Here is a 55676-nt window from a genome sequence, read left to right as displayed (position 1 = left end):
GCGGCGGCCAGCTGCGAGGCATTGACCAGCTTGTTCTGCGCGAACCACGTGGGCAGCGGCTGGCGCGCAGCGGCGGCCTTGGCCATGGCGTCGCGGGCGCTGGCCTCATCCAAGGCCCCGTCCTGGACCAGACGGCGGGCCAGGCCGGTGATGCCGACGAGGTTGGCGGTGGTTACGGCGTTCATGCGCTACCTCTAATCAGTTCGCACCCTGTTGTAGCCCAGGTTTTGAATGAACCAACCTGTGCCCCAGAGTTGCCATGCAAGTACCCAAGCGCAGTGTTCCTTTGCTCCAAGAGTCTTCGAGAAGATGCTTCCAGTACCGCTCCCGCAGCCCGGCCTACCGAACATCACCCAGCGGCCACTCAACTTGCTGCATGGTCAAGATATACATAATAGCCCGACCTGCGGTCAGCAAGCAGCGCTGCTGGATCTCGCACTTCAGTAACATCTCCCCCTCGCACACAACGTTCACGAGCCTGCTCGCTAGTGCGTCCGAGCTCAGTAGCAAGATCAGCTCCAAAAGCACTAAAAGATGATGTGGGGACTCACAGGGAGGGGGAGGAATAAAAATGCCCCGCCGAAAGCGGGGCACTCACGCTGCAACCTACAGATTGCCGTTAACGGCAATCGGTCGGCACCGCAGCCTTGTTGGCGATAGTGGTGGTACAGGCCCAAGTCAGCTGACCAGCGCCGCCGGTAACTTCCGTCGGGGTCAAGACGATATCGCCGGTAGCGCCCGGAACCGTCGAAACTGCTGTCACGATGCCAGTAGTTGCTGCAACAGTAATGCCCGACACGTACTTGGTGGCACCCGGGAAGGTGTAGCCATTGTTGGTCGCGGTCACGTTAGCCAAGCCGCCGGTCGCCGAAGCCGTTTCGGCCACAGCCAATTTAGCCGGCGCAGCCATCACGATCACTTCCGAGACCTTGGCGCGGGCGGTGTAATCTTGATAGGCCGGCAGAGCAATGGCGGCCAGGATGGCGATGATCGCGACAACGATCATCAGTTCGATAAGGGTGAAGCCCTTTTGGTTCTTCATTAGTGATACATCCCCAAGATAGTGGTGGTTGATTCAGTGCACAGGATCGATCCGGCCACCGGCCGGCTGAGCGGATCCTGCACCTGCGGGTGGATCGATGCAGGTTGCGTGCCAACCCCGGCACGCCTCCCCCTAGATTTCCCCGGAGCCAATGATGGCAGCAAATTTTTGATTGGGAAGCCCCCCCAACAGGATTTGCGACGAACCCAGCAATGTGACGCAGTACGTCACCTTTGGCCTGCACCCGGCACGAATTCGCAGTTCCGGCAATCTACCACCTGCCAAGACAGCCATGAACCCGCTACCATCGCTAGATGCCCGCCTGGGGATGGCGGGCCTTGGGGAGCCAAAATGTCTGTCAGTCGCAGTGCGATCAAGAAGGAGCCCGTGGCCCGCATCACCACGGAGTTGCAACCGTTTGTCTGGGAGGGGACCGACAAGCGGGGCGTGAAGATGAAAGGAGAGCAGGTCGCCAAGAACGCGAACCTGCTGCGTGCGGAACTACGGCGTCAGGGTATCAACCCCGGCGCGGTAAAACCCAAGCCCAAGCCATTGTTCGGAGCTGCTGGCAGCAAGGTTTCACCAAAGGACATTGCGTTCTTCAGCCGTCAGATGGCGACCATGATGAAATCCGGCGTGCCGATCGTCTCGGCGCTGGACATCATTGCCAGTGGGCACAAGAACCCACGCATGAAGAAGATGGTGGACGGGATCCGCGCCGACATCGAGGGAGGCTCATCCCTGCATGAGGCGGTCAGCAAGCATCCCGTGCAGTTCGACGAGCTCTATCGGAATCTGGTCCGGGCCGGTGAGGGCGCAGGCGTACTGGAAACGGTACTGGACACCGTCGCCACCTACAAAGAGAACATCGAAACGCTGAAGGGCAAGATCAAGAAGGCGCTGTTCTATCCGGCCATGGTGGTGGTGGTTGCACTGCTGGTCAGCTCCATCATGCTGATATTCGTCGTACCGCAGTTTGAAGAAGTATTCCGCGGATTCGGCGCAGACCTGCCTGCGTTTACCCAGATGATCGTGAACCTTTCGCGCTTCATGGTTTCGTGGTGGTGGCTGATGGCGATCGTGGCGATTGGCGGCGTCGTGGCGTTCACCATGGCCTACAAACGATCACCCAAGATGCAGCACACCATGGACCGGCTGATCCTGAGGGTGCCCGTGATCGGCCAGATCATGCATAACAGCTCGATCGCCCGCTTCGCCCGCACCACGGCGGTGACCTTCAAAGCCGGCGTGCCTCTGGTGGAGGCCCTGGGCATCGTGGCTGGCGCTACCGGCAACAAGGTCTATGAGGAAGGCGTACTGCGGATGCGCGACGACGTTTCGGTCGGCTACCCGGTCAACATGGCCATGAAGCAGCTGAACCTGTTCCCGCACATGGTCATCCAGATGACCGGCATCGGTGAAGAGGCGGGCGCACTGGACTCGATGCTGTTCAAGGTGGCGGAGTATTATGAACAGGAAGTCAACAATGCCGTGGATGCCTTGAGCAGCCTGCTGGAACCGATGATCATGATCTTCATTGGCATCGTGGTGGGCGGTATGGTCATCGGCATGTACCTCCCCATCTTCAAACTCGGCGCCGTCGTCGGCTAAAGGTATCAATGGCATTTCTCGACCAGCACCCCGGCCTCGGCTACCCCGCCGCGGCCGCCCTGGGACTGCTGCTGGGCAGTTTCCTGAACGTCGTCATCCTGCGCCTGCCCAAGCGGCTGGAGTGGCAGTGGAAGCGCGATGCGCGCGAAGTCCTGGAGGAACCGGACTTCTATGAACCACCCCCACCGGGGATCGTGGTCGAGCCATCGCACTGCCCGCACTGCAAGCACAAGCTGAGCTGGTACGAGAACATCCCGCTGTTCAGCTGGATCATCCAGGGCGGCAAGTGCCGCCACTGCAAGGCGCCGATCTCGCTGCAGTACCCGCTGGTGGAGGCACTGACCTCGGTACTGGTGCTGGCCTGCGTCTGGCAGTTCGGCTTCGGCTGGCAGGGCTTCGGCGCCATCGTGCTGACCTGCTTCCTGATCGCCCTGTCCGGCATCGACCTGCGCACGCAGCTGCTACCCGACCAGCTCACCCTGCCGCTGATGTGGCTGGGGTTGATCGGCAGCATCGACAACCTGTACATGCCGGCCAAGCCCGCCCTGGTGGGCGCGGCGGTGGGCTATCTGTCACTGTGGACGGTCTGGTGGCTGTTCAAGCAGCTGACCGGCAAGGAAGGCATGGGCCACGGCGACTTCAAGCTGCTGGCGGCGCTGGGCGCCTGGTGCGGGCTGAAGGGCATCCTGCCGATCATCCTGCTGTCGTCGGTGCTGGGCGCCATCATCGGTTCGATCTGGCTGTACAGCCGGGGCCGTGACCGCGCCACGCCGATTCCGTTCGGACCGTATCTGGCCATCGCCGGCTGGTTGTACTTCATGTGGGGTGCGCCGCTGGTGGAGCAGTACATGGTGATGAGCGGGCTGCGCTGAGGGGAGTCCCCATGAGCCGCTATGTGGTTGGCCTGACCGGCGGCATCGCCTCCGGCAAGAGCGAAGTGACCCGGCGCTTCGAGGCGCTGGGGATCGTGGTGGCCGACGCCGATCTGGCCGCACGGGCCGTGGTGGCTGCCGGCAGCCCGGCGCTGGCCCGCATCGCCGAGCGCTTCGGCGCCGACATGTTGCTGGCCGATGGCAGCCTGGACCGGGCCCGGCTGCGCGCCCACGTCTTTGCCGACCCGGCTGAGCGGGCGGCGCTGGAAGCCATCACCCACCCAGCCATCCGCCTGCTGATGCATCAGCAGTGCGAGCAGGCTGAGAGCCCCTATGCGATTGCCGCGATTCCGCTGCTGACCGAAGTGGGTGGGCGGAAGGCCTACCCGTGGCTGGACCGGGTGCTGCTGGTGGATGCGCCCGAAGCCGTGCAGCACGCGCGGCTGATGCAGCGCGATGGTATCGACGCGGCGCTGGCCGACCGGATGATTGCTGCGCAGGCCAGCCGCGCACAGCGGTTGGCGCTGGCCGATGATGTGGTGGTCAATGACGGGCAGCCGGAGGACCTGCAGGTGCAGGTGGAACAGCTGCATGCGCGGTATCTGGGGTTGGCCGGGGGGTGAGGTCTGGTTGCCGGCTCGCGGCCGGCGCCACCGAAACGCATCCACGCATGGCGTGGATCTACACGCGCAGAGCGCGGCAGCGATCACGGTGGTGTCGCGTTGGGCCTGTGATGCGATGTTCGCGTGCAGGGCATTCAGTGGCACAAGCGACACAGGGCGCGATGCAAGGTCGGCAAGGTTCGTGCCGACCAAGGTCGGCACCCACCAAAGCACGGGCCCTTACAACGGCTTCGGCGAGAACGTCAGGGTGGCGATCACGCCGCGCTGGCCACCCGGGCGCACGCTCACCTGCCAGCCGTACAGATCGCACAGGCGGCTGACGATCGACAGGCCGATGCCGCCGCCCTGCGAGTGGCCGGCATGGGTGCCGCGGTAGCCACGCTGGAACAGCTTGGCCGCGTCTTCCTCGCTCAGGCCCGGGCCACTGTCGGTTACCGACACCGAATTGGTGCCGACGAACACGCGTACCTCGCCGTCCTGCGAGTACTTCACCGCGTTGCCGATCAGGTTGCCCAGTGCCACCGACAGCGCCGCCTCGGGCGCATCGATCACCAGGTTGCGCTCGCCTTCCAGCAGCAGCTCCAGCGGCTTGCCACCCAGCTGCGCTCGATGCGCGTCCAGCAGCTGCTCGGCCACGCGGGCGACGTTGCTGGTGCCCTGCCCGCGCTCGTTGCGCGACAGCAGCAGCAGCGCGCCGATCAGGTCGCTGCACTGTTGCTCGGCGCGCTGGATGCGCTGCAGGCGCTGCAGCACCTTCTCGTCCAGGCCGGGCCGGGTCAGCAGCAGCTCGGTGGCGCCACGGATCACCGCCAGCGGCGTGCGCAGCTCATGGCTGACGTCTGCATTGAACTCACGGTCGCGCTGTACCACTTCGGTCAGCCGCGAGGAATAGTCGTCCAGCGCCTGTGCCAGCTGCCCCACTTCGTCATCGGGGAAGCGTGGCGCCAACGGCTCGGGATCACTGGTGCCGCCGCGGTAGGCGCGCAGCCGCGCGGCCAGGTCCGACACCGGCTTCATCACTTTCGAGGCCGACCACCAGCCCAGCACCAGCGACAGCACGCTGAACACCAGCACCGACAGCACCAGCGCGCGGTTGAGCTGCTTGCCGCCGCGCACGCTGTCGGTCATGTCATAGGCGAGGAAGAACCAGGCGTCGGGCGTCTTGCGCACGGCCAGCTTGTAGGAGTACGGCTCGCCGTGCTCATCGCCGCTGACGCTGTGGATGCCATCGGAAAAGCCCGCCCACTGCGCGCGCTCTTCGCGCACCCGGTCGAACTTGTCCTTCGAATAGGCATAGGCCCTGATCTGCAGCACCGGTGCGTCCGGGTTATGCCCGGGGTGCTCGTAATAGCGGCGCGCATACTCGTCGATGTTGCGGTTCATCAGCTCTTCCACCAGCTGGTTTTCCACGCGCAGGCGGGCCCAGTTGGTGGCGAACGCGAACAGTGTCGTCAGGCAGAAGCCCAACAACACAAACGAAACGATGATGCGGCTGCGCAGGCGCCGCCGATATGGCGTGCGCCGGCGCTCCCCCTTGGTTGCCACCGAATCAGGCTTCCGGCGTGGCGATGCGGTATCCGATGCCATGGCGGGTCTGGATCAGCGGCACTTCAAACGGTTTGTCGACCACCGCACGCAGGCCATGGATATGCACACGCAGGGAATCCGAATCGGGCAGTTCTTCGCCCCACACGCGGGTTTCCAGCTCCTGGCGGGTCACCACGGCCGGGGCCGCTTCCATGAGCGCCTGCAGGATCTTCAGTGCGGTCGGGTTGAGCTGCAGCAGCTTACCCTGGCGGCGCACTTCCAGCGTATCCAGGTTGTATTCCAGATCGCCGGTTTCCAGCACGCGGGTCTGCACGCCCTTGCCGCGTCGCGACAGGGCGTTCAGACGCACTTCCACTTCCTGCAGCGCGAACGGCTTGATCAGGTAGTCGTCCGCGCCGGAATCGAAGCCTGCCAGCTTGTTGTCCAGCGAATCGCGGGCGGTGAGCATCAGTACCGGGGTCTGCTTGCGCGCTTCATTGCGCAACTTGCGGCAGACCTCGATGCCGTCCATGCCTGGCAGGTTGAGATCCAGCACGATCGCGTCGAACTCGTGCACCACGGCCAGGTGCAGACCGGTAACCCCGTCAGCCGCGAAGTCCACGGTGTGGCCCCGGTCCTCCAGGTAGTCGCCCAGGTTGGCCGCAATGTCGCTGTTGTCTTCGATTACCAGGATTCTCACTGTCACCTCTTAATTAAAAATCGCTTGTATTCATGCGTGTGCCGAGACGTTGGGCCTGCTGCAACTGGTTACCGCTCTCTTCTTTCTTGCGATTCCGTTCGGCCACCGTCATGCAACTCGTCTGTGGCCGGTTGGAACCCACAATCCGTTCGCGCCTGCATATTAGACGACTATCTTCACGCGCCTGTGTCAAAACTGTGTTCACGATCTGCTGGTCATTGAACACTTGGGTTCGTGTCGATTCAGGCATGGTCGCCGCATCCGGGAAGCGTTCCGAAGCCGATCGCAGGCGTCCCAACACCTCGCGCACGCGGCTGCGCTCATCGGGTTTGAGCTCCGAATAGGTCTTGCCATCATTGATATCAGTCTCGATCCGCTCGACTTCTGCCAGCAAGGGCTTGCCCGGCCGGATCACCTCGGCCTTGTCGTTCCCCGCCCATGCAACGGAAGACAGAGCCGCGCAGGAAAGCAGGCACGTCAAGAGCAATCCATGTTTCATGGCAAACGTATCCTTGTTCTAAGGTGAATGCCGACTGTATTGACGTCCCTTCACATGAGCAAGTGCCGCTCGGGAGGAGGGAACCGGGAGCTGGCCCCCACGGGCGCTGGATCGCCATAAAAAAGACCCAGGCGGTGCCCCACCTGGGTCTGAAGTCGTATCCCGATACCGATCCTGCTGAGAGGCAGAGCTGCGGTTCGCTGAAGGCTACGCCGGCGCCGATTAAAGGCGTGTTAAAGCCGGCCTCATTTGCCCATGAGAATTTCAAGTCATTGATTAATCATGGCTTTTTGATCTTCTCGACGTGCTCGATGATGCGTGTGGCCACATCCACCCCGCAGGCGGCTTCAATGCCCTCCAGCCCTGGCGTGGAGTTGACCTCCAGCACCAGCGGGCCACGCGCCGAGCGGATCAGGTCCACGCCACAGACCGACAGGCCCAGCGCCTTGGCCGAACGCACCGCCACCTGCTGTTCGGCGCGGCTGGCCTTGGCCGCCACCGCGGTGCCGCCGGCATGCAGGTTGGAGCGGAAGTCCCCTTCCGGCGCCTGACGCTGCATCGACGCCACCACCTGGTCACCGACCACGAAGCAGCGCAGGTCGGCGCCCTTGGCTTCGCCGATGAACTCCTGCATCAGGAAGTTGGCGTACAGGCCCCGCAGGGCCTCGACGATGCCACGCGAAGCACTGGCCTTCTCGGTGAGGATCACCCCCCGTCCCTGGGTGCCTTCGTTGAGCTTCACCACGTGTGGCGGCGGACCGAGCATGGACAGCAGGTCGACAGTGTCATCGGGGTTGTCGCCGAACACGGTGACCGGCATGTCGATGCCCTTGGCTGCCAGCAGCTGGTGCGCGCGCAGCTTGTCGCGCGAACGCAGGATCGCGTCGGAAGGATTGGGCGTGCGCGCGCCCATCAGCTCGAACTGGCGCAGCACGGCGGTGCCATAGCGGGTAATCGAGGCGCCGATGCGCGGGATGACCATGTCCACGCCGGTCATCGGCCGGCCCTTGTAGTGCATCGAAAAACCATCTGCGGCGATGCGCATGTAGCAGCGCAGCGGGTCGAGGATGCGTACGGTGTGGCCGCGCGCGCGGGCCGCCTCGACCAGCCGGCGGGTGGAGTACAGGGAGCTGTTGCGGGACAGGATGGCGAGCTTCATCGCGGCAGGATCAGACGGCAGGCGCGCAGCATAGCGCGGGCGTGTGGCGGGTGGATGATGCCCTGCGGCGTGGCTTGACCGGCAGCGGGCGGCACACTGCGCGAACCTGTTCAGCGCGCATGGAGCGGCCGATGGCGATCACCGTGTTCCCACGATTTTCCGAGGTGGACGTGCTTGGCCACGTCACCAACACTGCCCTGCCCGTCTGGTTCGAGGAAGGCCGCCAGGAGATCTTCCGGCATTTCAGTCGCGAGGCCAGCATGCGCGACCTGACGCTGATCCTGCGCCGCTACGAGATCGACTTCCTGCAGCAGATACAGCCGGGACACGAAGTACGCATCGAGACCCGCATCGAGAACATCGGCCGCTCCTCGCTGTCGATCGTGCAGCAGGCGTTCCAGTTCGAGGCCCTGGTGGCCAGCGGGCGCTGCGTGATGGTGCATTTCGACTACACAGCCAACGCCTCACGCGCGATCGATCCGGAGCAGCGCCGGGCGTTGTCGGGGCTGTTTACCGAGGAGTATGCGCAGCAGGTGCAGGCGGCAGACGCATGAGTCATCCGCACTCGGTACTGCCCGCAGCCCACTTCTTGAGCTTTTCCAGCTCTTTGCCGGCATGCATCCTGGTATACAACGTGACCGTCGTGATGCCTTCCACTTCCTTGAGCACGATCACCTTGTAGATCTGGGTACCCACTCCTGATGCCCCCTGGACGATCCTGGCTTCCTTCAGATCGTTGTAGTTCTGGACGTCGTTGATTGCCTGGCCAACAGGCAGGAGTTGCACAGGGCGGCACTCCTCCATTGCCGCAACAATCTGCTTCAGCGTCAGCTGGTACCCCTGATCGAGCGTGAATGCTGAGGCGTACTCCGGTCGCTCCAGCCCTTTGGGGCTGGTCGCGCACCCGGCCAGGGTTGCCGCGATCACCAACGAAAGACGACGCATGCTGGAACCTCCTTGTTCGATTCGACACAGTCTAACCTGTGACCGACGGCCGCCGAACCGCGCGGGGCAGGCGCAACGAGAAGTGCCCATCGCGGACACGCACGGCCAATGCGGTTTCCCGCCATTCCACAGGCAAGGCGAGTGCCGTGTGTGGCGTGGGGATGCGTGTGATCGCGTCGAACGTCCAGTGTTCCTCATAGGCGTCGCAGCGAAGCGTACCGTCATCGCCGGCCTCGATCACATCGATCCAGGCCCCACTGCGGGCCTTGCCGCTGCCGCCCGTCGCACGGCGGCCGATGGCCTGCCAACGCCCCTGCCAGTGGACGAGCCATACGCCCTCGATGGGACGCAGATCCCCATCAAGCACACTACCCGCCACCACCACGCACCGTCCGGACGGGCTGGTGATCACCGTCTCCAGATCGCAGGCGTGGCGGTCACTGGGCTCGTCATCAAGACAGAGGGCGTACGGGCAGATGCGCGCGAACAAGGTCGGATGCGCGGTCAGGCGCAGGTCGTCGGGAAGCAGCGGGATCGCCTGCAGCACCCGGGCATCAGGCAGGACATGCCGCACTACCTGCGGCAACCCGGCGGCCAGCGCCGGATGCCCCTGTTCCAGCCATAGCCCCCGGCAGGGGCGCAGCGTGGTCGATCGACAGGGAAGATCCCGCAACCACATCGCGGCTTCGGCATCCCCGCCAAGCTGCCGGCGCTCATGCAGTTCCTGCCAGAACAGGCTGGGAACAATCGTCAGCAGGTGCATCACCCTCTTGTCCGCTTCGTCGTAGACGATCACGGCCTCGCTGCGGTCACTGTAGCCACTGGCCACACGCAGTGCGCTGCCCGCCAGCGCCTGCCACTCGCCGCTGGCATCGTAGCTTCCCCCGGTGGATACACCCTCGACAATGGCGCCATCGCGCAGCATTTGGGTACCGTAGGCCGGCCCGCCCATGCCCAGCTCGCCCCAATCCAACAGGACATCATGCGTGGGTGGCCGGGTGGCGAAGGGCAGCGTCGCCCGCGAGCGCAACAGTGCGCCACCTACGGCATCGCCGACCAGATCGAAGCGCTGCAGCACGCCGCCCAGGGCAAGGCACGCGGCGAGGGCGACAACCACGCCCAGCGGCGACCACCAGGCCACGCAGATGGCGACCAGGACCAGGAACGGTAGCCACTGGGTGAAACGGCGGAGGGCAATTCGATCAACGGTCATGCGGGCATGGAGGCGGCGACTGCGCACCATTCAAACCTTCAACGCTGTGCCAGGCAATGGGGTTCGAACCGGCAATGCCACTAGACTCTTGCTGATGATGGAATCGATGACTGCGGCGAATCGCCGGAATCTGCTGCAGGACATGCTGCCGCGATGGAGAGCACTGGCCAAGGCCCCGGGCCTGCCGCGCCGCACGCTTCGCCTGCCGGATTGGCAGGCGGACTGGAACGCAGGCATGGCCTTGCTTGCACGCCATGCGCGCAATGGCGGTGAATCCGCGGAGGAAACGCTGCAGGGACATGCGGCCCTGGAGCATGCCTACGGCTGGGAGACGGTCGCACAGACCGGCAGCAACCTGCTGCTGAAAGGCATTGACCGCGGCTTCGCCCCCGCGGCGTTGCAGCAGATGCATGCCGACGTAGCTGATCTCTGGCTCGAGCATGCGCGCTTGCTGGCCATTGCCCGGGAAAGCCTGCAGCAACAAGGCCACGACATCGCGCTGGCTGCGTCGTTGCAATCGCGTACAACGCAGCACTACGAATACGCACTACAGCTGTTGTCACTGGGCGTGCTGCTGGATGCGCAGGAACGCCTGCCGGCGCTGGTGGAGAAGGTGCTCTGTTTCGACACCGACCGCGTGCTGGACTACCTCAGCGCGCCGGCGCTGGGCCTGGTGGAAGCCAGTGACGAGGTCTTTCATCCGCGACCGTTCGCCGAGCTGTTCGCGCCGCTGCGCGACGGTGAAGCGTTCGACCCTTCACTGCTGGCCGGCTACCTGCAGGTGCAGTACCGCGACTTCTTCCTGCTGCCGCCAAAGGCTCAGAAGCGGACCCGACGCCTGATCGGGCCGAATGCCTGGGGATACTGGGCGCTTGAGGTAGCAGCGCTGGTGGTGCTGTATGGCGGTGACGACGCCACGCTGCGCACCTGCCCGCACTACCCTTCCGACCTGGTGGACTTCGCCCGGCGTTGAGTCAGGCGCCCGGCAGGCCGGAAACACCGCCGAATCGATTCTCTTCCTCGTTGCCCGGCAGCAGCATGACCGGAAAGAGGACGAATACACCCAACGGGATGAAGGCGATCACGACGTACCAGCCGGACTCGTCGATGTCGTGCAGTCGTCGAACGGTCAGGGCCAGCATCGGCGGAAGGAGGACGATGACCGCGCAATCCGCCATGACCCCGCCCAGCGTCCGGAACGGCCGGAAGGCCTCCCCATCGAGCAGCACGGTGCCCGTCAGCCAGTATCCGCCGTCCATCAAGGTGTAGCCCACTGCCACCACAAGCGCAGCAGACAGGGAGTACGACCAGAACTCCTTCCGGTTGGATCGCCCTGAAAAGTCAAAGCAACGCCTGATGGGCAAAAGTGCGGGGATCATTCGCGCTCCGGGCAGCGGACGATGGGTCAACGGTTAACGATCTTTTAGCATCCCCAAGCCCAGCACCAACTGAACCCTGCGGCCCGACGGGCCTGCCAGACAGCGGAGGTTGCCTGAGCCAGCGTCGACGATTCAAACGCGATTGCAATGCGTCGTGTAAACAAGCCACTCGGGCTGTGGTTCGGAGAAGCCACAATCCAACGCATTGAAGAGAGAAGTTGGGGCGCTGCCGCCACACGCTGGACTTGGGTGTGGTTCAACGATTGCGCCGCGCCTGCTTGGGGTGAATACCCTGGCGACATGGAGCGGGCGATGGGAATCGAACCCACGTCAGTAGCTTGGGAAGCTACAGCTCTACCATTGAGCTACGCCCGCATTGCGGGTGAAAGTCTATGCGGAGCGGCCGGTGTTGCGCAATGGTGCGCGCCACATCGGCACGGGGCCGGATCGCTTCCTCGCGGAAAGGGATCCGGCCCCGCCGGGTTCCTGCTTAGAAGCTACCGCCCACGGTGGCGAAGATCGTCGCGTCACGGGCACGCTTCTGCGCGGCCGTGGTGCTCAGGCCAACGTTGCCCTGCAGGCCGAACAGGTCCATGCGCGCACCCAGAACAGCGGTGGCGTAATTCTTGTCGAAGTCCAGGCCCGGCACGCGGTAGCTGCCCAGTTCCGGCAGGGTCTGCAGCCAGGCGCTGGCCTGCTTGGTGTCCTCGAACTCGTGGTCGTAGGTCACCTGCACGTACGGCTTGACGGTGCCGCCATCGAAGCGGGCCTGCCAGCCGACGCGGCCGACGGTCGAGTCGACGTTCTGGCGGTCGTAACCCAGCGCGGTGGCCATGGTGCCGGCGGTGGCGCTTTCAGCGTAGCCGTCGATCTTCACCTTCTGCCAGATCACCGAAGCGATCGGGCCGTGGCGGAAGCCGCCTTCGGTACCGAACTCGTAACCGGCATTCAGTGCAGCGGTCAGGTTGCTGCCGTCCGGCGAGCCACCATGCTCACGGGTGGCCGGGCCCAGCTGGACCTTGCGGTTCACGTCATACGACAACCAGGTGTAGCTGACCTGGCCGTTGACCCAGACGCGGTCGCCATACCAGGCAGCGAACAGGCCGGCGGTGGTGTCCTTCTGGGTGAAGTCGCCACGGCTGTTGCCGAAGTCGGCACTCATGCGGCCGAAGCCGGCGAAGCCGCCGACCACCACGCCGTTGCGTGCCCAGTCGACACCGAACAGGCCGGCCGGCGCCACGCCGTCGTACAGGTCGGCGTGGTCATAACGCTGCAGGTCCCCACGCACGCCACCCCACCACGACAGGCCATCGGCCGGACGTGCGCCCAGGTGGTTGCTGACCTGGTCGGCACGCGAACGGCCGACCGTCTGTGCCGAGTGGCTCAGCACCTGCTGCAGACGCGGAGCCTCCAGAACCGAGACGGCGTACTGGCCCAGCAGCTGGTGACCGGTAACGGTCGGATGCACGCCATCGGCGAACAGATAGGTCTGGTACGCATCCGGGCTGACGTAGGTGGTCGGGTTGCAGCCGATGATGCTGCCCGTGGGGTTGGCCGGGTTGATCTTGCAGGCGGTGCCAGTGACGTTGGTGAAGCCGTACATGCCCGGATTGGCGGTCACTTCGCGCAGGATGCTGAAGGTGTCGAGCGGAATGAACTCGATGCCCGCCTGCTTCAGGCCGCCATACAGGGCCTTGTTGTAGCCGACCGACATGGCGGTGGCGGCTGCCGCGTTGGGGCCGCGGAACTGCGGGGTGATGCCCACGTCCGGCAGGTTCGGCACCAGCACGTACTGGGCACCGGCCTGCTTCAGGGCGCCGACCAGCGCGATCTGGTCGGTGACCGCCGCGCCGATGATGCCCTGCACCTGGGCCGGCGGCGCACCCGCACCGGCAGCGCCGGCGGCGGCAAACAGGTCGTTGGCGCCACCCCATACGGTATACAGGGCGTTGCGGTCAGCCTTGCCACCGTTTGCAGCCAAATAGCGGGCCGCCTGCGACTTCAACGACGGGATCGCGCCAAGGGCACCGCCGCCTTCAACCGACACGCGGGCACCACCGACGGCATAGTTGTCGCCGTTCTGGCCGTTGCCGTTGGGGTCCTTGTTGAGGCCGTAGTAGTTGGCGACCTGCTGCGACCACACCCAGCCTGGGTTGGTGGTGAACTGGCCGGAGAGCCCCTGCGTGGCCTCGGGCAGCAGCGGGCGGAAGTAGCCGGCGTCGGTGAGGCTGTCGCCGAAGAACACCGCCTTGGAATACGGATTTTCGCCTGCCATGGCCGGCAGCGCGGCCAGTGCGATCGCAGCCGCCATCAGCGAGCGGATCGGGTGTTTGCTGAGCTGCATCTAGGAACTCCTGTGGGGTAAATAGGTTGGAATCCGGCGCACGTACGCCGGCGCACGGTCAATGGTTTCACCGCGCCGCCGTTTGCTCACGCTGCGCCGCCGCATGGATTGTCGCCTGATCACGTCGAAACCCGCTGTGCTGGAGCTGGCGCCCGGTTCAAATTGCAAACGTTCCGATCCCGACGGGCTATCAGCGACAATGCAGGGATGAACATCCAGCTCAACGGCGAACCCCGCACCCTGCCCGCCTCGGCGACCCTCCACGACCTGCTTCAGGCCGAGCAGTTGCTGCAGCGCCGGGTGGCGGTGGAGGTCAACGGCGAGATCGTCAGCCGCAGCCGCCATGGCGAGCACGTCCTGGCCGAAGGCGACGTGGTGGAGATCGTGCACGCGCTGGGCGGGGGCTGAGGCCTGTCCTGGTTTGCCGGCCAGCGGCCGGCACTACCCCTACCAATCCACGGCCGGCACGCCATTGCGTGATCCCATCCTTCAGGCGGATAAGCGATAATCGCGCCATGAACGTTCATGTCTCCCCCGATTCGCTGGTGATCGCCGGCAAGACCTATGGCTCGCGGCTGCTCACCGGCACCGGCAAGTTCAAGGATCTGGAAGAAACCCGCCTGGCCACCGAGGCTGCAGGTGCCCAGATCGTCACCGTGGCCATCCGCCGCACCAACATCGGGCAGAACCCGGGCGAGCCGAACCTGCTCGACGTGCTGCCGCCGGAGCGCTACACCATCCTGCCCAACACCGCCGGCTGCTACACCGCCGAAGACGCGGTGCGTACCTGCCGGCTGGCGCGTGAGCTGCTGGACGGCCACAACCTGACCAAGCTGGAAGTGCTGGGCGACCAGAAGTCGCTGTACCCGGACGTGGTGCAGACCCTCAAGGCCGCCGAACAGCTGGTCAAGGACGGCTTCGAGGTGATGGTCTACACCTCCGACGATCCGATCCTGGCCAAGCGCCTGGAAGAGATCGGCTGCGCTGCGGTGATGCCGCTGGCAGCGCCGATCGGTTCGGGCCTGGGCATCCAGAACAAGTACAACCTGCTGCAGATCATCGAAGACGCCAAGGTGCCGATCATCGTCGACGCCGGCGTGGGCACCGCGTCGGATGCGGCGATCGCGATGGAGCTGGGCTGCGACGGCGTGCTGATGAACACCGCCATTGCCGGTGCACGCAGCCCGGTGCTGATGGCCAGCGCGATGCGCAAGGCGGTCGAGGCCGGCCGCGAGGCCTTCCTGGCCGGGCGCATCCCGCGCAAGCGCTACGCCAGCGCCTCCTCCCCGGTGGATGGGCTGATCGGCTGATGACCAATCCTTTCGACAGCGCCGGTTCCAAGGCTCCGCCCAAGCCGTTCACCGTGAGCGAGGGCCGCCGCGAGGTGCGCAGCTTCGTGTTGCGCCAGGGCCGCTTCACCCCTGCCCAGCAGCGCGCGTTCGACGAACGCTGGCCGCGCTTCGGCATCGACTACAACGGCCAGCCGCGTGACCTGGACGCCACCTTTGGGCGCCCGGCGCACAAGGTGCTGGAAATCGGCTTCGGCAACGGTGCCGCGCTGCGCTTCGCCGCCCAGCACGACCCGTCGCGCGACTACATCGGTATCGAGGTTCACGCCCCGGGCGTGGGCCGGCTGCTGAACGCGCTGGCCGACGACAACGCCGACCACGTGCGCCTGTACCACCACGATGCGGTGGAAGTGCTGCAGAACGAGATCGCCGATGGCGCGCTCGATGAAGTGCGCATCTACTTCCCAGACCCGTGGCACAAGAAGCGCCACAACAAGCGCCGCCTGCTGCAGCCGGCGTTCGCCGAACTGCTGGTGCGCAAGCTGCGCCCGGGTGGCCGCCTGCACTGCGCCACCGACTGGGAAGACTACGCCGAGCAGATGTGGGACGTGCTTGACGCGACTGCCGGCCTGGTCAACCGCGCCGGCCCGCGTGGCAGCGTGCCGCGCCCGGACTGGCGCCCGCAGACGCACTTCGAGACCCGCGGCCAGAAGCTCGGCCACGGCGTCTGGGACCTGCTGTACGACCGCACCTGACGATCGCCTGAGGACGCCGCGCCCCACATGGATACCGCGCTGACGCTGACCAATGACATGAAGCTCGTGCTCGGGCTGGTCGGCTTCACGATGGCGATGTTCCTGTTCGAGCGCATCCGCGCCGACGTGGTCGCGCTGGTGGTGCTGGTGGTGCTCGGTGTCACCGGGCTGATCGCGCCGGAGGAAATCTTCGGCGGCTTCTCCGGTAACGCGGTGATGAGCATCATCGCCACCACCATCCTCGGTGCCGGCCTGGACCGCACCGGGGCACTGAACCGGCTGGCCGCGTGGCTGCTGCGGCGCGGCCATGGCGTCGAGCAGCGGCTGCTGATGATGACCACGGCCATCGCCGGCCTGAACTCGTCCTTCATGCAGAACCCGTCGGTGATGGCGCTGTACCTGCCGGTCGCCTCGCGACTGGCGGCGCGCACCGGCCTGACGATGCAGCGCCTGCTGCTGCCGATCTCGGCGGCGATCGTGATGGGTGGCGCACTGACCATGGTCGGCAATTCGCCGCTGATCCTGCTGAACGATCTGCTGGCCTCGGCCAACAACAACCTGCCCTCCGGCCTGGCCACCATCGAGCCGCTGCGCATGTTCGCGCCGCTGCCGATCGGCGTGGCGCTGCTGATCGCTTCGCTGCTGTATTTCCGCTATTACGGCGACCGCAAGCTGGTCGAGGAAGAAAGCCTGGTCAACGACGGGGTCACCCCGGCGCGCACCGAAAGCTACTTTGCCAAGACCTACGGCATCGAAGGCGATGTGTTCGAGCTGGTGGTCAGTGCCGAAAGCCCGCTGGTGGGCATGACGCTGGGCGAAGCGGAGAACCTGCACGATGCCCCGCTGCTGCTGGCGCTGAAGACCGGCAATGACACCCGCCTGGCGCCGCCTGCGGAGATGCGCATCTGGGTCGGCAGCGTGCTCGGTGCAATGGGCCCGCGCGAGCAGATCAACGACTTCGCGCAGAACCAGTTCCTGCGCATGTCTTCGCGCCTGAAGCACCTGGGTGACCTGTTCAACCCGAGCCGTGCCGGTATTTCCGAGGCGGTGGTGCCGCCGACCTCGAACGTGATCGGCAAGAGCGCGGCCGACCTGCGCCTGCGCAAGGAGCGCGGCATCAGCCTGCTGGCGATCAACCGCGACAAGCAGGTGATCCGCGAGGACGTGCGCGACGTGCAGCTGCGTGCCGGCGACATGCTGGTCTTCCACAGCATCTGGACCGACCTGGCACAGGCGGCCAAGAGCCGCGACTTCGTGGTGGTCACCGACTACCCGACCGGCGAACAGCGCCCGCACAAGTTCAAGATCGCGATGGCGATCTTCGCGTTGACCATCCTGATCGCGCTGACCAGCAAGCTGCCGGTGGCGCTGACGCTGATGACCGGCGTGGCCGGCATGCTGCTGACCGGCGTGCTGCGCATGGACGAGGCGTATGCCTCGATCAACTGGAAAACGGTGTTCATGATGGCCGGGCTGATTCCGCTCGGCTGGGCGATGGATTCCAGTGGTGCGGCGGCGTGGGTGGCCGGCCATACCATCGACAAGCTGCCCACCGGCATCCCGGTGTGGGTGCTGGAGGTGGCGCTGGCGCTGCTGACCACGGCGTTCTCGCTGGTGATCAGCCACGTGGGCGCGACCATCGTGATGGTGCCCATTGCGGTGAACCTGGCACTGGCAGCCGGCGGCAACCCGACCGCGTTCGCGCTGATCGTGGCGCTGTCTGCGTCCAACAATCTGATGACGGCCTCCAACCCGGTGATCTCGATGATCACCGGCCCGGCCAACTACACCCCGCGCGAGATGTGGCGGGTCGGCGGACCGCTGTCGCTGATCTACACCTGCGTGGTGGTGCTGATGATCAACCTGATGTTCTGAGGGTTGGGTTTGTCGGCAGGGCTGCGCCCTGCACCCGCCGAATCAACGTCAACGTCAAAGGCTGGCATTCCGTGGGATGGCGGGGTGGGTCCGGTTACGGGGGACGCTGCAAGTACGTCCATGTAAGCTCGGTCGCCGCATCCATGCGGCTCACGCCCCCGCAACCGGACCCACCCCGCCTTCGACAGATTGCCGCGATCTGCCAGAACGGCGTCGTGCATCGCTTTGGTAGGTGTCGACCTTGGTCGACACAGTAGATCCACGCCATGCGTGGATGAATCTTTGGATACCTGCTGATCCGGTGGGTGCGGACCCTGGTTCGCACACCGGTTGCCTCAAGCCAGATGGACCTGCCCGTCGCGCACATCCATCTGCCAGAACGGCGTCGTGCATCGCTTTGGTGGGTGTCGACCTTGGTCGACACAGTAGATCCACGCCATGCGTGGATGAATCTCTGAATACCTGCTGATCCGGTGAGTGCGAACCTTGATTCGCACGCCGGTTGCCTCAAGCCAGATAGACCTGCCCGTCGCGCACGTCCACCGGCACCGCACGCAGGCGGTCGCCCTTGCAGGGACCGGCGATGCAGTCGCCGCTGTCCAGCGTGAACGAGGCGCCATGCGCGGCGCAGACCAGGTGGCCTTCACGGCTCTTCAGGAACTGGCCCGGGGCCCAGTCCAGGCGGCGGCCGGCGTGCGGGCAGATGTTCAGGAACGCACGCACCTGCGCGCCGTCGCGGTACAGCACCAGCGATTCGGCATCGCCATCAACCACCGCTTCGACCTCGGCAAACGCGCCATCGGCAATGGCATCAAGGGCGATCAGGGCAGCAGCGGCAGTCATGGCGAAGGCTCGGACAGTAAACCCGCATTGTCGCATGCCCACTCAGGTGACTGGCTGCGACATGAACACAAGTCATTGATCCGTAATAAGCACAGGCTATATTTAACGAGTTTTTCACTCAATGACAGTGGCGCGTCCCGATACTCTGGTTTCGCTGATCCCAGCCTATCGAGCCGCCATGTTCAATCGCGCATCCGCCTTCAACCAGTTCCGCACCCTGTTCGCGCCGCGCAAGCCGCGTCACCCGCTGGTGCGCGTTGCCGTGGGCCTGCTCGGCCTGGCGATCCTGGCCGCGATGGTGTTCATCGGCGTGTTCGTCGGTGCGGCGATGATCCTGGTTGGCCTGGCGTGGAAGCTGCTGGCCTCGCGCAAGCCGGGCGCCGCGCGTCCGGTCGACCCGACCGTGGTCGAGGGTGAGTACCGCGTGGTGCGCAAGCCGGTGCTGCCGGCCTCGCGCTGATCCACGTGCTCCGCGCCCGCTGACGGCGGGCGCCATGCGTTCTAGACTGCGGGCATGCCCTTCCTGGATGCCCGCATGTCCGATGTCTCCGATGTGATCCCTGCTGTAGCCCTGCCGCGTGTCCCGGTAGTGGGCGGAGGCAGCTTCCCCGTGCACCGCATCTACTGCGTCGGCCGCAACTTCGCCGACCATGCCCGCGAAATGGGCGCGGCGGTGCCGGCAGCCGACGACCGCGGCCGACCGATGTTCTTCAGCAAGCCGGCCGATGCGATCGTGGTCGGCCATGACGATGCCATCCCCTACCCGCCAGCGACCGCCAACCTGCACCACGAAGTGGAGCTGGTGGTAGCGATCGGCCGCGATGCACCCGCGGGCGAGCTGGCCGTGGCCGACGCCGATGCGCTGGTCTATGGCTATGCCGTGGGCCTGGACCTGACCCGCCGCGACCTGCAGGCCGCGGCCAAGGACAAGGGCCACCCGTGGGATGCAGCCAAGGGCTTCGATGCCTCCGCGCCGATCAGCGAGATCGTGCATGCCGCTGAAGTGGGCGACCTGGCCGCACTGAACCTGTCGCTGGAGGTCAACGGCGAGGTGCGCCAGCAGGCGCTGCTGGACCAGATGATCTGGAACGTGCCGGAGATCCTGCATGAGCTGTCCAAGCTGTGGCAGCTGCGTGCCGGCGACCTGGTGTTCATGGGCACCCCCTCCGGGGTGGCCGCACTGAAGCCCGGCGACCGCTTCAGTGCCCGCCTGGAAAACGTGGCCGAGCGCCACGGCGTGATCGCCGGCTGACATCACCTGCGCTACCCTGCGCGCTGTCCACTTCCCCCACCGGAGAAAAACAACAATGGGAATGCTCACCGAGTTCAAGGAATTCGCGATGCGCGGCAACGTCATCGACCTCGCCGTCGGCGTGGTGATCGGCGCGGCCTTCGGCAAGATCGTGACCGCGCTGGTCGAGAAAATCATCATGCCGCCGCTGGGCATGCTGATCGGCAAGGTGGATTTCTCGCAGCTAGCGTGGACGTTGTCACCGGCCAGCATCGGTGCCGACGGCAAGGAAATCCCGGCCGTGGTGATCGGCTACGGCGACTTCATCAACACGTTGATCCAGTTCGTGATCGTGGCCTTCGCCATCTTCCTGGTGGTCAAGACGATCAACCGCCTGTCGCGCAAGCAGGAAGCCGCACCGGCCGCACCGGCCGAGGAAGTGGTGCTGCTGCGCGAGATCCGCGACAGCCTGAAGAAATAAGGCCGCAGAACGGTAGTGCCGGCCGCTGGCCGGCAACATCGGAACATGCGGGAGCCGGCCAGCGGCCGGCACTACCGCGACTGCACGAAAGCCCCGCCCCGGCGGGGCTTTCGCTTTGCCGGTCATGGCGGAAAACAGCGTTCGCGCCAGCCATGACCTCCCGCCCATGCGCCGGGCTGAACGACTGTTAAGCTCCAAGGCTTGGTCCCTTCCCGGAGCTGTCCATGCGTCGCCGCGTCCTTGCCATCGCATCCTCCCTCGCCCTGCTGGCCGCCCCGGCCTTTGCGGCGCCGCACACCACCACCCTGCCCCCGGCGTCGCTGGCCACTGCCGCACAGCTGCGCGACCAGGCGCTGGCCGATGACACCGGCTGGAAGGTGGTCGAATCGCTCACCACCGAAATCGGCCCGCGCATCGCCGGCAGCGAGGCTGATGCCCGCGCCGTGGCCTGGGCCGAGGCCAAGTTCAAGGCCCTCGGCTTCGACAAGGTATGGAAGGAACCGGTGACCTTCCCGAAGTGGGAGCGCCGCAGCGAACACGCCGCCGTGACCGGCAGGAACCCGCAGCCGCTGCAGATCACGGCACTGGGCGGCAGCCCGGGCGGCACCGTGGAAGCCGAAGTGGTGCGCTTTGCCGACCTGGCCGCACTGCAGGCCGCACCGGTCGGTTCGCTGAAGGGCAAGATCGCCTTCGTCGACTACCAGATGCTGCCGTTCCGCGATGGCCGCGACTATGGCCGTGGTGGCGCGATCCGCAGCAAGGGCCCGTCCGAAGCGATCCGCAAGGGCGCGGTCGGCTTCCTGATGCGCTCGGCCGGTACCGACTCGCACCGCGTGCCGCACACCGGCATCACCCGTTTCGATGACGGCCTGACCCCGGTGCCGTCGGCGGCGCTGTCGGTGCCCGATGCCGACCAACTGGCCCGCCTGCTGACCCGTGGCAGTACCACGGTGAAGGTGGCGCTGGATTGCGGCTGGGATGGCACCGCCACCTCGTACAACGTGATCGGCGAGATCACCGGCCGCAGCCTGCCGAAGGAAGTGGTGGTGATCGGCGGCCACCTGGATTCGTGGGACCTGGGCACCGGCGCGGTGGATGACGGCGCGGGCGTGGGCATCACCATGGCTGCGGGTCACCTGATCGGCCTGCTCAAGCAGGCGCCGAAGCGCACCATCCGCGTGATCGCCTTCGCCAACGAGGAGCAGGGCCTGTACGGCGGCAAGGCGTATGCCGAAGCGCACGCCAAGGATGTGGCCCTGCACCAGCTGGCTGCCGAGAGTGACTTCGGTGCCGGCCGCATCTATGCCTTCAATACCGGTTCGCCGAACCCGGAAGGCTCGCGCGAAGCGACCAAGCAGATTGCCGAAGTGATGAAGCCGCTGGGCATCGAGTACCAGGCCGACAAGGGTGGCCCGGGCCCGGACGTTGGCCCGCTGGCCGCCAAGGGCGGTGCATGGGCGTGGCTGGCGCAGGACGGCTCGGACTACTTCCACCTGCACCACACCGCCGACGACACGCTGGACAAGATCGACCCGAAGGCGCTGGCGCAGAACGTAGCCGCGTACACCGTGTTCGCGTACCTGGCGGCAGAAGCCGATGGCAGTTTCGGCAGCGAGGCCAAGGCGACCACGCCGCCGAACGAATGATGCGGTAAACGCCGGGCCATGCCCGGCGAACGCAACGGCAGGAGTGGTGCGAACCAAGGTTCGCACCCACCACGGCGGGTCCTGCATCGGTAGTGCCGGGCCATGCCCGGCGAGCGCAGCGGCAGGAGCGGTGCGAACCAAGGTTCGCACCCACCGGGCGTCACTCAGCCGCGGCGACTTGCCCACTGCGCCAGCAGCACGGCCGTGGCGGAAGCAACATTCAGGCTTTCCACCGCGCCGCTGCCGGGAATCGAGACGTGCAGGTCGCATTCGCTGGCCAAGCTGCGGTCCATGCCCTCGCCTTCAGCGCCCATCACGTACACAAGACGCGACGGCAGCGACGCACGGAACACGTCGTCGCCACCATCAACGAGGGTCGCCGCCAGCCCGAAGCCGGCCGCACGCAGCTGTGCCATGGCATCCGCGGTCTCCGGCAGCTGCACCAGCGGCACCGACTCCGCACCACCCTCGGCCACGCGCGCGGCGGCACCGGACAGCGCCAGTGTGCTGCCAGCCGGCAGCAGCAGCGCCTTGACGCCGAAGTGCGCGGCCGAGCGCAGGATCGCACCGAAGTTGTGCGGATTGCCCACACCGTCCAGCCACAGCGCCAACGCCGGGCCTTCGCCAAGATCCTCCAGCCACTGCGCCAGCGGCACGACCGGCGCGCGCAGCACGTCGGCCACCAGGCCTTCGTGGTGCGTGGTAGCGGCCAGCTTGTTGAGGTCGCCCTCCTCCACCACGCGGTAGCCCACGCGGTTGGCCACGCACCACTTCAACACCGGCTGCATGCGCGGAATCAGCGCGTCCACCAGGTACAGCTTGCGCAGCGCCTGCGGGCGCTTGGCGAACAGGGCCTGCACGGCGTTCCAGCCATACAGGCGCAGTTCGTCGTTGCCACGCCCCGGTGGTGGCGGGGTGCCGCCCTCACGCGGTGGCAGCGGGGTGGCCCGCGGCGGTCGCGACGACGGGCGGCGGGCGTTCTTCCAGGGATCATTCACTACGGGACAACTCCAGCTTGCGTTGACGCCAGAAATCGGCGTTCTTGATGCCCAGGGCATCGGGGTCGAAGGTCGGATCGAGGCCGAGCTTCTTCTGTCGTTCGTAATCACGCAGGGCCAGCATGGCCGGCTTCTGGATGATGAGGATGGCAATGATGTTCAGCCAGGCCATCAGGCCCACGCCGATGTCACCCAGCGCCCAGGCCAGGGTGGCATTGTGGAACGCGCCGAACACCACCATGCCGATGATGCCCAGGCGCAGCACCAGCACGGTCAGCGGGCGCTTCTTGTTGTGGTTCACATAGCTGAGATTGGTCTCGGCCATGTAGTAGTACGCCATGATGGTGGTGAAGGCGAAGAAGAAGATGGCGATGGACACGAACGCCGAGCCCCAGCCCGGCAGCACGGCTTCCACACCGGCCTGGGCGTAGCCCGCGCCTTCCGGAATGCCGGCCAGGCCCTGGAAGATCGGCGGGGCGCCGGCACCTGCCGGCGAGTACACATTGTAGGTGCCGCTGGCCAGGATCAGGAACGCGGTGGCGGTGCACACCATCATGGTGTCGAAGTAGATGGCGAAGGCCTGCACGTAGCCCTGCTTGGCCGGGTGCGAGACTTCCGAAGCGGCTGCAGCATGCGGGCCCGAGCCCTGGCCGGCTTCGTTGGCGTAGATGCCGCGCTTGATGCCCCACTCCACTGCCAGACCCATCATCGCGCCGAACGCGGCGTGGGTGCCGAAGGCGCTCTTGAAGATGATGCCGAACATTTCCGGCACGCGGTCGTAGTTGATGATCATGATGACGATGGCCATCAGGATGAAGCCGGCGGCCATGAACGGCACCACCACTTCGGCGAAGTTGGCGATGCGCTTGACGCCGCCGAAGATCACCACGCCCAGCAGCAGCGCGACCACGATGCCGATGCCCAGCTTCAGCGCCTGCACCGACTCCATGCCGAAAACCTGGCCGTCGAGCGGGCCGCACAGTGCGGTGCCACGGCAGGCGTTGATGATGCTGTCGGCGATGGCGTTGGCCTGCACGCCCGGCATCAGGAAGCCGGCGGCGATGATCGTGGCGATGGCGAAGGCCAGCGCGTACCACTTCAGGCCCATGGCCTTTTCGATGTAGTACGCCGGGCCACCGCGGTAGCGGCCTTCGGCGTCCTTGGTCTTGTAGATCTGCGCCAGGGTGCATTCCACGTACGAGGTGGACGCGCCGAGGAAGCCCATCACCCACATCCAGAAGATCGCACCGGGGCCGCCGAAGGCGATGGCGGTGGCCACGCCGGCAATGTTGCCGATGCCCATGCGGCCGGCCATCGACATGGCCAGGGCCTGGAACGAGGACACGCCAGCGTCGGATTTCTCACCCTTGACGGTGAGGCGGCACATCTCGAAGAAGCCGCGGATCTGCATGAAGCGCGTGCGCAGGCTGAAGAACAGGCCGGCGCCCAGGCACACGAAGATCAGTGCCTTGCTCCAGATGATGCTGTTGATGAAATGTACGGTAGCTTCCACGCGCGCTCTCTCCAGTCGGCGGGTTGTAAGGACGTCCCGTCGGCTGGAGGGGACCGGTCGATTCTCCCTGATCGAAGGCCGCTGCGGTAGCGCTGTTTTGCTGGGTCGAGCCCCTGCCCAGCCCTGGCTGACGGCGGAAGCCGGGCATGGGCTCGGCTCTACGGCGGCCAGCCTGCGTGTTCAGGACAGCTGCGTGCGTACCCGGGCAAAGCGGCGCAGGTCGTGCAGCACCCCGCGCTTGTAGACCGCACAGCGCTCCACGCCCTCTTCCTGGAAACCGTTCTTCTCCAGCACCCGGGCCGAGCCGAGGTTGAAGTCGACCACCGTGGCCTGCAGCCTGAACAGGCGCAGTTCGTCCATCACCCACGGCGCGAACAGGCCGACCGCGCGGGTCATCAGGCCCTGGCCCCAGTAGGCCTGACCGAGCCAGTAACCCAGTTCGGCGGTATGCCCACGCTCGGCCACGCCCTGCTGGGCCCCGACGCTGCCGCAGGCGTGGCCGTCGATCTCGATGGCCAGGTTCAGGGTGCCGGGGGCCAGCACGCGGCCGGCGAGGAAGGCCTCGCCATCCTCGCGCGTGTACGGGTACGGGAAGCGATCACGCAGGCCCCTCGACACCTCGGCGTCGTTGGCATGGCGCAGCAGCGATTCCAGATCATCCGGGCGCCAGGGGCGCAGCTGGAAGCCGTCGCCCCGCAGCAGAGTGGTTGGATCAGGCATGGCCACCCACCGAGGGCGACTCCGCTTCCTGCTTCTCCAGCTCGCGCTTTACCGCTTCCGGCGAGCGGGTGTACGGGGCCAGCCGCGCGTAGAACGCCGGCACCACGAACAGCGACAGGAAGGTGGAGAGGGTCACGCCGAAGATGATCACGATGCCGATCGTGCCACGACTGGCCGAACCGGGGCCACCGGCCACTACCAGCGGGATCGCGCCGACCACGGTGGCGATGGAGGTCATCAGGATCGGGCGCAGGCGCACCATCGCCGATTCGATGATCGCCTCGCGCACGGTTCTTCCGTCGTCGCGCAGCTGGTTGGCGAATTCGACGATGAGGATGCCGTTCTTCGCTGCCAGGCCGACCAGCATGACGATGCCGATCTGGCTGAACAGGTTCACCGTGCCGCCGCTCACCCACAACCCGACCAGCGCACCGAGCACGCCCAGCGGCACGGTCAGCATGATGGTTAGCGGGTGGATGAAGCTTTCGAACTGTGCGGCCAGCACCAGGTAGACCACCAGCAGGGCCATCGCGAAGGTCAGCAGCACCGCGCCACCAGCGCTCTGGTACTCGCGTGATTCGCCCTTCCAGTTCACCTGCGCGTACTGCGGCAGCTCTTCGCGCGTGACCTGCTGCGCCCAGGAGATGGCCTCACCCAGCGGATACCCCGGCGCCAGGCCAGCATTGATGGTGATCGAGCGCAGGCGGTTGAAGCGGTTCAGGGTACCGGCCTCGGCCACTTCGCTCAGCGTGACCAGGTTGGACAGTGGCACCAGTTCGCCGGAGGTAGCGCGCACGCGGATCGCGGCCAGGTCGGCCGGGCTGGCACGGCCATCGCGACCGGCCTGCACCAGCACGTCGTACTCCTCGCCGTTGTCGACGAAGGTGGTGACGCGGCGCGAGCCCATCATGGTTTCCAGTGCCGAACCGATCGCGGTGACCGGCACGCCGAGGTCGGCCGCACGCTGGCGGTCGATGTTGACCCGCATCTGCGGTCGCGTTTCCTTGTAGTCCGAGTCCGGGCCGACCAGGCCGGGATTGTCGGCCATGCGCAGCAGGATGCGGTCGCGCCACTGCGCGATCTCGGCATATTCCGGCCCGCCCAGCACGATCTGGAATGGCTGCCCGCCGCTGCGCACCAGGCCACCGCCGACCTGCGTGCGTACGCGCACGCCGCGGATGGTGTCCAGTTCCTTCTGCAGCTCATTGGCCACTTCCGGCGTGCCCTCGCTGCGCTGGCGCCACGGCTGCAGGAAGATGCTGACGCGGCCGGTGTGCATTTCCTCGCTGGCGCCCCAGCCGCCCGGCACGCGCGGGTTGGCGCGCACGATGGGTTTGTCCGGGCCGACATGCGGTGCCAGCATCGCTTCCACCTGCTGCACCTGCTGCACGGTGTAGTCGTAGCCGGCACCTTCCGGGCCGTCGATCATGATCTGGAACGAGCCACGGTCTTCGGCCGGCGCCAGTTCCGACGGCAGCAGCTTGAGCAGGCCCCAGCTGGCGGCCAGTGCAGCCACCATCACCAGCAGGTAGATCCAGGTGCGGTCGACGTGGTGGTCGAGCACCCGCCCATAGGCACCTGCCAGGCGCTCCAGATTACGGTTGATGAAGCCATGCAGCCCGCGCGGTGCCTGCCCGGTGTGCGGCTTGAGCAGCTTGGAGGCCATCATCGGCGTCAACGTCAGCGCCACGAAGGCGGACAACGCCACCGCCGCCGCCAGCGCCACCGCCAGTTCACGGAACAGGCGCCCGGTGTTGCCTTCCAGGAAACCGACCGGCAGGAACACCGCCACCAGCACCGCGGTGGTGGCAATCACCGCGAAAGCGACCTGCGTGGTACCGCGCTTGGAGGCCACCAGCGGTGGCTCGCCCAGGTCGATGCGGCGCTGCACGTTCTCCACCACCACGATCGCATCGTCCACCACCAGGCCAATGCACAGCACCAGGGCAAGCAGGGTCAGCAGGTTGATCGAGAAGTCGAACGCATACAGCGCGATGAACGCCGCGACCAGGCAGACCGGCACCGTCACTGCGGGAATCAATGCGGCGCGGAAACTGCCAAGGAACAGCCAGATCACCGCCAGCACCAGGATCATCGCTTCCACCAGCGTGGCATAGACGCGGTCCACCGCGGCTTCGATGAAGGTGGTGTTGTCGAAGGCGACGAAGATCTGCGTGCCCTTGGGCAGGGTCAGTGCTACCCGCTCGGCTTCAGCGCGCGCGGTACGCGCCACGTCCAGCGAGTTGGCGGTGGAGGTCTTGACGATGCCCAGGCCGATGCCCGGCTCGCCGTTGCTGCGGTAGTAGGCGCGGCGCTCGGCCGAGGCCAGCTCGATCTTCGCCACATCGCCCATGCGCACCACGTAGCCGTCGCGGCCCTTGCCCAGCGGGATGGTCGCGAAGTCTTCCGGCTTGATGTAGTTGCGCTCCACGCGCAGGGTGAAATCACGGTCGGTCGACTCGATGCGGCCGGCCGGCAGTTCCACGTTCTCGTTGCGCAGCGCGGTTTCCACGTCGCCGGTGGTCAGCCCGCGTGCGGCCAGCTGGTCGCGGTCCAGCCAGATGCGCATCGCATAGCGCTGGCGGCCACCGATGCGGACCTGGGCCACGCCGTCGAGGCTGGAGAATCGGTCGACCACGTAGCGGTCGGCGTAGTCGCTCAGCTCCAGCGTGTCCATGGTCGAGGAGACCATGTTGAACCAGATGATCGGGTCGGCATCGCTTTCGACCTTGGCGATTTCCGGCGGACGCGCCTCTTCCGGCATGCGGTCGGCGACGCGGCTGACCGCATCGCGCACGTCGTTGGCCGCCGCTTCGATATCGCGGTTGGAGGTGAACTCGATGCTGACCTGCGAACGGCCGTTGGTGCTGCGCGCGTTGATCGTATCGATGCCTTCGATGCCGGCCAGCGCATCTTCCAGCACCTGGGTGATGCGGCTTTCGATGACCGCCGCCGAGGCGCCGGTGTAATCCACCGACACCGAGACGATCGGCGGATCGATGGCAGGCAGTTCGCGCAGGGTCAGGCGGGTGAAGGACATCACGCCCAGCACCAGCAGCAACAGGCTCATCACCACGGCGAATACCGGCCGCTGGATGGAGATGTCGGACAGCTTCATCCGCCGTGGCCCTCGGCCGCGACCGGCGCCGGTGCATCAGCCGGCTTGGCACCCGTGGCCGGGGCCGCGTCCTTTGCCGCGACCTTCAGGCCCGGGCGCAGCTTGCCGGTGCCATCGACCACGATGCGCTGGCCTGCTTCCAGGCCCTGCTTGATCTCGACCACGCCGGCACGGCGCGCACCGGTAATCACGTCCACACGCTCGACGCTGTCGTCGGCGGTGATGCGGTACACGAAGGTATCGCGACCGACCTGCACCACCGCGATTTCCGGAATCACCAGCGCCGGGCGCTCGGGATGGAACAGGCGCACGTCCAGCAGCATGCCCGGGCGCAGGGCATGGTCGCCGTTGGCGAAGTCGGCGCGCACGGTCACCGCACGGGTGGCCGGATCAATGCGTGCATCGATGGTGCTGACCACGCCCTCGAAGGTACGGCCCGGCCACGCCACGCTGGTGGCACTGACCTTGTCACCGACACCCAGCGCGGCCAGTTCCACTTCCGGCACCTGGAAATCGATGTGCATGTGCTCGATGTCATCGAGCGTGGCGATCACCGTGGTCGGCGTCAGCAACGTGCCCGGGCTGACCTGGCGGATGCCGAGCACACCGGCGAACGGCGCACGCACGCGGCGGTCACCGATGTCCGACTGCATCTGTGCCACGCGCGCCTCGGCGGCATCGCGGATCGACTTCTGCGTATCCAGCGTGGCGCTGGACACCAGCCGCTGCGTGGCCAGCTCGCGCTGGCGCTTGTACAGCTGGTCGGCCTCATGGAAGGTGGCCTGCGCCTGCACCAGCGCGGCCTCCTGGGCCTGCCCGCGCAGGGTCACGATCGGCGCACCGGCGGCGACATGCTGGCCGCTTTCGAAGTGCACCTTCTCGACGATCTCGCTGACCTTGGCGGTCACGCTGATGGATTCGCGCGCCTTGGCCGTACCCAATGCCTGCAGCGTGTCGTTCCACTGCGTGGACTGCACGACCTGCGCGGTGACCGGCACCGCTTCTCCCTGCCGACGGGCGGCGGCCTCCTGTTTGCCCGCGCACCCGGCCAGCACGGCCAGGCTGAGGCCAAGGGCCAGGGTCGAAGCGATGCGAGCCAACATGAACGGTCCTGAGTGATCCACGGCCGCCGAGTGTAGGCAAGCGCCCACAGAAGCGATATGTGCCAAGCGTTTACCGGCGTGGAACCGGCGTCGCGATAGCGCCGTGAACCCGTTCCGTGCAAGGCTGGCAGCAGCGGTGTCGGCATGTGTCGAGGTGTATCCAGCCGTGCACCGCAGGCGTTGCCATCGTAGAGTCGAAGCTGCCCGACGGAGGGCGTCGGGCGGGGACGGATCCTGGCGGGGATCCGGCCCCGGTTTTTTATCCCCGGCGGATCAGTACCGGTAGTTCACCTTCATCCACAGGCTGCGGCCTGGCTCGTTGATGCGCACCGGGTCAGCCGGGAAACCAAAGTCGGCGCTGCCGGCCAAGTTCAGGTGCTCGCTGTAGGCACGGTCGAACAGGTTGTCGACACCCGCGCTGAGCTGCAGCTGCGAACTGAAGCGATAGGCGGCGTTGAGCGCGAAGGTGGCGAAGCCGGCACTCGGCCCCAGGTCCTGCGCAACCACATTGCCCTCGCCATTTGCGACACGATGCTGATGGGTCACCGCGCGCAGCAGCGCACCGGCACTCCAGCGCTCGCCTTCCCAGTTCGCACTCAGGCGTGCTTCCAGCGGCGGCATCTGCGGCAGCGGACGCTGCTGGTCGCGGTTCTCGCCCCAGGCATAGGCCAGCGTGCCGCCCAGCTTCCACTGCTCGGCCACGCTCACTTCCAGGCCCGCCTCGGCACCGGCGATGCGCGCGTCGACATTACGGGCCTGGCTCATGCCCATCATGCCGCTGCCGTGGTAGGTGAACAGGATGTAGTCCTGGATCTGCCCGGCGTACGCCGAAACCCACGCCTGCACGCGCGGTCCCTTGTACTGCAGGCCGACGTCGAGCTGGGTGGTGCGTTCGGGCTGCACGCCGGTGAACGCGTTCACTGCGCCGGCCGGGCCATGGTTGGGCGAGAACAGCTCCCAGTAGTCAGGCATGCGTTCACTGTGGCCGAGCCCGGCGTACCAGGTCAGGCCATCGGCCAGGTCCTGCTCGTAACGCAGGAAAGCGCTGCCGAGCCATTCCTTGCGCGTCTGCCCGGCGGTGGGGTTGGGCCGGTTACCCATCATTCCACGGATCGATTGCCGCTCATCGCGGACGCTGGCGCGGTCGATGCGCAGGCCACTGATCCAGCGCTGGTCGGTGCCGGCGCCGAGGGTCAACTCGGTGAACACGCCGTAGCGGCGGAAGTTGGCATCGGTCTCCCAGGCGGCCTGGCGGTAGGTGTCGCGGCCCATGCCCATGCGGCCACGATGGCGGCTGTCCTCGCCATCCACGCCCGCCACCAGCTGCACGTCCTGCCAGCGCCACTCGGAACTGACCCGGCCGCCCTGGGTACGGCGATCCACGTTCGACGCCATCGGCATCGGCATCATGCTGTGCGGGTTCGGCGTGCGCAGCGTGTAGTTGTCCATCACGTGGTCGGCTTCGTTGTAGTACACGTTGGCCTGCAACGTGTCCCACGCACCCGGCAGATTGCGCCTCTCGAAGCGCGCCGCGTAGCTGGTGCGTTCGAACGCGGCGCCGTCCATGCCGCGCCCGGCGTAACGCGCGATGGCATCGCCGGCACCGGCGGAGATTTCCAGCAGCGTGTCGGCATCCGGCGTCCAGCCGATGGCCACGTCGCCATTCCACTTGCGCCACTTCGACGGCACCACATCACCGTGGCCATCCTTGTAGTCGTCAGCTTCGGAACGGTTGCCGCTGGCGCGCACATAGCCGGTCGGATTGCCCAGGGTCAGGTCCAGCACCTGGTCGTTGCGGTTGCGCGAGCCGACCAACGCGCTGGCGTCCGCACGCAGGCCCGGTTCCTCGAAGCGCGGCGTATCGCGCTCGAAACGCACGGTTCCGGCCGAAGCTCCTGCGCCCCAGCGCACGCTCTGCGGGCCCTTGATGATGGTCAACCGGTCGAAGCTCTCCGGCGCGATGTAGGACAGCGGATTGTCCATGCGCGACGGGCAGGCACCGATCAGGTTGCCGTCATTGCTGAGGATGTTCAGCCGCGAACCGAACATGCCGCGCAGCACCGGGTCACCATTGGTGCCGCCATTGCGGATGGCGGAGAAGCCGGGGACGGTCTTCAGGTAATCGGCACCGTCGCTGGCCGGCACCGGCTGCCGCGGCAGGCGCGGATCGGTCACCCAGTGCAGCGGCGAGGACGGTGCGGCGGCGGTGACCACCATCGTGTCGAGGGTGCGCGCCTGCTCGGCGGGCGCAGCGTGGGCCAGTGATGCGGCCACGGCCAGGCCAAGGGCAACCGGCAGGCGCGCACAGGCGCCCGCGGGGCGGGAAGTCATTTTCATCGGAACAGCTCCAAAGTACGCACGCGCGCACGGCGCCCGGTCAGGCGTCGTGCGGCAGATTCGATAGGGAAATCAGCGAACGATGGAGGGGCGCGGTGGCCCGCGTGCGGCATGCGCCGGCCAGCGCAGTGCTGGTAGTACCTGCTGTGACCAAGGAAAGGCCAGTCGCGGCCGCCACAACACGGGCAACAGCAGTACCAGCACCGCCAGCCACGGCAGCAGGCGCATGGCCAGCACGCAGTATTCGCAAGCTTCGCCGTGCATGGCGTGGGGGTCGGCCGGGCGGCTGGGCGCAGCCGGCGCGGCGCCGTGCTGATCGTGCCCGGCCATGGCCATGGCGTGCATGTCATGGCCGATCGCGGCATGGTCCATGCCCGCCATCGCGGCGTGCTCCATCGGCTGTGCCTGCAGCGCGCGGCTGACCAGTGGCGCAAGCACCATCAACAGCGTCGCCAGGACGGCGAGCTGGAGCAGAAGGCGCTGCGGGCGGGACAGGCGGGTCACCCCGCTAGTGTAGAGCCGGGTCCTGGGTTGCCTGTGCGACGAACGGTCGCAGGAAGGGGGGGTTATCGGCAGGGCTGCGCCCTGCACCCGCTGCGAGCTGGAGCAACAGCAACAGCCGAAGCAGAAGCGGGCTTCCTGTGGGTAGGCGGGGTGGGTCCGGTTGCGGGGGCGCTGCAAGTACGTCCATGTAAGCTCGGTCGCCGCATCCATGCGGCTCACGCCCCCGCAACCGGACCCACCCCGCCTTCGACAGATTCCGGCGATCTGCAGTAGATCCACGCCATGCGTGGATGAATCTCCATCGGAATCGAATATTTCGAATTGGAATCGAAAAGCATCCACGCATGGCGTGGATCTACCGTGTCGACCAAGGTCGACACCTACCAACAGCCGTCGGAATCTGTCAGAGGTGGGGCGGTGTGGGCAGGCAGGACCGTTGGCGCCATGGATGGCGCCATCGAGCCCCCAGGGATGGGTTTACGGCGTGTCCTGCCTGCCCACACCGCCCCGCCACCCTAAGGAACGCCCGCTGTTGCTGTTGCTGTTGCTGTTGCTGCTGAGGTTGCCGGCCAGCGGCCGGCACTACCACGGGTGCAGGGCGCAGCCCTGCCGACACCCCTCAACGGCGGCGACGCTTGCGGTCCACGTACAGGGTCTTGGCAATGCTCAGCACGATGCCGACACCGATACCCACCACGCAGCCCAGCAGCAGGTTGTCGGCCCCCAGGCCCACACCCACGCCGACCACGGTGGCGATGACCATTTCGACGGTGTGGGAAATCGGTTCGGGCTTCGGGGCGGACATGCAGGCTCCAGCGTCAGATCGGTTATTCGGGATGGGCCAGTGGCCCGGAAACGACGAAGCCGGGTTGCCCCGGCCTCGTCTGGTGTCACGTGCAGCAGGCCGTCAGTGCGATTCGGCCGGGCCCGCGATCGGCGGCAGCGGACGGGCATCGCCGCCCTTGTCGTTGCCACCATCCTTGTTCGACTTGTTCCAGCCGGCCGGCGGCGGCGGATCGCGGCCTTCCATGATGGCGTCGATCTGCGGCGCGTCGATGGTCTCGTACTGCAGCAGCAGCTGGGACATCGCGTGCAGCTTGTCCAGGTTGGCCGTCATCAGCTCGGTGGTGCGTGCGTAAGCCTCGTCGAGGATGTTGCGCACTTCCTCGTCGATGCGGCGCGCGGTGTCGTTGGACACGCTCTTGTGCTGGGTGACCGAACGGCCCAGGAACACCTCGTCGTCCTCTTCGCCATAGGCGATCGGGCCGAGCTGGTCGGACAGGCCCCACTTGGTGACCATGTTGCGGGCCATCTTGGTGGCGCGTTCGATGTCGTTGGAGGCACCGGTGGTGACCTTGTCGGCACCGAAGATCAGCTCCTCGGCCACGCGGCCACCGTACAGCGAGCACAGCTGCGACTTGATCGCCACGCGGTTCATCGAGTACTTGTCGCCTTCCGGCAGGTACATGGTCACACCCAGCGCACGGCCGCGCGGAATGATGGTGACCTTGTAGACCGGGTCATGCTCAGGCACCAGGCGGCCGACGATGGCGTGACCGGCTTCGTGGTAGGCGGTGAGGGTCTTCTCTTCTTCGCTCATGGCCATCGAGCGGCGCTCGGCACCCATCAGGATCTTGTCGCGGGCACGGTCGAAGTGGTCCATGCGGACTTCCTTCTCGTTGCCACGCGCGGCGAACAGGGCGGCCTCGTTGCAGAGGTTGGCCAGATCCGCACCGGAGAAGCCCGGGGTACCGCGCGCGATCACCATCGGCTCGACGTCGTCGGCCAGCGGCAGCTTGCGCATGTGGACCTTCAGGATGTGCTCGCGGCCCTTCACGTCCGGCAGGCCGACCACCACCTGACGGTCGAAACGGCCCGGACGCAGCAGCGCCGGGTCCAGCACGTCAGGACGGTTGGTCGCGGCGATCACGATCACACCTTCGCCGCCTTCAAAACCGTCCATCTCGACCAGCAGCTGGTTCAGGGTCTGCTCGCGCTCGTCGTGACCGCCGCCCAGGCCGGCGCCACGGTGGCGGCCGACGGCGTCGATTTCGTCGATGAAGATGATGCACGGCGCGTGCTTCTTGGCCTGCTCGAACATGTCACGCACGCGGCTGGCGCCGACGCCGACGAACATTTCAACGAAGTCCGAACCGGAGATCGAGAAGAACGGCACCTTGGCTTCGCCGGCGATGGCCTTGGCCAGCAGCGTCTTGCCGGTACCCGGCGGGCCCACCATCAGCACGCCGCGCGGAATCTTGCCGCCCAGCTTGGTGAACTTGGACGGGTCGCGCAGGAAGTCGACCAGTTCGCCCACTTCTTCCTTGGCCTCGTCGCAGCCGGCGACGTCGGCGAAGGTGACCTTGATCTGGTCTTCGCCCTGCAGCTTGGCGCGCGACTTGCCGAAGGACATCGCGCCCTTGGCACCACCGCCACCGCCCTGCATCTGACGCATGATGAACAACCAGAAGCCGATGATCAGGATGACCGGCAGGAAATTCATCAGGATCGCGCCGAGGGAAATGCCGCTGGACGGCTCCTCCTGCACGATCTCCACGTTCTTGGTACGCAGCACGTTGATCAGGTCACGATCGAACGGCGCGGTGATGGTGGACGACTGCCCACCGCGGGTGGTGTAGGTCAGCTGGCTGGTGCCGCCGCGCATGTCGCCGCCAAAGGCGACCTTCTGCACGTTGCCGCTGTCCACCTGGTCCAGGAACTGCGAGTACGACGCGCCCTGCGCGCCGGCCCCGGAGGACTTCGGCGAGAAGCTCTGGAAGACCACCATCAGCACGACGGCGACGACCACCCATAGCAGGAGGTTCTTGGTCAAGTCGTTCATCCTCATTGGCTCCGGTGTTCCTCTCAGTGCTGGCGTTGCGTTGGGGTCGAACTTGCGTACGTTGCGAGCTTACTTCATGTGGGCGCGTTTTCCCTGACCCAAGGCATACACCTCGGGAGAGCGCTTGCGCGACGCTTCCGGCTTGCGGATGGAGACCTTGTCGTACCGGCGGCGCATGTCGCGCACGTAGTCGTCAAAGCCTTCCCCCTGGAACAGCTTGATCAGGAACGCCCCACCGGTCTTCAGGTGGTTGTCGGCAAAATCCAGGGCCAGCTCCGCCAGGTGCATCATCCGCGGCTGGTCGACCGCGCCTACACCACTCTTATTGGGGGCCATGTCCGACAGCACAAGGTCTACCGGCTGATCCCCGAGCATGGCTTCAAACTGCGATAGAACGGCTTCTTCCCTGAAGTCACCATGAAGGAACTCCACGCCGGCCAGCGGCGGCATGTCCAGGATGTCCAGGGCCAGCACGCGGCCGGTGTCACCGATCTGTCTCCGCACCTGCTGAGACCAGCCGCCCGGGGCCGCGCCAAGGTCGACCACCACCATGTGCGGCTTCAGCAACCGGTCACGTTCCAGCAGCTCTTCGAGCTTGTAGGCGGCGCGCGAGCGCATGCCTTCGGCCTGGGCCTTCTTCACGAAGGGGTCGGAGAAGTGTTCCTTGAGCCAGCGCTGGCTGCTTTTGCTGCGGGTAGCCATTGAAAATAGGGGCTGATGGGGTCCTCATGATACCCTGATCGCCCCATTCAACCGTGTTTTCCTGCATGTCCATCGCCCTGACCGCCTCCCAGACCCGTTTCCTGCGCGGCCAAGCCCACGACCTGAAGGCCCTGCTGCAGACCGGCGGCAAGGGTGTGACCCCGGCCTTCATCGCTGAGCTGAACGAAGTGCTGGAGCGCCACGAGCTGGTCAAGGTGAAGGTCGCCGCCGAAGACCGCGACGCCCGTGACGTGATGATCGGCGAGATCGTCGAAGCCACCGAAAGCGCGCTGGTGCAGCGCATCGGCCACGTCGCGGTGCTGTACCGCCCGAGCAAGGAACAGCGCCAGATCGTGCTGCCGCGCGGCTGATCGCCCTCCTGCCATGCAGCTGAACCACGAACCGCCGGATTACGCCTACAGCCTGCGTGCCGCCGATGGCCGCTCGGCCAAGGTGAATGACCAGGTGCTGGGCAGCAGCTTCTTCCTGACCCCGGACCAGCTGGTCAAGCAATGGCCGGTGGTGAGCGCCACTGCGCTGCAGCTGACTGACCTGGAGCCGATCCTGGCGCTGAACCCGGCGCTGATCGTGCTCGGCACCGGCGACCGCCAGGTATTCCCGCCGGCGGTGGTGATGGCCGCCTGCCTGTCGCGCGGCATCGGCCTGGAAGTGATGAACAATCCAGCCGCCGCGCGCACCTTCAACATCCTGGCGGGCGAAGGCCGCAAGGTCGCGGCTGCTTTCATTCTGGAAGGCTGAGGTCGAGTCGCCGGGTGCCTCCCGGCGCTAGCTGCCCGAAGATGTGCAGCGGAAGGCCGAGAACGCCTTGAGCCGGCCAATCAGGTTGCCGCCCTGCCCCCAGCGGATATCCATGACCTTCCAGTCCCGGTCCTGCCGCTGCAGCAGGACCCGGTCGGTCCAGCGATAGTCGCCTATCGCCATCTCGACGGGCACCCAGCTGGCTTCACCGCTCGTCACAGGCAGCCCCGCCTTTACCGTTTCCGGCCGATCCGGCGCCATGAGATAGGGGCTCTGGTCCAGCATGTGCGGCTTTTCGTCAGGCGCAGCCAGCGTGGTGCAGGCCTGTTCGTACGCGCGCTGTGCATCAATGGCTGCGCGCAGGGCATCGCCCAGCAGCGGAGGAATGGCCGTTTCGTTCGACGTCGGCGCCTGGATGGCGTCGTAGAGACGGGTGACCACGTCGCGTGGATCGCTGGCGGCGGTCGCCAATGGCGCGACGATGAGCAGCACGAAAAGGACTGTTGGGCGAGACATGCGGCACCGGATTGGGGGCTGGTTCCGTTGAAGCATGCCGCTTCCCTGGCTTGCCGGGAAGCTTGAAATGCGCCACTCAAGGTCGCAAATGACCGCCCACGGCGGCCAATGGCGTGCAGCGAGTCGAGCATGGTTCGACGCTACAGGTCGGGAACGCCGGGCGTGGCCCGGCGCTCCCCGATCCAACGGCGATCAGCGCGCCGGCAGGTACTGCTGCGGGTCGACCGGCTTGCCGTTGTAGCGAATCTCGAAGTGGACCATGTCGCGGTTCGCACCGGTACGGCCCATTTCGGCGATCTGCTCGCCGGCCTTCACGCTCTGCCCTTCATTCACCAGGCGCTTGCGGTTGTGGCCGTAGGCCGACAGCCACTGGTCGCTGTGCTTGATGATGATCAGCTCGCCGTAGCCGACCAGACCGGCACCGGAGTACACCACCACGCCATTGGCGGTGGCCTTGACCGCCTGGCCGCTGGTGCCGGCGATGTCCACGCCCTGCTTGGTCGCATCACCGGCCACGTAGCGGCCAACGATGGCGCCGTCAGCCGGCCAGCGCCAGGCGATGTTGCTCTTTACCGGACCGACCGGCGCCGGGGCCGGTGTGGTGCTGCCGCCACTGCTGCCACCCGAGCGCGGCGGGGTGACCACCGTGGTGGGCGCGCGGCCGCCGCTGGCACCGGCCGGATACAGCCGGATCACCTGCCCCGGATGGATGGTCGAGGGGTTGTCCAGGCTGTTCCAGGCAATCAGGTCGGCCGGGGTGATGTCATGGATGCGGGCCAGCGCATAGATGGTGTCGCCCTTGCGCACCACCACGGTCTGCCCGGGCTTGGGCACCGAGGTCTTCGGCGTGGTCACGCCACCGGCGCTGCCACCACCCGGGCGGACCACGGTGGCGGTGCCGCAGGCGGCCAGGGTGGAAACCAGCAACGCCAGCGCGCCGATGCGCACTCCCTTGCTCAGACGATCAGGACTCATGCGAACTTCGACCTCCATACAAGCCAGGCGATCAGCACCACCACCAACGCGGTGGCGATCCAGCCCAGCGGTTCAATCCAGCGACGCAGTGCCGCTTCAGCACGCGCACCACCGATACGGATGACCGCAGCCAGCACGAACACGCGCTTGCCGCGACCGATCAGCATGCTCAACAGGTACTGCGGCATCGGTACGCCGACGATACCCGATGCCCACGTGAAGACCTTCATCGGGATGGGCATGAAGCCGCCCAGCACCAGGAAGGTGAACACCGCCCACGGCGACTCGGCCATCTTCGCCTGCACGGTGGTGATGCCCTGCTCGATGGCCGGCAGCATGCCCAGCGCTTCGAACAGCGGCTTGATCGCCTCGAAGGCAAAATGGCCCAGCGCATAGCCAATCAGCGCGCCGACCATCGAGCCGGCCAGGCTGAGAGTGGCGAACCACCAGCCGCGCTTGGGCTGGGCCACGCACATCGGCGCGAGCATCACCTCCGGCATCACCGGGAAGATGATCGCCTCGAAGAAGCTCAACACCGTCAGGTAGGTCGGCGCGCGTTCGTGCGCCGCCCACTTCATCGCCCGCTCGTACAGCGGCCCGAAAATCTTCATGCAACCCTGCTCCGTGGATTAGTCGAGCATGCCAGACAGCAGCGGCACGAACGTGACCGGCGCCAGCACGTGTTGTTCGATGCTGCCGTCGGCCTTGCGGTCCAGCTGTACCAGCGACTGCGCCCCGGGGCCACCAACCGGCGCCACCAGGCGGCCGCCCTCGGCCAGCTGCTCGATCAGGGCGTCGACCAGTGCCGGCGCCGCCGCAGTGACCACGATGGCATCAAACGGACCGTGCTCGGCCCAGCCGACACGGCCGTCGTCATGCTTGGTGCGGATGTTCATGCCCAGCGCACGGAAGCGCTTGCGGGCCTGGCGCAGCAGATCACCGATGCGCTCCACGGTGTAGACCTCCAGGCCCAGCGCACCGAGGATGGCGGCCTGGTAACCGGAACCGGTGCCGACTTCCAGCACCCGCTTCGGCGCGACCTGGAGCACTGCCTCGGTCATCCGCGCGACCACCCAGGGTTGCGAGATGGTCTGGCCGTGGCCGATCGGCAGCGCGGTGTCTTCGTACGCGCGCGAGGCCAGTGCCTCGTCGATGAACAGATGGCGCGGCACCACCCGGATCGCGTTCAAGGTCGGCTCGTCGACGATGCCGGCTTCGCGCAGGCGGTCGACCAGGCGGTCACGCACGCGCTGCGAGGTCATGCCGATACCGACGGCTTCCGGTTGCAGGCGCAGGCGTGGGCTCATGCCGGCTGGTCCAGCGCGGCACTGAGGCCGCCGACCCAGCTGGCCACTTTCTCCAGTGCCTGGTAGCGGGTCAGGTCCACCTGGATCGGGGTGATCGAGATATGCCCGGTGCGCACCGCGTGGAAGTCGGTGCCGGGGCCGGAGTCCTGCTCACGACCGGCCGGGCCGATCCAGTACACCTCGTTGCCGCGCGGGTCCTTCTGCGCGATGCAGCCTTCGGCGCGATGGCGGTTGCCGAGGCGGGTGACCTCGAAGCCCTTGACCTCGCTCCACGGCAGATCAGGCACGTTGACGTTGAGGATGGTGTCAGCCGGCAACGGATCGGCCTTGAGCCGGGCGACGATCTCCACCGCAGCGCGCGCGGCGGTCTCGAAGTGTTTCGGATCGTGGTTGCGGGTGACCAGCGAGACCGCCACCGCCGGCAGGCCGAGGAAGCGACCTTCCATCGCCGCCGAAACGGTGCCGGAATAGATCACGTCATCGCCGAGGTTGGCAGCGTTGTTGATGCCGGACACGACAATGTCGGGTTCGAACTCGAGCAGCCCGGTCAGCGCCAGGTGCACGCAGTCGGTCGGGGTGCCGGCCACCGAGACGGTGTAGTGGTCGATGCGCTTGAGGCGGATCGGCAGGTCCAGGGTCAGCGAATTGCTGGCGCCGGAGCGATCGCGGTCGGGCGCGACCACCGTGACTTCGTGACCGGCCTCACGCAGCACCGAAGCAAGCATCCGGATGCCTGCGGCGTCGACGCCATCGTCGTTACTGACCAGGATTCGCATCTTCGATTTAACCGCTTGATTTTCCAAGAATTCGATTCCATCACCGTGCAGTGTGGGCGGGACCGTCGTACTCCCCTGCGGAAGCCGTCGACCCTGCAAGGGCATCGTCTATTGTGCCGCATGCGAGCCGCCGGTCCTACCCTGCCGGCGGTCACGACCGACATCGAACCGTCATAGGCAGACCTGCGCCGGCGGTTTACCCTGTGCGCATGTCGCACCCTGAAGACGAAGATCCGGCCGCATTGTTCCGTGCGGCCATCGGCGAAGTGACGCCGCTGCGCAAGGATGCCGAGCCGGCACCGGCTGCGCCCCGGCCGAAGCCGCGCGCGCGCATGGCCGAACGTGACGAGGCCGAAGCCGCCGGCGAGTTCGCCCGGCTGCTGCGCGACAGCACGCCACTGGAAGCCGGCGACGTGGCCAGCTATCGCCGCGACAACCTGCCACCACGCCTGTTCCAGCGCCTCAAGCGTGGCCAGTACTCGGTGCAGGACGAGCTGGACCTGCACGGCGCCACTGCGTCGCAGGCGGAGACGCTGCTGCGCCAGTTCCTGCTGGAAGCGCATGCACACGACTATGGCTGCGTGCGCATCATCCATGGCAAGGGCCTGCAGTCCGATGGCGGTGCGCCGGTACTGAAGAACCTGGTCGATCGCCTGCTGCGGCTGCGCAACGACGTGCTGGCGTTTCATTCGGCGCCGACCGGGCAAGGCGGTACCGGCGCGATGCTGGTGCTGCTTGCACGGCGGTGAGGTAACGCATCCACGCATGGCGTGGATCTACTGTGGCGAGCGGAGGAAAGTAGATCCACGCCATGCGTGGATGCTCTTCGCCTCCGTTCCCTTTTTCTGTCAGGACTGCGAGGCGTCTTCGACCGGGCCGAGCTCGTGCAGCACGGCGGTGGCGTAGCAGCCCGGCGGCAGCGCGAAGGACAGCTCCAGCACGTCATCGGCCAACCATTGGTGCTGCAGCAGCGCCGGGCGCAGGCGCAGCGCGCGGCGCTCCTGCTTCAGGCGTGCGTCTTCCAGGCCGGTCCGCAGTGCCTTCGACTCTTCGTCGTCCAGCGCGGCCAGCTCCAGCTCGCGTGCCGCATCGGCGCTGCGCAGCTCGCCTTCGCCCCACAGCGGCGCGCTGGGATGGATGTCGAAACGCGCCAGGCGCTCGGCCAGCACGTCGGTGTACGGCTCGGGTCCGAACACGCTGCGGCTGCCATCGAGCATCCACACTTCACCCTCCAGCGGCTGATCCCAGTTGCCCTGCTCCACACGCGCAGCCAGCACGCGGTTGAACAGCGCCGAACGAGCAGCTGACAGCAGCAGCGAACGCTGATCCTTGCGCATGCGGCGGCCACCGAACATCGCCAGTGCCGCCGGCACATTGCCGCCGTCGCGCCCAAAGCGCTGCTCGCCGAACCAGTTCGGCAAGCCGCGCTCGGCAATCTGCTGCAGGCGTTCGCTGATCGCTGCGGCATCGCCCTGCACTTCGCGCAGCACCAGCTTGAAACGGTTGCCGGCCAGTGCGCCACGCTGCAGCTTGCGGTTGTGCCAGGTCGCTTCGAGTACTTCGATCTCGTCACTGGCCAGCTCGGCCAGGTCCGGTGCAATGCGCTTGGGCAGGTGCACGCTGAAACGCTGGGTGGTGACCGCGTGGCGGTCTTTCATCCCGGCGTAGCTCACCGCCATTTCCGGCAGGCCCGCCCACTTGGCCAGTACCTTGGCCACATGCACGGTATTGGCACCGCGCTTGCGGATGTGCAGCAGCAGGTGCTCGCCTTCGCCGGTGGCCTCGAAGGCCGGCAGCTCGTCGACCTGGAAATCGTCCGGCGTAGTGCGGATGCGCGCCGTCAACAGCGGCGCGCCAAACGCCAACGGCAGCGGAATCATGCCGCCACCAGCAACACGACCGCCTGTGCGGCGATGCCTTCACCGCGGCCGGTGAAACCCAGTTTTTCCGAGGTGGTGGCCTTGACGCTGACCGCATCCAGCGGCAGCTGCAGCAGGCCACCGATGCGCTCACGCATTGCCAGCGCATGCGGGCCAACCTTCGGCCGCTCGCAGATCACGGTGATGTCGGTGTTGCCGACGCGCCAGCCGCGCTCACGCAGCAGGCTGTCGCAGTGGCGCACGAAATCGCTGCTGTCGGCGCCCTTCCAGCGGTCGTCACTCGGCGGGAAATGCTGGCCGATGTCACCCAGCGCCAGCGCGCCAAGCATCGCATCGCACAGGGCGTGCAGGATCACGTCGCCATCGCTGTGCGCGAGCACGCCGCAGCTGTGCGGCACGTTCACGCCGCCGAGCATGATGTGATCGCCTTCACCGAAGGCATGGACGTCGTAGCCCTGGCCGATGCGGACGGGCGGGAACAGTGCGGTGCTCATGGATGCAACCCTTGCTACAGGGCCGCGCGGACGGTCAGCCGGCGCGGCGGGAAAGTACGAATTCGAACCGGTCCAGATCGGCCGGGGTGGTGACCTTGAAGTTGTCCTCGCTGCCTTCCACCAGCAGCGGGCGCTGGCCCTGGCGCTCCATGGCCATGGCCTCGTCGGTGACTTCAACACCGGCGGCAGCGGCGTCGGACAGTGCGCGGCTGAGCTGGTGGCGGCGGAACAGCTGTGGTGTCAGTGCACGCCACAGGCGCTCACGCGGCTCGGTGCCATCAATGCCACCGTCGTCGCCCGCACGCTTGAGGGTGTCGCGCACCGGTGCAGCCAGGATCGCCCCGACCGGATCGGCACGACCGACTTCAAGCAGGCGGCCAAGATCGGCCAGGGACAGGTTGGGTCGCGCCGCATCGTGGACCAGCACGAACTCATCGGCGCGCACCGACTCCGGCAGCGCCTGCAACCCAGCCAGCACCGAGGCGGCACGGGTGGCACCCCCGATGCAGGTCAGCACCGGCTTGCCGGACCATTCACTCCAGCCCGGCCAGTCGACGTCGTCCTGGCCGATCACCACCATCGCACCAGCCACGGCCGGGTGCGCCAGCAGTGCATCCAGGGTATGGGCGAGCAGGATCTGCCCACCTGCCTGCAGGTACTGCTTGGGCAGCGGCGCACCGAAGCGGGCACCGCGGCCGGCGGCCGGAACCACCACCCAGATCGCCGCGCTCATGGCACGTCCGCCGGGTGTTCGCCGGCCTGGGCAGTGACGCCAGCAGCAGGCTGCGCCGGGTGGACCGGTGCATCCTCGACCACGCGATAGAACTTCTCGCCGGGCTTGATCATGCCCAGTTCGCTGCGTGCGCGTTCCTCGATGGCGGACTGGCCTTCCTTGAGGTCCTTCACTTCGGCAGCGAGCGCGTCGTTGCGCTGCTGCAGACCCTCATTGTCCCGCTCCTGGTTGGCGACCTGGGCTTCGAGCATCATCACTTCACCCGAATTGCCCGGACCGAACCAGAAGCGGTACTGCAGCCAGCCCAGCAGCAGGGCCAGCACCAGCAGCATCCAGCGCCAGTCGCGCATCGGCTCAGCGCTTCAGCGAAACGAACGCGTCACGACCGGCGTAACGCGCGCCGGCGCCGAGGGCTTCCTCGATGCGCAGCAGCTGGTTGTACTTGGCCACGCGATCGCTGCGGCACAGCGAGCCGGTCTTGATCTGGGTGGCGGTGGTGGCCACTGCGATGTCGGCGATGGTAGTGTCTTCGGTTTCGCCCGAACGGTGCGAGACCACTGCGGCATAACCGGCGCGGTCGGCCATGGCGATCGCTTCCAGGGTTTCGCTCAGGGTGCCGATCTGGTTGACCTTGATCAGGATCGCGTTGGCGGTGCCCGAGTCGATGCCTTCCTGGAAGATCTTCGGGTTGGTCACGAACAGGTCGTCACCGACCAGCTGGACCTTCTTGCCGATGCGGTCGGTCAGCAGCTTCCAGCCAGCCCAGTCGTTCTCGGCCAGGCCGTCTTCGATCGTGATGATCGGGTACTGCGCGGCCCAGTCGGCGAGGAAGTCGACGAACTGCTCGGAGGTCAGGCGCTTGTTCTCGCCGATCAGGTTGTACTTGCCGTTCTCGAAGAACTCGCTGGAGGCCACGTCCAGGCCCAGCAGCACGTCTTCGCCTGCGGTGTAGCCGGCCTTGCCGATCGCTTCAAGGATGGTGTCCAGCGCTTCGACGTTGCTGCGGAAGTCCGGTGCGAAGCCGCCTTCGTCGCCGACCGCCGTGCTCAGGCCGTGGCCCTTCAGCACCGACTTCAGCGAATGGAAGATTTCGGTACCGGCACGCAGCGCTTCGGAGAACGAGGTGAAGCCGACCGGCAGCACCATGAACTCCTGGAAGTCGACGTTGTTGTCGGCGTGCGCGCCGCCGTTGATGATGTTCATCATCGGCACCGGCAGCGACGGGGTCACGCCGGTCTTGGCGGCCAGGTACTGCCACAGCGCCTGCTTGTTCGATGCGGCAGCGGCGTGCGCGGCGGCCATCGAAACACCCAGCAGTGCGTTGGCACCCAGGCGGCCCTTGTTCTCGGTGCCGTCGAGGTCGATCAGGCGACGGTCGAGGCCGGCCTGGTCGGTGGCTTCAAAACCCTTCAGCGCGGCGGCAATCGTGGTGTTGACGTTGTCGACGGCCTTGCGCACGCCCTTGCCCAGGTAACGGGTCTTGTCGCCATCACGCAGCTCGACCGCTTCCTTGGTGCCGGTCGAGGCGCCGGAGGGAACCGCGGCGCGACCGAACGAACCGTCCTCCAGGATGACTTCGGCTTCCAGCGTGGGGTTGCCACGACTGTCGAGGATTTCACGGGCGTGGATGCTGCGGATCGTACTCATGGTCGGACCGGTTACCTGTCTGGAGAGGGGGCGACAAAACGAATGCCGCGTGATTATCCCCGGCTGCCCGCCACTTGCCAAATGGCGTGGGCGGCTTCAGCCCCAGCTGGACCCGATCACGATCAGGACCATCGACACCAGCATCACCAGCAATGCACCAGCAATCGCTGCCAGGATGGGGCCACGCCGCCGTCGCCAGGCCAGCACCATCGCCACCGGGCTGCCCAGGAAGGACAGCACCATCGTGACCAGCGCGCCCAGCAACCACCACTGTGTGGCCTGCACGCCGTTGTTCCCGTCCCCCGGCGGCCGGAAACCGGACGTGAAGGCCAGCACGCCCACCACCAGGGCGATCCAGGTCAACACGGACAGCCCCAGGGCGATCAGGCCCCAGGGCCAGCCACGCGCCGATGTGGTCGTATTCATCAAAGCAATCCGTAGAACAGGGCGCCCAGCCACAGCGAGAGCAGGATGATCGCCAGCCCAGCCGTGACCTTGCCGCGATTCAGCCGCCAGGCCAGCACAGCGGCAGCGACGCATCCCACGGCACCGAGCAGCTCTGCCACCAGCAGCGCAATGAAGTACGCCCGCAGATCGAGTGCGCTGCTGCCATCACCGGGTGGCCGCACGGACGCGGCGCCGATCAGCGCCAGGCCGAACATGCCCACGGTGAACAGCACGGCCAGGCCCAGTGCGATCAGGCCCCACGGCCACTGTTTCCAATGCCGGCGGTGACGCTGGGTTTCCAGCGCCAGCCACGGGTCACGACTCACGCGAAGCGCGAGAAGCCATGCTTCTTGGTCACCGCATCGAGTTCCATCAGGGTCTCGAGCAGCGCTTCCATCTGGTCCAGCGGCCATGCATTGGGGCCATCGGACAGGGCCTTGGACGGGTCCGGATGGGTCTCGGCGAACAGGCCGGAGATGCCCACCGCCACGGCGGCACGGGCCAGCACCGGCACGTGCTCACGCTGGCCACCGGAACTGGTGCCCTGCCCGCCCGGCAACTGCACCGAATGGGTGGCGTCGAACACCACCGGGCAACCGGTATCGCGCATCACCGCCAGCGAACGCATGTCGCTGACCAGGTTGTTGTAGCCGAAGCTGGCACCGCGTTCGCAGACCATGATCTGCTCGTTGCCGGTGGCCTTGGCCTTCTCCACGACCGGCTTCATGTCCCACGGCGCCAGGAACTGGCCCTTCTTGATGTTGACCGGCTTGCCGGCCGAGCACACCTTGCGGATGAAGTCGGTCTGGCGGACCAGGAACGCCGGGGTCTGCAGCACGTCCACCACCGAGGCCACTTCGTCCATCGGGGTGTATTCGTGGACGTCGGTCAGCACCGGCACGCCGATCTGCTTCTTGACCTCGGCCAGGACCTTCAGGCCCTCTTCCATGCCCGGGCCACGGAATGCGGTGCCCGAAGTGCGGTTGGCCTTGTCGAAGCTGGACTTGAAGATGAAGTTGACGCCGAGCTTGTCGGTGACTTCCTTCAACTTGCCCGCGGTATCGAGCTGCAGCTGCATCGACTCGATCACGCAGGGGCCGGCGATCAGGAACAGGGGCTGGTCCAGCCCGACCTCGAATCCACACAGTTTCATGGCGTTTCCTTGTTGTCCGCGGCACCGGCCGGGCCGGTGCGCTGGGGGTTGAAGCGTGCAAGATGGGGGCCGGCGGCCCCCATCACAAGTCAGGCGCGGGCTTCCTGCAGCAGCTTGCCACCGGCCTTGCGCTCGCGCGCGGCACGGATGAAACCGATGAACAGCGGATGGCCGTCACGCGGCGTGGACAGGAATTCCGGATGCGCCTGGCAGGCCAGGAACCACGGGTGGGCATCGCGCGGCAGCTCGATCACTTCCACCAGGGTGTCGTCCATCGACTTGCCGGCGATCACCAGGCCGGCATCTTCCAGCTGGGTGCGGTAGCGGTTGTTGAACTCGTAGCGGTGGCGATGACGCTCGGCGACCACGTCCTTGCCGTACAGCTCGCGGGCCAGCGTGCCCGGCTTCAGGCGCTGCTCCTGCAGGCCCAGGCGCATCGTGCCGCCCAGGTCGCTCTTGTCGTCACGCTTCTCGACATCACCGGCCGCGGTCCGCCACTCGGTGATCAGGCCGATCACCGGGTTCGGCGACTGGCGATCATTCTCGGTGCTGTTGGCACCCTCCAGGCCGACCACGTTGCGCGCGTAATCGACGACGGCCGCCTGCATGCCGTAGCAGATGCCGAAGTACGGCACGTGCTGCTCGCGGGCGAACTTCGAGGTCTGCACCTTGCCTTCGAAACCACGGTCACCGAAGCCACCCGGCACCAGGATGCCGTCGACATCGGCCAGTGCGGCCATGTCGGTGCCTTCCAGGTCCTGTGCTTCCAGCCACTTCAGGTTGACCTTGGTGCGCTGGCGCAGGCCACCGTGCTTGAGCGCTTCGCCGACCGACTTGTAGGCATCCTGGTGATCGACGTACTTGCCGACCACGGCGATGGTCACTTCGTCCAGCGGGTGCAGGGTCGCATCGACCGCGTCTTCCCACATCGACAGATCGACCGGACCGACCTTGTCGGCCAGCTTCAGCTGGTTGACCACGATCTCGTCCAGGCCCTGCGCGTGCAGGCCCGACGGAATGCGGTACAGCACGTCCACGTCCGGCACGCTGATCACGGCGCGCTCGGAGACGTTGGTGAACTGGGCGATCTTGCGGCGCTCCGAATCCGGCACCGCCTGTTCCGAACGGCACAGCAGCACGTCCGGCTGGATGCCGATCGAGCGCAGTTCCTTCACCGAGTGCTGGGTCGGCTTGGTCTTCAGCTCACCGGCGGCGCCGATGTACGGCACCAGGGTGAGGTGCATGAACAGCGCCTTCTCCGGGCCACGCTCGGTGCGCACCTGGCGGATCGCTTCCAGGAACGGCAGCGACTCGATGTCGCCGACGGTACCGCCGATCTCGACCAGGGCCACGTCGTAGCCTTCGGTGGCTTCGTCGATGCAGCGGCGGATCTCGTCGGTGATGTGCGGAATGACCTGCACGGTTGCGCCCAGGTAGTCGCCGCGGCGCTCCTTGCGGATCACGTTCTCGTAGATGCGGCCGGTGGTGACCGAGTTCTTGCGGCTCAGGCGGGTGCGCACGAAGCGCTCGTAGTGGCCCAGGTCGAGGTCGGTCTCGGCGCCGTCGTCGGTGACGTAGACCTCACCGTGCTGGAACGGGCTCATGGTGCCCGGGTCGACGTTGATGTACGGGTCGAGCTTCATCATCGTGACCTTCAGGCCACGGGCTTCAAGAATGGCGGCCAGCGACGCGGCGGCAATGCCTTTGCCGAGCGAGGACACCACGCCGCCGGTTACGAAAATCAAGGGAGTCATGGCTGCAAGCATCCTGTCTGGAAATGGAAAACGGCAGCACCACGCGCACCCGGAGGGCGGGCATGGTGCTCAGAGGGGGTTTTCCGGTTCGCTGTGGCAGCGAGGGAGGTGCGGATCCGTGCGGCGGCAGGCGCCAGACGGGGACCACCGTGCGAGGTCGGGGCGGCCGTGCCGGTCAAATCGACCGTCACCTGCGACCCGCCATGCTGGAAGCCACGCTTGGCCGCTCCAGCCCATTCGCAAATGGTGGACACGCACTTACTCCCGGAAAGCCATAGTTTACAGATTGATGGCCGCCAACCCAAGAGGCAGATGGCACGCCACTAAAAAGAAACGCCCCGCAAAGCGGGGCGTTCCGGAGCGCAACCCTTGTCGCAAGGGCGCCTGGCAGGTTGCGGGATCAGCGCTTCTTACGCGCTTCTTCCTCTTCTTCCTGCTGCGGGGCCGGCTGGCCCTGCGCCTTCATTTCGGCATTGGCCTGGGCCCGACGCTTGGCCTTGGCATCGGCCTCGGCCTGCGCCTTGTCGGCCTGGTCACCCTGCTGCGGGGCCGGCTGGCCGGCGTTCTGCGCCACCACCAGCGGCACTGCAACGGCGGCAGCGGCCAGGATCGCAATGGTCAGCAACTTCTTCATGAGGTCCTCCTCGCGGTATGGCTTGGATGTTTCGACCCAACGGGGGTCGCCGGCATTCAGATTCCAGCGGCTGCCATTTTACCCCCTCTGCGTCGCCGAGACTGAACCGCAGGCGTGCAAAATCCCGTGCCAGACCCCACACTTGCCCGTCGCTCCAAGCTTTCGAAGACAGATGAACGCCCGCTATAACGCCGCCGATATTGAAGTCCTGTCCGGCCTTGACCCGGTCAAGCGCCGTCCCGGCATGTATACCGACACCGCGCGCCCGAACCACCTGGCGCAGGAAGTGATCGACAACTCGGTGGACGAGGCCCTCGCCGGCCACGCCCGCTCGATCGAGATCACCCTGTACAAGGACGGCAGCGTGGAGGTCAGCGATGACGGCCGTGGCATGCCGGTGGACATCCATCCGGAAGAGAAGATCCCGGGCGTCGAGCTGATCCTGACCCGCCTGCATGCCGGCGGCAAGTTCAGCAACAACAACTACACCTTCTCCGGCGGCCTGCACGGCGTCGGCGTCAGCGTGGTCAACGCGCTGTCGACCCTGGTGGAAGTGCACATCAAGCGCGAGGGTGCCGAACACCGCATCACCTTCCGCAACGGCGACCGCGCCACCCCGCTGGAAGTGGTCGGCAGCGTCGGCAAGAAGAATACCGGCACCCGCGTGCGCTTCTGGCCCGACCCGAAGTACTTCGACACGCCCAAGTTCGCGGTGCGCGCACTCAAGCACCTGCTGCGCGCCAAGGCCGTGCTGTGCCCGGGCCTGACCGTGAAGCTGACCGACGAAGCCACCGGTGAAGTCGATACCTGGTACTACGAAGACGGCCTGCGCGATTACCTGAAGCTGGAGCTGGGCGATCGCGAGATGCTGCCGGCCGAGCTGTTCGTCGGCAACCTGAAGAAGGACACCGAAATTGTTGACTGGGCAGTGGCCTGGCTGCCGGAAGGCGAGCTGGTGCAGGAAAGCTACGTCAACCTGATCCCCACTGCCCAGCACGGCACCCACGTCAACGGCCTGCGTACCGGCCTGACCGAGGCGCTGCGCGAATTCTGCGACTTCCGCAACCTGCTGCCGCGTGGCGTCAAGCTGGCCCCGGAAGACGTGTGGGACCGCGTGTCGTTCGTGCTGTCGCTGAAGATGACCGACCCGCAGTTCAGCGGCCAGACCAAGGAACGCCTGTCCTCGCGCCAGGCGGCCGGTTTCATCGAGGGCGCCGCCCACGATGCCTTCAGCCTGCTGCTGAACCAGAACGTGGAGCTGGGCGAGAAGATCGCGCAGATCGCCATCGAACGCGCCAGTGCGCGCCTGAAGACCGAAAAGCTGGTCGTCCGCAAGAAGGTCACCCAGGGCCCGGCCCTGCCCGGCAAGCTGGCCGACTGCATCAGCCAGGACCTGTCGCGCACCGAGCTGTTCCTGGTGGAGGGTGACTCGGCAGGCGGCAGCGCCAAGCAGGCGCGTGACAAGGACTTCCAGGCGATCCTGCCGCTGCGCGGCAAGATCCTCAACACGTGGGAAGTGTCCTCCAACAGCGTGCTGGCGTCCGAAGAAGTGCACAACCTGGCCGTGGCCATCGGCTGCGACCCGGGCAAGGACGATATTGCCGGCCTGCGCTACGGCAAGGTGGTGATCCTGGCCGACGCGGACTCGGACGGCCTGCACATCGCCACCCTGCTTACCGCGCTGTTCCTCAAGCACTTCCCGGCGCTGGTCGATGCCGGCCACGTGTTCGTGGCGATGCCGCCGCTGTTCCGCATCGACGTGGGCAAGCAGGTGTTCTACGCCCTGGACGAGGAAGAAAAGCGCTCGATGCTGGACAAGATCGAACGCGAGAAGATCAAGGGCGCGATCAACGTCACCCGCTTCAAGGGCCTGGGCGAGATGAATCCGCCACAGCTGCGCGAGTCGACCATTCACCCCGATACGCGCCGCCTGGTGCAGCTGACCGTGGACGATGGCGAGCAGACCCGCTCGCTGATGGACATGCTGCTGGCCAAGAAGCGCGCCTCCGACCGCAAGGGCTGGCTGGAGTCGAAGGGCGATCTGGCTTCGCTGGAAGCCTGATCCGGCGCGGGGCCGGATCCGTTTCCTGCTGGAAAACGGCTCTGACCCCGTCACCCGGTAGTGCCGGCCGCTGGCCGGCACCCTCGGCATCTGCGTGATTCAGGCAGATCTGCCTGCCAGCGGCCGGCACTACCGGTTCATGCGCCCTTGGCATTACGCCCCCATCGGCAAACCCGGCGGCGCCATAATGCGCGTCCATCCGCGTGGACCATCGTATTGGCCAGCCACTCGCTGCTGTTCCCGGGCCTGCCGCTGCACAGCGCGCGCCTGGTCCTGAGCCCGATCCGCCGCGACGATGCGGCCGCCCTGTTCGCGATCCAGTCCGATCCGAACGTGATGCGGTTCTGGAACCACCCGGCGTGGACACGACCGGCCGAGGCGCGCGCGCAGATCGATGATGATCTGGCTGCACAGGCCACCGGCACCCAGCTCAAGCTGGCCGTGCGCGAAACGCTGGACGGCCCGTTGCTGGGCATCTGCGTGGTGTTCGCCCTGGACCGCGATGCCGCTCGTGCCGAGATCGGCTACCTGCTGGCCCCCGACAGGCAGGGCCAGGGCTACATGCACGAAGCGCTGCAGCACCTGCTGGACTACCTGTTCCAGACCCTGCGCCTGCATCGCGTGGAAGCCGAAGTCGACCCGCGCAACCGGCCCTCGGCCCATGTGCTTGAACGGCTGGGCTTCCACCTGGAGGGGGTGCTGCGGCAGCGCTGGCGCATCCAGGGCGAACTGTCCGATTCGGCGGTATACGGCCTGCTGGCTGACGACGACGTGCGCACCCCCCTGCCCGCTTGACCCAATCTGGCCAGTGGCGGCCTCGACGCGCGGCCATGCCTTTGGACACATACGGCATGCCCGCCACCGGCCTAGCATCGGAACCCCCTTCCGCTGCCAATCCGGTGCCATGAAGTCCCTGCTGCATACTGCCGCGCTCTGCGTCGGCCTGCTCATCGCCCCTGCCAGCGTGCTGGCCGCGCCTGACGCCGAGGCCAAGCCCGACCCGAAAGACGACAAGACCGAGGCGCCTGCGCTGCCCGCCGATGCGTCGGCCCGCCAGAGCATGCGCTTGGCCGGCCGCACCCTGGACTACACCGCCACCGTCGGCACCCTGCCGGTGCGCGATGCCAAAGGCAAGGTGATCGCCGATGTGGTGTTCACCGCCTATACGATGCCGGGCAAGGACCGGCCGGTGACCTTCGCGCTCAACGGCGGCCCGGGTGCATCGTCGGTCTATCTCAACATGGGCGCGATCGGGCCCAAGGTGGTCACCTTTGGCTCGGAGGGTGACAGCGCCTCGGCACCCGCCACCCTGCACGACAACCCCGGCACCTGGCTGGACTTCACCGACCTGGTGTTCATCGATCCGGTCGGCACCGGCTTCAGCCGTGCGCGCATCGGCGACGACGAAGCGAAGAAGCAGCTGTACAACCCCAGCGCCGACATCGAGTACCTGTCGCGCTCGATCTACGACTGGCTGCTGCGCAACCAGCGCATGGGCGCACGCAAGTACCTGACCGGCGAGAGCTATGGCGGCTACCGCGGCCCGCGCATCACCCACTTCCTGCAGACCCGGCTGGGCGTGGCGATGAACGGCCTGGTGCTGGTCTCGCCGTACCTGAGCCCGACCCTGGAAGACAACGCCGATGTGTCGCCGATGGCGTGGATGCAGACGCTGCCGTCAATCGCCGCCGCGCACCTGGAGCGCCAGGGCAAGTTGACCGATGCGGCGATGCGTGAGGTGGTGGAGTACACCCGCGGTGACTACGCCACCGCGTTGATGAAGGGCCGCAGCGATCCGCAGGCGACCGAGGCGATGCTGCGCCGGGTCACCGAGCTGACCGGGCTGGACCCGCAGTTCGTGCGCCGCGCCGGTGGCCGCCTGGAGACCCAGGCCTATCTGCGTGAGGTGTTCCGCGACAAGGGCACGCTGGGCAGCCGCTACGACTCGAACGTGACCGCGTTCGATCCGTTCCCGAATGATCCGGAGCAGCGCGCCAATGATCCGCTGCTGGACAGCATCATTGCGCCGACCACCACGGCGATGGTCGACTTCGTGACGCGCGTGGTGGGCTGGAAGGTGGATGCGCGCTACCAGGCGCTGAACTACGACGTGAACCGTCTGTGGGACCGCGGTGGCGAGCTGCGCCAGGGGGCGGTGACCCAGCTGCGGCAGGCGGTGGCGATCGATCCGCATCTGCAGGTGCTGATCGTGCATGGCTGGAATGACCTGTCGTGCCCGTTCATGGGGTCGATCCTGACGGTGGACCAGATGCCGGCGATGGGCAGCAATCCGGACCGGGTGCAGGTGCGCAGTTATCCGGGCGGGCACATGTTCTACAGCCGGGCGGACAGCCAGGCGGCGTTCCGCAAGGATGTGCAGGCGCTGTTCCAGCGTAATTGAGGGGTTCGGCCGGGCCTGCGGCCCGGCACCCGCCGGATCAACGGCAACTGCAACTGCAACGGCAACGTCAAAAGCAGGGTTTCCGTGGGTTGGCGGGGTGGGATAGGCAGGCGGGGGACGGCAAAAACTGCTCCTGCGTGCCTCGTAGAGCGCCATCCATGGCGCTCTGCGCCCCCGCCTGCCCATCCCACCCCGCCTTCGACAGTTTCCGTGCGCTGTTGGCGGGTGCCGACCGTTGGTCGGCACGGGATCGGATCCTGTTTCTGCTCTGGTAGGTGTCGACCTTGGTCGACACGATGTGTGCGGAAAAATTCTTTGCCCATGAAAAAAGCCCGCCGGTATCCGGCGGGCTTTTTCGTTTGCAACCTTGGCGTGGCGATCAGGTCCAGCCGAACAGCTCGAACAGCTTCAGGATCAGGTACGCACAGCCACCGGCTGCCGGGATGGTCAGGATCCAGGCCCAGACGATGCGTTCGATCACGCCGAACTTCAGCGAGCGCGGGTTCTTGGCGAAGCCGACGCCCATGATCGCGGTGGAGATGCTGTGCGTGGTCGAGACCGGCATGCCGAAGTGGGCGGCCAGGGTCAGGATGGTGGCCGAGCTGGTCTCCGCGGCGAAGCCGTGGATCGGGTGCAGCTTGACCATCTTGTGGCCCAGGGTCTTGATGATCTTCCAGCCGCCCGAAGCGGTACCGGCAGCCATCACCACCGCACAGGTCAGCACGATCCACATCGCGATGCCGTCACCAGCATGCGCATCCGGGTGCATGAAGGCCAACCAGGACGGCAGGTCGTTCAGTGCGCCGGTCGCCTCGGCACCGATCAGGGTCATCGCGATGATGCCCATGGTCTTCTGCGCATCGTTGTGGCCGTGGGCGAAGCCCATGTAGGCCGCCGAGGCGATCTGGGCCTTGCCGAAGAACGCGTTGACGATGCGCGGGCGGGCCAGGCGGCCGATGGCACCACCGATCTTGGCCAGGCCGGCGATCAGCGCCCACAGCAGCACCATCACCACGATGCCGAGCACGAAGCCGGCGATCGGCGAGGTGATCATCGGCACGAACACCTTCCACAGCAGGCCCTTGTTCTGCGCCCAGCTGCCCAGGCGCTCGGACCAGATCAGCGCGTCCCAGTTGTTGTGGGCCGCGGCCAGGCCGGCGCCGCACAGGCCGCCGATCAGCGCGTGCGAGGACGAGGACGGCAGGCCCTTCCACCAGGTAATCAGGTTCCAGATGATGCCGCCCAGCAACGCGCACAGGATCACCTGCGGGGTGACATCCACGACGTTGGTATTGAGCAGGCCGGAGGCGATGGTCAGCGCCACCGCGGTGCCGGTCAGTGCACCGAGCAGATTCATGACCGCGGCCAGCATCACCGCCCAGCCGGGCGAGAGCACCTTGGTCGCCACCACGGTGGCAATGGAATTGGCGGTGTCGTGGAAGCCGTTGATGAACTCGAAGACGAGCGCGGCCAGGATCACCACCAGGACAAGGGTCAACATGCGGCGGCGTCCGTCAGCTGTTCTTCAACACGATCTGGTACGCCACCACGCCGGCCTCGCGGCAGCGGTCGATGGCCTTTTCCAGGATCTCGAAGAATTCCTTCAGCAGGAACATCTGCAGGTTGTCCAGGCGGCCCGAATAGATGTCGCGGTACAGCTCGAGCATCAGGCGGTCGGCCTCGTTCTCCAGCGAGCGCAGCTTCTCGTTGAGCGCGGTCATCCGGTCCAGGTTCATGTGGCGCAGGTCGGCCACCATCTCCACCACCACGCTGGCGGCCTGTTCCAGCATCGCCGCGCGCGGCGCGAAGTCGATGTGTTCCAGGTGGGTCGTGGCCAGCGAATAGCGATCGGCGAACTTCTCGATCTGCTTGGGAATCTTGTACAGCGCCGAACCCAGCGCTTCGATGTCCTCGCGCTCGATCGGGGTCATGAAGCTGTCCACCAGCGCCTGGCTGATCTTGTCCGAGGCCGCGCGTTCGCGCAGGCGGGCCAGCTTGAAGGCGTCCAGCGCGGGCTGGCGGTCGGCCTCGCGCAGCATGGAGTGCAGCGCCTTGGCGGCGTCGGAAGCCGCGACGGCGGCCTCATCAAGCAGGGTGTAGAACTGTTTGCCGGAACCGAAAATGGTCTGCAGAGAGAACATTGAGAAACCTGTCAGCCGTCGCGGGAAGGACGGCACCAGGACGAATTATGACGGCTAGATGACCATCTCGGGTATCCCCGCCCCCTTTCGGGGCTCTGGAACCCCCAACCTGAACAGGCGGTTGCC

57 protein-coding genes and 1 tRNA gene (1 of these 58 cut by a window edge) are annotated in these 55676 nt (G+C 66.3%); 19 read left to right on the top strand and 39 right to left on the bottom strand.

Annotated elements, in window-relative coordinates:
- Both pilB and EKL94_RS02500 read right to left on the bottom strand, forming a co-directional pair.
- On the bottom strand, window positions 1–185 hold the 5' end (the start) of the coding sequence (pilB, locus tag EKL94_RS02505; protein ID WP_126927845.1) for a type IV-A pilus assembly ATPase PilB. Its footprint begins 1549 nt before the window's first position; the window shows 185 of its 1734 coding nt (coding positions 1–185); the start codon lies at window positions 183–185; its stop codon lies beyond the left edge, outside the window.
- Window positions 186–619: 434 nt separating this feature from the next.
- On the bottom strand, window positions 620–1042 hold the full coding sequence (locus EKL94_RS02500; RefSeq protein ID WP_126927844.1) for a pilin: 423 nt from the start codon (window positions 1040–1042) through the stop codon (window positions 620–622).
- Window positions 1043–1393: 351 nt separating this feature from the next.
- On the opposite strand from EKL94_RS02500, the gene EKL94_RS02495 reads away from it, so the two are divergent.
- Genes EKL94_RS02495 through coaE form a run of 3 tightly spaced genes read left to right on the top strand, consistent with a single transcriptional unit; the run spans window position 1394 to window position 4148 of the window.
- The gene (locus EKL94_RS02495) at window positions 1394–2653 is read left to right on the top strand and encodes a type II secretion system F family protein (RefSeq protein WP_126927843.1); all 1260 of its coding nucleotides are present in this window, start codon (window positions 1394–1396) and stop codon (window positions 2651–2653) included.
- An 8-nt stretch (window positions 2654–2661) separates the two neighbouring features.
- Window positions 2662–3525, top strand: coding sequence for a prepilin peptidase (locus EKL94_RS02490; RefSeq protein ID WP_046985453.1), 864 nt, complete (start codon window positions 2662–2664; stop codon window positions 3523–3525).
- Window positions 3526–3536: 11 nt separating this feature from the next.
- Entirely contained in the window at window positions 3537–4148 is a 612-nt protein-coding gene (gene coaE / locus EKL94_RS02485) for a dephospho-CoA kinase (protein ID WP_126927842.1), read from the top strand.
- A 219-nt stretch (window positions 4149–4367) separates the two neighbouring features.
- Here the strand turns inward: coaE and EKL94_RS02480 are convergent, their stop codons facing one another.
- The 4 genes from EKL94_RS02480 to rimK all read right to left on the bottom strand — a co-directional run bounded on the left by EKL94_RS02480 (window position 4368) and on the right by rimK (window position 8033).
- On the bottom strand, window positions 4368–5735 hold the full coding sequence (locus tag EKL94_RS02480; RefSeq protein WP_126927841.1) for a sensor histidine kinase: 1368 nt from the start codon (window positions 5733–5735) through the stop codon (window positions 4368–4370).
- On the bottom strand, window positions 5698–6375 hold the full coding sequence (locus EKL94_RS02475) for a response regulator transcription factor (RefSeq protein ID WP_005410804.1): 678 nt from the start codon (window positions 6373–6375) through the stop codon (window positions 5698–5700). Before EKL94_RS02475 ends, EKL94_RS02480 begins: the two co-directional genes overlap by 38 nt.
- 13 nt (window positions 6376–6388) lie before the next feature.
- The gene (locus EKL94_RS02470) at window positions 6389–6874 is read right to left on the bottom strand and encodes a hypothetical protein (protein ID WP_126927840.1); all 486 of its coding nucleotides are present in this window, start codon (window positions 6872–6874) and stop codon (window positions 6389–6391) included.
- Window positions 6875–7154: 280 nt separating this feature from the next.
- Window positions 7155–8033 (bottom strand): 30S ribosomal protein S6--L-glutamate ligase, encoded by an 879-nt coding sequence (gene rimK / locus EKL94_RS02465; protein ID WP_005418651.1) that lies wholly within the window; start codon window positions 8031–8033, stop codon window positions 7155–7157.
- 131 nt (window positions 8034–8164) lie between these two features.
- On the opposite strand from rimK, the gene EKL94_RS02460 reads away from it, so the two are divergent.
- Window positions 8165–8587 (top strand): acyl-CoA thioesterase, encoded by a 423-nt coding sequence (locus EKL94_RS02460; RefSeq protein ID WP_126927839.1) that lies wholly within the window; start codon window positions 8165–8167, stop codon window positions 8585–8587.
- A 1-nt stretch (window position 8588) separates the two neighbouring features.
- Here EKL94_RS02460 and EKL94_RS02455 read toward each other — a convergent pair whose 3' ends face one another.
- Complete coding sequence (locus EKL94_RS02455) at window positions 8589–8978, bottom strand: hypothetical protein (protein ID WP_185829978.1); 390 nt, start codon at window positions 8976–8978, stop codon at window positions 8589–8591.
- Window positions 8979–9009: 31 nt separating this feature from the next.
- Window positions 9010–10191: a hypothetical protein gene (locus EKL94_RS02450; RefSeq protein WP_260473362.1), complete on the bottom strand. Its 1182-nt coding sequence runs from the start codon at window positions 10189–10191 to the stop codon at window positions 9010–9012.
- 106 nt (window positions 10192–10297) lie between these two features.
- Here EKL94_RS02450 and EKL94_RS02445 point away from each other — a divergent pair, with 106 nt between their 5' ends.
- The gene (locus tag EKL94_RS02445) at window positions 10298–11164 is read left to right on the top strand and encodes a PoNe immunity protein domain-containing protein (protein WP_260473361.1); all 867 of its coding nucleotides are present in this window, start codon (window positions 10298–10300) and stop codon (window positions 11162–11164) included.
- 1 nt (window position 11165) lies between these two features.
- On the opposite strand, the gene EKL94_RS02440 is transcribed toward EKL94_RS02445, so the two are convergent.
- From EKL94_RS02440 to EKL94_RS02430, 3 genes are all read right to left on the bottom strand, one after another.
- On the bottom strand, window positions 11166–11570 hold the full coding sequence (locus EKL94_RS02440; RefSeq protein ID WP_126927837.1) for a DUF805 domain-containing protein: 405 nt from the start codon (window positions 11568–11570) through the stop codon (window positions 11166–11168).
- Between the two features lie 301 nt (window positions 11571–11871).
- Window positions 11872–11945, bottom strand: a tRNA-Gly gene (locus EKL94_RS02435).
- Window positions 11946–12060: 115 nt separating this feature from the next.
- Window positions 12061–13914, bottom strand: coding sequence for an autotransporter outer membrane beta-barrel domain-containing protein (locus EKL94_RS02430; RefSeq protein WP_126927836.1), 1854 nt, complete (start codon window positions 13912–13914; stop codon window positions 12061–12063).
- Between the two features lie 207 nt (window positions 13915–14121).
- Between EKL94_RS02430 and thiS the strand changes: the two genes are divergently transcribed.
- From thiS to EKL94_RS02410, 4 genes are all read left to right on the top strand, one after another.
- Window positions 14122–14322: a sulfur carrier protein ThiS gene (gene thiS / locus EKL94_RS02425; protein ID WP_005418796.1), complete on the top strand. Its 201-nt coding sequence runs from the start codon at window positions 14122–14124 to the stop codon at window positions 14320–14322.
- Window positions 14323–14429: 107 nt separating this feature from the next.
- Entirely contained in the window at window positions 14430–15224 is a 795-nt protein-coding gene (locus EKL94_RS02420; protein WP_010481470.1) for a thiazole synthase, read from the top strand.
- On the top strand, window positions 15224–15958 hold the full coding sequence (trmB, locus tag EKL94_RS02415; protein WP_010481468.1) for a tRNA (guanosine(46)-N7)-methyltransferase TrmB: 735 nt from the start codon (window positions 15224–15226) through the stop codon (window positions 15956–15958). Before EKL94_RS02420 ends, trmB begins: the two co-directional genes overlap by 1 nt.
- A gap of 27 nt (window positions 15959–15985) precedes the next feature.
- Window positions 15986–17833, top strand: a complete 1848-nt coding sequence (locus EKL94_RS02410) for an SLC13 family permease (protein ID WP_099553757.1) — start codon at window positions 15986–15988, stop codon at window positions 17831–17833.
- A 507-nt stretch (window positions 17834–18340) separates the two neighbouring features.
- On the opposite strand, the gene EKL94_RS02405 is transcribed toward EKL94_RS02410, so the two are convergent.
- On the bottom strand, window positions 18341–18676 hold the full coding sequence (locus tag EKL94_RS02405; protein ID WP_100440271.1) for a Rieske (2Fe-2S) protein: 336 nt from the start codon (window positions 18674–18676) through the stop codon (window positions 18341–18343).
- A 178-nt stretch (window positions 18677–18854) separates the two neighbouring features.
- Between EKL94_RS02405 and EKL94_RS02400 the strand changes: the two genes are divergently transcribed.
- The 4 genes from EKL94_RS02400 (at window position 18855) to EKL94_RS02385 (ending at window position 22034) form a co-directional block, all read left to right on the top strand.
- A complete protein-coding gene (locus EKL94_RS02400; RefSeq protein ID WP_019660189.1) occupies window positions 18855–19136 on the top strand; it encodes a hypothetical protein in 282 nt (93 codons plus the stop codon).
- Window positions 19137–19211: 75 nt separating this feature from the next.
- Window positions 19212–19928: a fumarylacetoacetate hydrolase family protein gene (locus EKL94_RS02395; protein ID WP_006387611.1), complete on the top strand. Its 717-nt coding sequence runs from the start codon at window positions 19212–19214 to the stop codon at window positions 19926–19928.
- A 55-nt stretch (window positions 19929–19983) separates the two neighbouring features.
- A complete protein-coding gene (mscL, locus tag EKL94_RS02390; RefSeq protein WP_032130206.1) occupies window positions 19984–20388 on the top strand; it encodes a large-conductance mechanosensitive channel protein MscL in 405 nt (134 codons plus the stop codon).
- A 224-nt stretch (window positions 20389–20612) separates the two neighbouring features.
- Window positions 20613–22034 (top strand): M28 family peptidase, encoded by a 1422-nt coding sequence (locus EKL94_RS02385; RefSeq protein WP_126927835.1) that lies wholly within the window; start codon window positions 20613–20615, stop codon window positions 22032–22034.
- Window positions 22035–22198: 164 nt separating this feature from the next.
- Here the strand turns inward: EKL94_RS02385 and EKL94_RS02380 are convergent, their stop codons facing one another.
- From EKL94_RS02380 to rlmE, 10 genes are all read right to left on the bottom strand, one after another.
- Window positions 22199–23032, bottom strand: a complete 834-nt coding sequence (locus EKL94_RS02380) for a TrmH family RNA methyltransferase (RefSeq protein ID WP_126927834.1) — start codon at window positions 23030–23032, stop codon at window positions 22199–22201.
- Window positions 23025–24545 (bottom strand): alanine/glycine:cation symporter family protein, encoded by a 1521-nt coding sequence (locus EKL94_RS02375; RefSeq protein WP_126927833.1) that lies wholly within the window; start codon window positions 24543–24545, stop codon window positions 23025–23027. Before EKL94_RS02375 ends, EKL94_RS02380 begins: the two co-directional genes overlap by 8 nt.
- A 180-nt stretch (window positions 24546–24725) precedes the next feature.
- Complete coding sequence (locus EKL94_RS02370) at window positions 24726–25265, bottom strand: GNAT family N-acetyltransferase (RefSeq protein ID WP_126927832.1); 540 nt, start codon at window positions 25263–25265, stop codon at window positions 24726–24728.
- Window positions 25258–28383 carry an efflux RND transporter permease subunit gene (locus EKL94_RS02365; protein WP_126927831.1) on the bottom strand — a complete coding sequence of 1042 codons (3126 nt, stop codon included), beginning with the start codon at window positions 28381–28383 and terminating at the stop codon, window positions 25258–25260. Before EKL94_RS02365 ends, EKL94_RS02370 begins: the two co-directional genes overlap by 8 nt.
- Window positions 28380–29486, bottom strand: coding sequence for an efflux RND transporter periplasmic adaptor subunit (locus EKL94_RS02360; protein ID WP_126927830.1), 1107 nt, complete (start codon window positions 29484–29486; stop codon window positions 28380–28382). Before EKL94_RS02360 ends, EKL94_RS02365 begins: the two co-directional genes overlap by 4 nt.
- A gap of 273 nt (window positions 29487–29759) precedes the next feature.
- Complete coding sequence (locus tag EKL94_RS02355) at window positions 29760–31823, bottom strand: TonB-dependent copper receptor (RefSeq protein WP_126927829.1); 2064 nt, start codon at window positions 31821–31823, stop codon at window positions 29760–29762.
- 72 nt (window positions 31824–31895) lie between these two features.
- Window positions 31896–32327 carry a DUF2946 domain-containing protein gene (locus tag EKL94_RS02350; RefSeq protein WP_126927828.1) on the bottom strand — a complete coding sequence of 144 codons (432 nt, stop codon included), beginning with the start codon at window positions 32325–32327 and terminating at the stop codon, window positions 31896–31898.
- A gap of 619 nt (window positions 32328–32946) precedes the next feature.
- Window positions 32947–33132, bottom strand: a complete 186-nt coding sequence (locus EKL94_RS02345; RefSeq protein ID WP_043034328.1) for a hypothetical protein — start codon at window positions 33130–33132, stop codon at window positions 32947–32949.
- Window positions 33133–33234: 102 nt separating this feature from the next.
- On the bottom strand, window positions 33235–35169 hold the full coding sequence (gene ftsH, locus EKL94_RS02340; protein ID WP_010485966.1) for an ATP-dependent zinc metalloprotease FtsH: 1935 nt from the start codon (window positions 35167–35169) through the stop codon (window positions 33235–33237).
- Between the two features lie 69 nt (window positions 35170–35238).
- Window positions 35239–35871 carry a 23S rRNA (uridine(2552)-2'-O)-methyltransferase RlmE gene (gene rlmE, locus EKL94_RS02335; RefSeq protein ID WP_005409014.1) on the bottom strand — a complete coding sequence of 211 codons (633 nt, stop codon included), beginning with the start codon at window positions 35869–35871 and terminating at the stop codon, window positions 35239–35241.
- A gap of 65 nt (window positions 35872–35936) precedes the next feature.
- Between rlmE and yhbY the strand changes: the two genes are divergently transcribed.
- Together yhbY and EKL94_RS02325 are read left to right on the top strand one after the other, a co-directional pair.
- The gene (gene yhbY, locus EKL94_RS02330) at window positions 35937–36242 is read left to right on the top strand and encodes a ribosome assembly RNA-binding protein YhbY (protein WP_004152868.1); all 306 of its coding nucleotides are present in this window, start codon (window positions 35937–35939) and stop codon (window positions 36240–36242) included.
- Between the two features lie 13 nt (window positions 36243–36255).
- Window positions 36256–36630, top strand: coding sequence for an Mth938-like domain-containing protein (locus EKL94_RS02325; RefSeq protein WP_126927827.1), 375 nt, complete (start codon window positions 36256–36258; stop codon window positions 36628–36630).
- 27 nt (window positions 36631–36657) lie between these two features.
- On the opposite strand, the gene EKL94_RS02320 is transcribed toward EKL94_RS02325, so the two are convergent.
- The 5 genes from EKL94_RS02320 to surE all read right to left on the bottom strand — a co-directional run bounded on the left by EKL94_RS02320 (window position 36658) and on the right by surE (window position 40204).
- The gene (locus EKL94_RS02320) at window positions 36658–37146 is read right to left on the bottom strand and encodes a YqhG/Tai3 family protein (RefSeq protein WP_126927826.1); all 489 of its coding nucleotides are present in this window, start codon (window positions 37144–37146) and stop codon (window positions 36658–36660) included.
- A gap of 192 nt (window positions 37147–37338) precedes the next feature.
- Window positions 37339–38121 carry a peptidoglycan DD-metalloendopeptidase family protein gene (locus EKL94_RS02315; RefSeq protein ID WP_126927825.1) on the bottom strand — a complete coding sequence of 261 codons (783 nt, stop codon included), beginning with the start codon at window positions 38119–38121 and terminating at the stop codon, window positions 37339–37341.
- Window positions 38118–38732, bottom strand: a complete 615-nt coding sequence (locus tag EKL94_RS02310; RefSeq protein WP_126927824.1) for a YqaA family protein — start codon at window positions 38730–38732, stop codon at window positions 38118–38120. The genes EKL94_RS02315 and EKL94_RS02310 overlap by 4 nt, the downstream gene beginning before the upstream one ends.
- A gap of 18 nt (window positions 38733–38750) precedes the next feature.
- Window positions 38751–39428 carry a protein-L-isoaspartate(D-aspartate) O-methyltransferase gene (locus EKL94_RS02305; RefSeq protein ID WP_010485977.1) on the bottom strand — a complete coding sequence of 226 codons (678 nt, stop codon included), beginning with the start codon at window positions 39426–39428 and terminating at the stop codon, window positions 38751–38753.
- Window positions 39425–40204 (bottom strand): 5'/3'-nucleotidase SurE, encoded by a 780-nt coding sequence (gene surE, locus EKL94_RS02300; RefSeq protein ID WP_010485979.1) that lies wholly within the window; start codon window positions 40202–40204, stop codon window positions 39425–39427. The genes EKL94_RS02305 and surE overlap by 4 nt, the downstream gene beginning before the upstream one ends.
- A gap of 209 nt (window positions 40205–40413) precedes the next feature.
- Here surE and EKL94_RS02295 point away from each other — a divergent pair, with 209 nt between their 5' ends.
- Window positions 40414–40953, top strand: a complete 540-nt coding sequence (locus EKL94_RS02295) for a Smr/MutS family protein (protein ID WP_088025603.1) — start codon at window positions 40414–40416, stop codon at window positions 40951–40953.
- A gap of 99 nt (window positions 40954–41052) precedes the next feature.
- On the opposite strand, the gene truD is transcribed toward EKL94_RS02295, so the two are convergent.
- The 10 genes from truD to EKL94_RS02245 form a co-directional block, all read right to left on the bottom strand.
- The gene (truD, locus tag EKL94_RS02290) at window positions 41053–42084 is read right to left on the bottom strand and encodes a tRNA pseudouridine(13) synthase TruD (RefSeq protein ID WP_126927823.1); all 1032 of its coding nucleotides are present in this window, start codon (window positions 42082–42084) and stop codon (window positions 41053–41055) included.
- The gene (gene ispF, locus EKL94_RS02285; RefSeq protein WP_126927822.1) at window positions 42081–42578 is read right to left on the bottom strand and encodes a 2-C-methyl-D-erythritol 2,4-cyclodiphosphate synthase; all 498 of its coding nucleotides are present in this window, start codon (window positions 42576–42578) and stop codon (window positions 42081–42083) included. Before ispF ends, truD begins: the two co-directional genes overlap by 4 nt.
- Before the next feature lie 34 nt (window positions 42579–42612).
- Entirely contained in the window at window positions 42613–43311 is a 699-nt protein-coding gene (gene ispD, locus EKL94_RS02280) for a 2-C-methyl-D-erythritol 4-phosphate cytidylyltransferase (RefSeq protein ID WP_126927821.1), read from the bottom strand.
- Window positions 43308–43661, bottom strand: a complete 354-nt coding sequence (gene ftsB, locus EKL94_RS02275) for a cell division protein FtsB (RefSeq protein ID WP_032130117.1) — start codon at window positions 43659–43661, stop codon at window positions 43308–43310. Before ftsB ends, ispD begins: the two co-directional genes overlap by 4 nt.
- Window positions 43662–43665: 4 nt before the next feature.
- A complete protein-coding gene (gene eno / locus EKL94_RS02270; protein WP_126927820.1) occupies window positions 43666–44958 on the bottom strand; it encodes a phosphopyruvate hydratase in 1293 nt (430 codons plus the stop codon).
- Window positions 44959–45054: 96 nt separating this feature from the next.
- The gene (locus tag EKL94_RS02265) at window positions 45055–45384 is read right to left on the bottom strand and encodes a hypothetical protein (protein WP_126927819.1); all 330 of its coding nucleotides are present in this window, start codon (window positions 45382–45384) and stop codon (window positions 45055–45057) included.
- Entirely contained in the window at window positions 45384–45731 is a 348-nt protein-coding gene (locus tag EKL94_RS02260) for a hypothetical protein (protein ID WP_126927818.1), read from the bottom strand. The genes EKL94_RS02265 and EKL94_RS02260 overlap by 1 nt, the downstream gene beginning before the upstream one ends.
- Window positions 45728–46558: a 3-deoxy-8-phosphooctulonate synthase gene (gene kdsA / locus EKL94_RS02255; RefSeq protein ID WP_014036736.1), complete on the bottom strand. Its 831-nt coding sequence runs from the start codon at window positions 46556–46558 to the stop codon at window positions 45728–45730. Before kdsA ends, EKL94_RS02260 begins: the two co-directional genes overlap by 4 nt.
- 89 nt (window positions 46559–46647) lie before the next feature.
- Window positions 46648–48312 carry a CTP synthase gene (locus EKL94_RS02250; RefSeq protein WP_126927817.1) on the bottom strand — a complete coding sequence of 555 codons (1665 nt, stop codon included), beginning with the start codon at window positions 48310–48312 and terminating at the stop codon, window positions 46648–46650.
- Between the two features lie 400 nt (window positions 48313–48712).
- A complete protein-coding gene (locus EKL94_RS02245; protein WP_005416022.1) occupies window positions 48713–48946 on the bottom strand; it encodes a hypothetical protein in 234 nt (77 codons plus the stop codon).
- Between the two features lie 172 nt (window positions 48947–49118).
- Here EKL94_RS02245 and parE point away from each other — a divergent pair, with 172 nt between their 5' ends.
- The 3 genes from parE to EKL94_RS02230 all read left to right on the top strand — a co-directional run bounded on the left by parE (window position 49119) and on the right by EKL94_RS02230 (window position 53409).
- Complete coding sequence (gene parE / locus EKL94_RS02240) at window positions 49119–51008, top strand: DNA topoisomerase IV subunit B (RefSeq protein WP_126927816.1); 1890 nt, start codon at window positions 49119–49121, stop codon at window positions 51006–51008.
- A gap of 216 nt (window positions 51009–51224) precedes the next feature.
- Window positions 51225–51803, top strand: coding sequence for a GNAT family N-acetyltransferase (locus EKL94_RS02235; protein WP_126927815.1), 579 nt, complete (start codon window positions 51225–51227; stop codon window positions 51801–51803).
- A gap of 109 nt (window positions 51804–51912) precedes the next feature.
- Window positions 51913–53409, top strand: a complete 1497-nt coding sequence (locus EKL94_RS02230; RefSeq protein ID WP_126927814.1) for a S10 family peptidase — start codon at window positions 51913–51915, stop codon at window positions 53407–53409.
- A gap of 379 nt (window positions 53410–53788) precedes the next feature.
- Here the strand turns inward: EKL94_RS02230 and EKL94_RS02225 are convergent, their stop codons facing one another.
- A complete protein-coding gene (locus EKL94_RS02225) occupies window positions 53789–54910 on the bottom strand; it encodes an inorganic phosphate transporter (RefSeq protein ID WP_126927813.1) in 1122 nt (373 codons plus the stop codon).
- A gap of 13 nt (window positions 54911–54923) precedes the next feature.
- A complete protein-coding gene (locus tag EKL94_RS02220; RefSeq protein WP_006431321.1) occupies window positions 54924–55550 on the bottom strand; it encodes a DUF47 domain-containing protein in 627 nt (208 codons plus the stop codon).
- Between the last annotated feature and the right edge of the window lie 126 nt (window positions 55551–55676).

The sequence above is a fragment of the Stenotrophomonas maltophilia genome, assembly GCF_003970865.1.
In the GTDB taxonomy this organism is placed as follows: domain Bacteria; phylum Pseudomonadota; class Gammaproteobacteria; order Xanthomonadales; family Xanthomonadaceae; genus Stenotrophomonas; species Stenotrophomonas maltophilia_AR.
The sequence above is the reverse complement of the archived record's forward strand: the minus strand, read 5'-3'. Positions and strand labels throughout refer to the sequence as shown.

Bases quoted from the DNA above. Each gene is read 5' to 3' on its own strand.
- EKL94_RS02500 (WP_126927844.1), bottom strand. From the start codon at position 1,042: ATGAAGAACCAAAAGGGCTTCACCCTTATCGAACTGATGATCGTTGTC.
- EKL94_RS02495 (WP_126927843.1), top strand. From the start codon at position 1,394: ATGTCTGTCAGTCGCAGTGCGATCAAGAAGGAGCCCGTGGCCCGCATC.
- EKL94_RS02490 (WP_046985453.1), top strand. From the start codon at position 2,662: ATGGCATTTCTCGACCAGCACCCCGGCCTCGGCTACCCCGCCGCGGCC.
- coaE (WP_126927842.1), top strand. From the start codon at position 3,537: ATGAGCCGCTATGTGGTTGGCCTGACCGGCGGCATCGCCTCCGGCAAG.
- EKL94_RS02480 (WP_126927841.1), bottom strand. From the start codon at position 5,735: ATGGCATCGGATACCGCATCGCCACGCCGGAAGCCTGATTCGGTGGCA.
- EKL94_RS02470 (WP_126927840.1), bottom strand. From the start codon at position 6,874: ATGAAACATGGATTGCTCTTGACGTGCCTGCTTTCCTGCGCGGCTCTG.
- rimK (WP_005418651.1), bottom strand. From the start codon at position 8,033: ATGAAGCTCGCCATCCTGTCCCGCAACAGCTCCCTGTACTCCACCCGC.
- EKL94_RS02460 (WP_126927839.1), top strand. From the start codon at position 8,165: ATGGCGATCACCGTGTTCCCACGATTTTCCGAGGTGGACGTGCTTGGC.
- EKL94_RS02455 (WP_185829978.1), bottom strand. From the start codon at position 8,978: ATGCGTCGTCTTTCGTTGGTGATCGCGGCAACCCTGGCCGGGTGCGCG.
- EKL94_RS02450 (WP_260473362.1), bottom strand. From the start codon at position 10,191: ATGACCGTTGATCGAATTGCCCTCCGCCGTTTCACCCAGTGGCTACCG.
- EKL94_RS02445 (WP_260473361.1), top strand. From the start codon at position 10,298: ATGACTGCGGCGAATCGCCGGAATCTGCTGCAGGACATGCTGCCGCGA.
- EKL94_RS02440 (WP_126927837.1), bottom strand. From the start codon at position 11,570: ATGATCCCCGCACTTTTGCCCATCAGGCGTTGCTTTGACTTTTCAGGG.
- EKL94_RS02430 (WP_126927836.1), bottom strand. From the start codon at position 13,914: ATGCAGCTCAGCAAACACCCGATCCGCTCGCTGATGGCGGCTGCGATC.
- thiS (WP_005418796.1), top strand. From the start codon at position 14,122: ATGAACATCCAGCTCAACGGCGAACCCCGCACCCTGCCCGCCTCGGCG.
- EKL94_RS02420 (WP_010481470.1), top strand. From the start codon at position 14,430: ATGAACGTTCATGTCTCCCCCGATTCGCTGGTGATCGCCGGCAAGACC.
- trmB (WP_010481468.1), top strand. From the start codon at position 15,224: ATGACCAATCCTTTCGACAGCGCCGGTTCCAAGGCTCCGCCCAAGCCG.
- EKL94_RS02410 (WP_099553757.1), top strand. From the start codon at position 15,986: ATGGATACCGCGCTGACGCTGACCAATGACATGAAGCTCGTGCTCGGG.
- EKL94_RS02405 (WP_100440271.1), bottom strand. From the start codon at position 18,676: ATGACTGCCGCTGCTGCCCTGATCGCCCTTGATGCCATTGCCGATGGC.
- EKL94_RS02400 (WP_019660189.1), top strand. From the start codon at position 18,855: ATGTTCAATCGCGCATCCGCCTTCAACCAGTTCCGCACCCTGTTCGCG.
- EKL94_RS02395 (WP_006387611.1), top strand. From the start codon at position 19,212: ATGTCCGATGTCTCCGATGTGATCCCTGCTGTAGCCCTGCCGCGTGTC.
- mscL (WP_032130206.1), top strand. From the start codon at position 19,984: ATGGGAATGCTCACCGAGTTCAAGGAATTCGCGATGCGCGGCAACGTC.
- EKL94_RS02385 (WP_126927835.1), top strand. From the start codon at position 20,613: ATGCGTCGCCGCGTCCTTGCCATCGCATCCTCCCTCGCCCTGCTGGCC.
- EKL94_RS02370 (WP_126927832.1), bottom strand. From the start codon at position 25,265: ATGCCTGATCCAACCACTCTGCTGCGGGGCGACGGCTTCCAGCTGCGC.
- EKL94_RS02365 (WP_126927831.1), bottom strand. From the start codon at position 28,383: ATGAAGCTGTCCGACATCTCCATCCAGCGGCCGGTATTCGCCGTGGTG.
- EKL94_RS02360 (WP_126927830.1), bottom strand. From the start codon at position 29,486: ATGTTGGCTCGCATCGCTTCGACCCTGGCCCTTGGCCTCAGCCTGGCC.
- EKL94_RS02355 (WP_126927829.1), bottom strand. From the start codon at position 31,823: ATGAAAATGACTTCCCGCCCCGCGGGCGCCTGTGCGCGCCTGCCGGTT.
- EKL94_RS02345 (WP_043034328.1), bottom strand. From the start codon at position 33,132: ATGTCCGCCCCGAAGCCCGAACCGATTTCCCACACCGTCGAAATGGTC.
- ftsH (WP_010485966.1), bottom strand. From the start codon at position 35,169: ATGAACGACTTGACCAAGAACCTCCTGCTATGGGTGGTCGTCGCCGTC.
- rlmE (WP_005409014.1), bottom strand. From the start codon at position 35,871: ATGGCTACCCGCAGCAAAAGCAGCCAGCGCTGGCTCAAGGAACACTTC.
- yhbY (WP_004152868.1), top strand. From the start codon at position 35,937: ATGTCCATCGCCCTGACCGCCTCCCAGACCCGTTTCCTGCGCGGCCAA.
- EKL94_RS02325 (WP_126927827.1), top strand. From the start codon at position 36,256: ATGCAGCTGAACCACGAACCGCCGGATTACGCCTACAGCCTGCGTGCC.
- EKL94_RS02320 (WP_126927826.1), bottom strand. From the start codon at position 37,146: ATGTCTCGCCCAACAGTCCTTTTCGTGCTGCTCATCGTCGCGCCATTG.
- EKL94_RS02315 (WP_126927825.1), bottom strand. From the start codon at position 38,121: ATGAGTCCTGATCGTCTGAGCAAGGGAGTGCGCATCGGCGCGCTGGCG.
- EKL94_RS02310 (WP_126927824.1), bottom strand. From the start codon at position 38,732: ATGAAGATTTTCGGGCCGCTGTACGAGCGGGCGATGAAGTGGGCGGCG.
- EKL94_RS02305 (WP_010485977.1), bottom strand. From the start codon at position 39,428: ATGAGCCCACGCCTGCGCCTGCAACCGGAAGCCGTCGGTATCGGCATG.
- surE (WP_010485979.1), bottom strand. From the start codon at position 40,204: ATGCGAATCCTGGTCAGTAACGACGATGGCGTCGACGCCGCAGGCATC.
- EKL94_RS02295 (WP_088025603.1), top strand. From the start codon at position 40,414: ATGTCGCACCCTGAAGACGAAGATCCGGCCGCATTGTTCCGTGCGGCC.
- truD (WP_126927823.1), bottom strand. From the start codon at position 42,084: ATGATTCCGCTGCCGTTGGCGTTTGGCGCGCCGCTGTTGACGGCGCGC.
- ispF (WP_126927822.1), bottom strand. From the start codon at position 42,578: ATGAGCACCGCACTGTTCCCGCCCGTCCGCATCGGCCAGGGCTACGAC.
- ispD (WP_126927821.1), bottom strand. From the start codon at position 43,311: ATGAGCGCGGCGATCTGGGTGGTGGTTCCGGCCGCCGGCCGCGGTGCC.
- ftsB (WP_032130117.1), bottom strand. From the start codon at position 43,661: ATGCGCGACTGGCGCTGGATGCTGCTGGTGCTGGCCCTGCTGCTGGGC.
- eno (WP_126927820.1), bottom strand. From the start codon at position 44,958: ATGAGTACGATCCGCAGCATCCACGCCCGTGAAATCCTCGACAGTCGT.
- EKL94_RS02265 (WP_126927819.1), bottom strand. From the start codon at position 45,384: ATGAATACGACCACATCGGCGCGTGGCTGGCCCTGGGGCCTGATCGCC.
- kdsA (WP_014036736.1), bottom strand. From the start codon at position 46,558: ATGAAACTGTGTGGATTCGAGGTCGGGCTGGACCAGCCCCTGTTCCTG.
- EKL94_RS02250 (WP_126927817.1), bottom strand. From the start codon at position 48,312: ATGACTCCCTTGATTTTCGTAACCGGCGGCGTGGTGTCCTCGCTCGGC.
- EKL94_RS02245 (WP_005416022.1), bottom strand. From the start codon at position 48,946: ATGAAGAAGTTGCTGACCATTGCGATCCTGGCCGCTGCCGCCGTTGCA.
- parE (WP_126927816.1), top strand. From the start codon at position 49,119: ATGAACGCCCGCTATAACGCCGCCGATATTGAAGTCCTGTCCGGCCTT.
- EKL94_RS02230 (WP_126927814.1), top strand. From the start codon at position 51,913: ATGAAGTCCCTGCTGCATACTGCCGCGCTCTGCGTCGGCCTGCTCATC.
- EKL94_RS02225 (WP_126927813.1), bottom strand. From the start codon at position 54,910: ATGTTGACCCTTGTCCTGGTGGTGATCCTGGCCGCGCTCGTCTTCGAG.
- EKL94_RS02220 (WP_006431321.1), bottom strand. From the start codon at position 55,550: ATGTTCTCTCTGCAGACCATTTTCGGTTCCGGCAAACAGTTCTACACC.